Origin of the sequence: Streptococcus sp. oral taxon 431 (assembly GCF_001553685.1) — a bacterium.
Classification (GTDB): domain Bacteria; phylum Bacillota; class Bacilli; order Lactobacillales; family Streptococcaceae; genus Streptococcus.
In genome coordinates this window covers 762,058-819,728 of the sequence record NZ_CP014264.1, presented here as the reverse complement: position 1 = coordinate 819,728, position 57,671 = coordinate 762,058, and the positions used below count along the sequence as shown (strand labels likewise).

The window sequence follows — 57,671 nt, the reverse complement described above, 5'->3', positions numbered from 1 at the left end:
TTCCGGTACTGGTCGCCTCTAAATCCACGACCACGTACCGATCATTTCTAAAATTCATCATTAAAATTATATCAAAATTTACACAATTTGACATCCATGAACTTTATTGGAAGGGTCAAGTTTCTTGCAAGTTTTTCTAAAAAATGATTGAATAGAAGTTTAGAAAAGGAGGGACATCATGAACCCATTAGATTTGTTTAATCAAGTAAAAGAGCTAATCGAGAAAAAAGATTTGGCTGCCGCAAAAACCTTTGTCGAAGAAAACAAGGACCAACTCGGTGAGTATCTTAACCAAGCACAAACTTTGATTTCAGGCTCAGAAGGAATCGGTAATCTTGTTGATAAGGTCAAAGGACTCTTCTAATCCTTAAAAGGCACCTGAAAACCTCAGATGTCTTTTTGTATCCTCTTCATGAAGGCTGGGATATGTTGACTGATCGTGGTTGGCAAGACTACAAAGTTGTCCTCAGCTAGTTCTTGGGCAATGGCTGAATGTAAATAGGTCGCTACTGTCACTCTTTCATAGAGGCTTGCTTGTGGAAATTGGCCTGCAAAGCCAGCAATCATCCCAGCCAGAGTATCTCCCATGCCCCCAGTTGCCTGATAGGGGCCACCGACACTCAGCTGATAACAATCAACTTGTCCAGCTTGCCAGATTCGAGTAGCAGGACCTTTTTGAACCAAAATCGTTCCTGAAGGAAAGCTCTTCAAAGTCTCTCCAGTTTCCTTGCTTCCTTGGGAATCCAAATCTAAGCCTGATAAGACTTGCCATTCCCTTTGGTGAGGAGTTAAAACTAGATGGGCTTTGGGAAATTTCATTTCAGCCTTCGCTAAAATAGATAGGGCGCCACCATCCAGTATGAGAGTCTGGTCTTGATTTGAATGATGAAAGACTGTTTGGAGAAGCTCTTCTCCACGCTTATCATCCACTAGTCCAGGTCCAAGCAAGACAATATTAGCCTTCTGCAACTGTTGCTCAAGTAACTGCTTATCACCAAGGTCAAAAGCCATAGCCTCTGGCAGATGGCTATGTAGAGCTGAAATATTCTCTTTATCCGTTGCTACTGTCACTAAGCCTGCGCCACTTTTAACAGCCCCTAAGGCAGCCATAATAATCGCTCCCCCATAGGGATAAGTCCCTCCAATCAAGAGAAGACGACCATAGTCTCCCTTATGACTAGAACAAGGACGCTCAATGATAACTTTTTTCAGTAGAGCTTGATCAATCTTTTTCATACACTACTCCTTCGTGCTTGTTCTTACTTTCATTATACACCTCACTACCCAATTAATAAAGGAGAAGACTATGCTATCTTCTCCTTCTTTTATAATGTTTTGCTTTTTCAGAGCTATGAGTTATCAACCTTACTTTTCTTTACGTTTAACTGTTAGTAGAGCTACTGATAAAACAAGACTGAGACTTGCTAGGAAGGCAGCTGTATCAGATCGACTTTCACCTGTTTCTGGAAGTCTTGCTGAATCTACTTTCTCTGAAGCATTTTCAAAGTTTTCTCCATTAACTGCTGGTTCTTGATCTGATGCTACTTGTTCTTGATTTTGTTCTTTATAGACAATCGCATAAAGTCCTAGATCTTTGGTTGTAAATTCAACCATGTCACCTACTAACGTCACCTTTTGAACCTGCAAGCCTTGGTCTAAGCTCATGTGATAAACCTCTTGAACCTGACCCTTGACTGGCAATCTCACTAGGACAGCACCCTTGAGTTCAACTTCTTGGTTGTCCTTATCCAGCAATTTCACTTGATAAGCATCGTAGTGCTTACCAGCTAATTCTTGACGTAGAACCTTTTGAACTTGAAGCTTGAGGTCTTTAGATAACTCTGTAGTTAGCCCTGCTACCAGAACTCCAGTTTCCTTATCAGACAAGATTTGAACCTCTTCGGCTGGTTTAACAAGGCTTGATGCAGCCTCATTTCCAGCTGTAGCCACTGTTCCTGTATATTCTGGTAACTCATGCTTAGCCGCTTCTACTGCATTGACACCACCCTTGAATTCTGGGATTTCTACTACTGGAGCTGGTTCGTCGCCTACTGTGCCGATTGCATCTGTATATTCTGGTAACTCATGCTTAGCCGCTTCTACTGCATTGACACCACCCTCAAATTCTGGCACTTCTACTACCGGAGCTGGTTCGTCGCCTACTGTGCCGATTTCATCTGTGTACTCTGGTAACTCATGCTTAGCCGCTTCTACTGCATTGACACCGCCCTCAAATTCTGGCACTTCTACTACTGGAGCTGGATCCTCACCTGCTGTACCAACTGCCTCTGTGTATTCTGGTAACTCATGCTTAGCCGCTTCTACTGCATTGACACCACCTTCAAATTCTGGCACTTCTACTACCGGAGCTGGATCGTCTCCTTTACTTGTTGTCGGTGCTGGATCGTTTTCCACTTCTTGATAGAAGGTAGTCATTTCGTAGAACTCTGGTTCTCCACCTTCCCAAGAAACTTTTACATCGAGAATCCGTGGATTTTTTCCTGAAAGGGCAAAGGTTTGGAAACTTGATCTTACTTCACCCAAATTTTTCCAGACTGATTCACCAGCATCATTCAAGGTACGAACTTGGACATTTACTTTTGCACCTTCAGGCAAGTCAGCAATCAAGCGAACATGATTGACCTTGGTTTCTTCAGATAAATGATAAACAAGCTCTCCTTTATCTTCAGTAGCTGCATAGCTTGTCAAAACATTGCCGTCAGTCATATTTTTCTTCAGGTTATCCGCTTCTTCGCTACCATTTCCTGTCACTGTAGGATTATTTTCAGGATTGATAAATTCACCATCATTAATCACGATTTCGCTAAATCCTACAAAACGAGCATTATAGTCCGCTGTAAAGAGAACACGCATAATCTTAACAGTTACAGGTTGATCCAGAATACCTTCAATATAACGATTTCCTGGGTGGGCAGAATCATGTGTCCAGCCGTCGGTCAATGAATTATCTCGAATTTCATTTTCAACACCATCTCCGACTGTCACAACATCCGTCCAGTTCTTACCGTCTTCACTAACTTGAATCTTCCCATCACGCAAATAATTACGCTGAGCATCCTGAATATAGGCACGAATCTTCTTGACTTGACGAGTGGTGCCAAGTTTCATGACAATTTCTCCGTTTTTACGTTGATAATCAGAAAATTCTACAAAATTATTAAAGTCCCCATCAAACAGTTGACCTAAATTGTGAATGCGACGAACATCATTAGCACCATAATATTGGTGAATACCCATAGTGGTTGATAAGAGTTCAGTTGGATCCACTTCTTTTGTCTTAACGACTAATTTTCCAGTAGGAAGCGCTTGGTCCTTATCTGTCTTGTTCATGATGCGAACATAGCGCACCAAGGCGTGTTCTGGAAGTTGGTCAGCGGTCATCCATTCCACTTCATTTGCCGAATATTCCAGTGTCAAACCTGTTTCACCAGCATCCTCAAGTGCAATTGAACTAGCTTCATGGAGGCGGTCCAATTTCAAACCAAGATAGCCATTTGCTGGAAGATTATTCCCTTGAGGTAAGGTCATTTCATAACGACCACGGCTGTCCACTACTGGCGTTTCCTTCAAGCTGTCGACATTGGTGACGGTTAAATCAGTATTTGGTGTATCGACGTCAACTGTAAAGTCCGCAATTCTCCACCATTTGCTGAGAAGTTGTGTATTACGGACACGAACGTATTGGGCTGTGAAGTTCTGGCTAATATCTGAAATCCGATCCCCAGTTAAGGTCTGAAGGTTCTTCCAGTTTGTACCATCTGTAGAATATTCGATGACACCAGCCGCTAGTTTGTCACCTTCACCTTGAACAAGATGAACATGTTTCACTTTCTTAGCTCCACCCAAGTCCATCTGTACCCAAGCATTTTCTGGAGTCACATTCGTTTGATTGGCATGAGCCATCATGGATTCGGTGTTAGCTTTGCCATCTTGCATTTGAAGCACACTAGTTCCATATTTGTAAACTAGGTTTGGACTTAGGGTAATGCTCCCTTTTACCTTCTTGCTTCCAAGTTCGAGCGGTCTATTAACAGCAATTTCACGCATGGCAAGCCAAGCATTATCCTTCTTAGCTGTCGCACGCATACGAACTGCTTGAGCCGTAATATCGAGGTCTTTAAATTCAAGTGTCCGTTCGCGACCTGTATAGGCAGGACTTGTAAGAGCTACCCATTCCCCTTGCTCATTTTGATACTCGACAAGGGCATTTCCAAAGGTATAATTATCAGCGGTCTTTGTCCCTGTTGCAAAACCAAGAGTATGAACCTTAATGGCTTTATTAAAACGAAGTCCTACATAATCATCTCGTTCAATAACGGTTGTCGTCTTGACAATCGCATGAGTATCCAAGTCGCCATCTGTTACTTCTGCAAGACCTCCTTCAATCCCCGCACGGTTGGTAATAAAGGTGGTCACAAGTTTATCTGGATGAAGCATGGTTTGGATATGCGTTGCCAAGTATTCCTTTAAGTTATTGATAAATGGACGAATATGTTGCACTCCAAACTCTGCCCGTTCATAATGGTCTACATAGAAGAAGGAATAACTAATGGACTGATCGTAATACTTAACCCCAGCATAGTAATGTTCCCATACTTTAGCATCATTCTTTTCAGCCAGACCTTCTGTCGCTGTCAGCAAGGCTTCTAAAGCATCCATCTGGTCCACTGTATTATCTAACCAGTAGTGGATTTGGTCAATAAGCTTCCTGTCCCCTTTTTCTTTCAGAAGGAGGGCGTCAGCCTTCAAGTTTGCAAAGATACCCTTTAATTCTTTTCTCTCTGCGTCTACGTTTTGACCAGCCTTCAATTTGTTATAAAAGTCTGTCAATTTAGGTGCAAGCTCAACAGATTCTTCCAATTTTGTGACATGGGGAGGACGGTTTTGGTTGCGCATATGCTTACCAAGTTCACGAAAGGCTTTTGATACTTCGCTTTCTTCAAAGCTTCCATTGACCACATAGTTAAAGGCCGTATCATTGATTTTTTCAGCTTCTTCCGCACTTCTCCATTGCTTCCAACCATACTGAGCCACATCAAAGAGGGCTACCTTTGAAACTTCCGATTGTTGCATCGGATTTAGCATGATGCCCTGCGCCAAGGACAAATCAACATTGGGATGTAAGAATTTTTCACCACCACCCAGAATCAAGTGTTGCTTGGTATTATCATTACAAGGCCAGTTAATCCAGAAATGAATCGGACGATACTTCTTGCCACCTTCTGTCAAATTCTTCTTCAAATTTGTTAGGAAGGTTTGATCAACTGCACCCCATACTTTACCCCCTGTTAAGGTTAAATGGACCGTTTCTGGAAGGCGTTCGTTGAGCGTGCGAAGTTCATCTTCTGTCCCTTGTCCCATATACCAGGCTGGCACGAAAATCATATCTTTACGAAGTCCGCTGTATTTTGTTTCTTGTTCAGTTAGCCAATTTGTCAAATCGGTCATTAACCGAACATAACTATTGTAGCCACCAACAGGCCAGGCCGCATCATCAGCTAGAACCCCAAATTCACGCACTCCTGCATCCAGCAACTGAGTGAATTTCGCTTTAATGACATCTAAATCCTGTTTATATAATTCATCCGTGTCAAAACGCATCTTCTTATGCATAAAGGGGTGGATGGTCCAAACATAACGTGTCTTTGTTTCATTTCCCACACGAGCTAGATCTCGAATCTCTGACATTTTTTCTTCTGGATAGAGTTCACGCCATTTAGCATTGTGATAGGGATCGTCTTTTGGCGCAAAGAAGTACTGAGTTAGCTTTAAGTCACCACCATAGCGCATCAAGTCTTCACGATTTTCCTTGGTCCAAGGATTTCCATAATAGCCTTCGATAAAGCCACGATTTTTAACTTCTGCATAGTCTTCTACTGTCACATCTCTAAGAACTGGGACAGGACTCTCTTTCAGCATTTGTTTCAAAGTTGTTAGTCCAAAGAAGACAGCATCCGTATCCTTTCCTACAATCGAAATCTTATTGTCCTTCACGCGCAAGACATAGGCATCAATTTTATCGTATAATTCAGACGAAATATCTTGGACTTCTTTTTCTGCCAGAGGAGCTTTCCCACGCACTCCAAGGAAAATGTTGGTCGCCCCTTCTGTAGCTTTTGTACTGGTAGTATAGGATACATTACTAGCTTGGAGAATTTCCTTGGCACGGTTTCGAGTATAGATATCCAAACCATCACTCAAGACAAGATTTACCTTTCCTTCTAGAGCAGTGATGCCATCTCCATAAGTAACCTTTTGAGGTCTTGGGAATACCGTATATTCTTTTTTAGCTACTTGAGATTTTGCTGCATCAATTTCTGCTTTACTTGTAGGTTTATCTGCTGTAAATGAATCAGCTTTCTCCACCGTTCCATTTACTTCACCTGGTTTCGTAGGTTCTATTGCTACATGAGCCTCAGTAGGAGCGACTTCAGTAGAAGCATTTTCTACGGTTGTTACTCCCTTCTCTACTGTAGAATTTTTAGTTTCTAATGGTTTTGAAGAAGTTTCTTCAGGAGCTTGGGACTTAGTAGCTACCTCTTCCACTTTAGTCTCTGAAACAAAGTCTGCCTCTGCACTTTTAATAGCGCTTGCCAATTCTGGTGATAACTTATCCTCTGGTGGAAGCTGTGTAAGACTTGTTTCTGCTTCTAGTGCGGGCTCTGTCTCTGCCGCTTGTACCATACTGGCTCCAAAGATACTCGCACCAACCATTACTGAAGCTGCTCCTATTGCAAATTTTCGAATGCTATAATGACAACGTTTCTCAAAAAATTGATGATCCATCTTTCTTCTATTCCTTTCCTCCAACCACTCATCTAAGCGGTTTCATCCCTATTTTAAAAAACGGAGAGAACCTAGAGGTTCTCTCCATATGGTTGTAGCATTTTTCGATCCTATCCACTGGGATAGTCCAAGTATTTCTACAATCAATCAGCAATGTAGAGTTCCAAACTCTATTTTTCTTTACGTTTAACAGTTAGTAGAGCTACTGATAAAACAAGACTGAGACTTGCTAGGAAGGCAGCTGTATCAGATCGACTTTCACTTGTTTCTGGAAGTCTTGCTGAATCTACTTTCTCTGAAGCATTTTCAAAGTTTTCTCCCTTAACTGCTGGTTTATGAGCTTGTTCTACTGGTTTTACTGGTTCTTGATTTTGTTCTTTATAGACAATCGCATAAAGTCCTAGATCTTTGGTGACAAATTCAACCATGTCACCTACAAGCGTCACCTTTTGAACCTGTAAGCCTTGATCTAAGCTCATGTGATAAACCTCTTGAACCTGACCCTTAACTGGTAATCTCACTAGGACAGCACCTTTTGGAGCAACCATCTGGTTGTCTTTATCCAGCAATTTCACTTGATAAGCATCGTATTGCTTACCAGCTAATTCTTGTTTAAGGACCTTTTGAACTTGAAGCTTGAGGTCTTTAGATAACTCTCTAGTTAGCCCTGCTACTAGAACTCCAGTTTCCTTATCAGTTAAGATTTGAACCTCTTCGGCTGGTTTAACAAGACTTGGTGCTGGCTTGTTCCCCACTGTAGCTACTGCTCCTGTGTATTCTGGTAATTCATTCTTAGCTGCTTCTACCGCATTGACGCCACCTGTGTATTCTGGGACTTCGTTCTTAACTGCCTCTACTGCATTGACGCCACCTGCAAATTCTGGCACTTCTACTACCGGAGCTGGATCGTCGCCTACTGTACCGATTGCTTCTGTGTATTCTGGCAACTCATGCTTAGCTGCTTCTACAGCATTGACGCCGCCCTCAAATTCTGGGACTTCTACCACTGGAGCTGGTTCGTCACCTACTGTGCCAATCGGATCTGTGTATTCTGGCAACTCATGCTTAGCCGCATCTACTGCATTAACACCGCCTTCAAATTCTGGAATTTCTACGACTGGCGCTGGATCATCGCCTACTGTCCCAATCGGATCTGTGTATTCTGGCAACTCATGCTTGGCAGCTTCAGCAGCATTGACGCCGCCCTCAAATTCTGGGACTTCCACTACTGGAGCTGATTCGTCACCTACTGTGCCAATCGAATCTGTGTATTCTGGCAACTCATGCTTAGCCGCCTCTACTGCATTGACACCACCCTCAAATTCTGGGACTTCTACCACTGGGGCTGGATCGTCACCTACTGTGCCAATCGGATCTGTGTATTCTGGCAACTCATGCTTAGCAGCCTCTACTGCATTGACACCGCCCTCAAATTCTGGAACTTCTACGACTGGAGCTGGATCGTCACCTTTGCTAGTAGTAATGACAGGTTTGACCTTAACTTCAACAATTCGATCTTGCGCCTCAGTCGTATCTGTATGAACAGTTGTACGGTTAGATCCTAGAACCTCAACATAATCAACTCTTTCACCCTTCTTACCTTCTGAGATTACACGACGTTCATCTTGAGCTAAATCATTGTTTTCACGAATAATTTCCTTAAATGGAATTTCGGTCTTGATAACTTCTAGACTTGGTCGTTCGAGAACAGGACTTTGGTCGCCTTCTTCAGGAACTATACGGTGACTAGGTTTGAAATGAATACGATATTCCTTGACAAGACTACCATCCTTAGCAAGAAGACGGACAAGAGTAGGAAGGTTATCCTGACTAGACTCAACAACCGTTGTCACACCGTGACCGCTTGCTTGAGCAGTCACCTGTGGTTTAGTGCCATTTAAGCTCACTGTATAATCTGAAACCTCAGGATCAAAGTTTTCTAATGCTTTTCCAGCAACCGAAATGGATACTGAAGGAGTTTCCTCATCTCTTACTTTAGCAGGAGAGTAAGCACTAAACTCGACCATTGCTAGACCATTAGTTGTAGATTTACGAGTCATACGTGCTCGAATAGCTGATGTCTCAATTGGATCAAAGGTAAATTCGATTGGCTTACCAGCCACGATTTCTCCAGATGCCTTATAAGGAATTTCTTGCCAGTTTTCTGCCTTGTTAAATGGATGATCCGCATTTTCTTCATAACGAGAAATGGTGCTTGGTTCTGTATAGGAAGGACCAACATATCTTTCCAGTACCATTTTTGCTGGTGCGTCTGTTCCACTATCTTTAAAGAATTGAATAGCTACTTTTCCAACAGATTGAGGTGTAATCTGACCATTCTTCTTAAAGAGAATTCCCACAGATGTTTCTTGGTCTTTCGGAGTACGAGACCAGTTAGTCCAACGTCCATCTTCGTTAAAGTGCCCATCGTTGATATAGAAAATCTTATCCCGAGAAGCTGCTTGTGTGTCATTTGTAGTAGACGCAAAGGCTTTAGAATCAGTCTCATTATTATTTGCATTTTCTGAAATAACTTGATTACCTTTTGTAACAACTGTTACTTGCATCTTGGTTGTTAAGTCTGTTCCTAGAACATGACCAAGAACTTCAAAGCTACCTTCTTGTGCAGTCGCATGTTCTGGCACAGCATCCCATTGGACAGCAAGGTTAGCCTTAATCCAGCCAGTCTGTGATGGATAGTAGACTGTTACCTCTGCAGGCAATTGAAGTTGATCACCAACATTCAAGGTCTGGGCACTATTTTCCGCAGCTACTGGTTGTGTTGTTTCTTTTTCATCATCACGGAAGATACGATATTCTTTCAGAACAGTTCCATCCTCAGCTTTCAAGATAAGACGTGTCGCACCTTTTTCACTTGTTGCAGGAACAACTGTCACCACACCGTTGTTGCTGGCTGTTGCAGTGATTTCCTTGCTTGCTTGAGGAATATAATAATCTGTCTTAGACGGATTGAAATGCTCAAGCTTCTTGCCATCTACTTGGATAGAAATTTCTGAGCTGGTAGCACTTGGAACTTTACTTCCTAAAATAGTGATTTCTGTCAAACCAACACCAGCAGTTCCATCTGCTTTCTTCATACGCATACGAACAGCATAAGTTTCAACCTTATCAAATGTAAAGTGGTTTGTTTGACCTGCAGATAATTGTCCTGGAGCTTTGAGATGTTCAACTTCTTTCCAGTTGGCAGCATTGTTGAATGGATGGTTGGTATCACGCTGAGCATTATTGACATCATTTGGAAGATCTGGAACTTCCTGACCGACATAGTATTCAATAACATATTCTTTTGGAAGTCCGATTGCCCCGTCTGTATAGAAATCAACGGATAGATTGTCGACAAAGCGCTTGGTCAAATCACCAGAGTTACCAAACAAGATAGATGCCCAGTCATTATCAGTACCTGTTTGCCATGTAGTCCATCGATTCTTAACATCTGTACTGGCTCTTGAAACCGTCAAATCGTTCAAGGTACTTGCCGAATCATCACCACCCGTATTGGACACGATAGCCGCTGGCAATTGAGAACCAGTCCATTGTTTCGAGATATTATTTCCCGCAACAACCTGACTGGAAACACGAACATGAGCCTTGGTAGTCAGATGGCTACCCACTAATTGACCCTTGATTTCATAGATACCTTCAGTCTGACTAAAGTTTTCAGGAACCTTATCCCAAACGACATCTTTATAGACAGTTGTTCCATTTGAATGATAAGCACGGACACTAGCTGGTAATTGAACAGTTTCACCCTTAGGAAGAGTCAGGCTGATTTCTTCAGCAACCTGCAAACCTTCAACAGTCACATTGGCAAGAGCTTCAATATCTGTGCCTTCTACATGCCCTTTCAGGGTAAAGCTATGATAGTAGCTCAAATCTTTTGCATCTACCTTGTCCCAAGTTACAGCTACCTTACGAGGCAAGCCTTTATCAAAATCTGCTCCAATTTGACCAGGCAAATTCGGTTGCTGATTGATGTCTGTAGAGATAGAAACCGGATGAAGTTTGACAATTTTCTTGTCTACTGTATTTTCTTTTATCACAAGTTCAGTTGCTACAGACTGAGTCTTATCAGTTTGATTGTCAATACGAGGAGTGAGGGTTACACTACCTTTCTTGTAAAGAAGCAAGTTCTGACCATTTACCTCCAGATGAGCACCATCAGCTGACTTAGCTTCCAAATGGATATCTGACGCTGAAAATTCAGTCTGTGAACCATCTTCATAATGTCCAATGACATGATAAGGGAGGACTTGGTCTTCTGTTGCATTTTCTTTACCTTCTACACTTACTTCCAAGCGTGTCAAGGCAGGAGCTTCTTTCACGAATTGAATCAAATATGTTTGAACCAAATCGCCCTTCTGGTCACTCAAGAATACAGAAGCTTGATAATCATTAGCTTCTGAAGCTTGTTGAACTGTAACCTGATAGCCAGTAGTTTGTGCACCAACACTTGGGATTTTAGCAGTATAAGGAAGGGATACTCGGTAGTAGGTCTTTCCAGACTCAAAGTTTTCAAGAGTCTTATCTCCAACTGTGAGACCTGTAACAGTACTTTCTGTTTCCTGATCACTTGCGATAAAGGTTGCTGTCACCTCGTAGTCATTTCCAACTAATTTACCAGTTGCTTCAGTACGTCCACCTTCTTTTGTCAAGGCATCAGGATCTTTCAAGGTCCAAGAAACGACATCCACATCAACCAAGTTACCATCTGACAAAACAGCCGTTACAGTTTTATCCAAATCTTCTGCAGCTGTACCAACTGGCACAGTTGCTACCTTAGGCAACCACTTATCGAGTGCAACCACCTTAACAAGGGCTTCAGCCTTAGCTTCAAGTCCTTCCACGCTACCAAGAACTTTTTTCTCACCTGCACTAGTAAGGAGATCATCTGGTATATCCCAAGTTACAGATTTTTCTTCAACACTGCCGTCGCTATAAATAGCTGTCACGGTTTCTGGCAATTTAGGATTTTCACTGACATCTGTAGTCGCCTTAACAGGGGCAAAAGCTACAAGGTGACGATTTTCTTTTTTGCCTGAAACAGTTGTGACTGTTGCTTGATCAGAAGCTAAACCTGCAGAATCTGCAAAGAGGGTAAATTTCCCTTCTTTTTCAGTGGATTTAACAATGACAACACCTTTACCATTGAAGGCTTTTCTCTGCCATGTGCCATCTTTCTGAGCTTTGTAGCGTTCACGGCTAGCTTGTTCCCCATTGTCCACACCAACGATTTGACCTTGACCATGAAGATTGAAATGAACAAGATTGTTAGCTGTTGGAACAACATTGCCATCTTCATCAACGATTTCATAATGGATATAAGATAAATCTTTACCGTCTGCAGTGATGACATGTTCTTCCTTGGTGAGTCGAACTCTAGCTGGCTCCCCTGCTGTTGTCACACTATCACGCGCAATCTCTTTGCCATTTTCATCACGAGCAATAGCAGTTAAGGTACCTGGTTTATAGTCAACCAACCACTCAAGATACAATTCACTTGGTTTAGCTCCCTCGTGATAAGGGCGCCCATCTTCAGTTGTTTTCTTAACAAATTCTTTCTTACCAAGGGACTCGTTATTCAAGAACAATTCTACGCTAGCAGCATTTGAGAAGGTCCGAACTGGAACCTTGCCATTGATGAGCATATTACGTTCCTTGAGCGTTTCTTCAGTCCAATTCCAGTGAGGCATAATGCGAACAGTTGGTTTTTCTTTGGCACTATACCACTCACTACGGTAGAGGTAGAAATCATTCTTAGGCAATCCTGCCGTATCAATGATACCAAAGTAAGAGCTTTTCACTGGTGTATTATCTTGATTATGCCATGGTGTAGGTTCCCCGATATAGTCAAAACCAGTCCAGATGAACTGACCTGCATAGCCAGCACGATCACGGTCAAAGGTCCAAGATTCAGTAGCTGTTCTGCCCCAGGCTACACGGTCATTACCATAGTCTGATTGTTCATAGTGACGATTTGGACGATTATCGTGCCAGAGATTTTGAGCAGGATTAAAGTAAGAATCACGAGTTCGAGTTGCTGAAGAAGTTTCAGAACCGTAAATCAACCAGTCTGGATGCGCTTTACGAACTGCATCATAATTACGCTCACCATAGTTCATACCAACAGCATCCATGATTGCTGCTAATTCTAAGAACAAGCCTGTAGATCTACTACTGAATTTGTTTTCACCCATGGTCACATAGCGTTCTGTATCGATAGCTTTGATGACAGCTTTCAAACGCTTGGCTATTTCTAGTGAACGAGCACCACCATCAGCCTCATCAACCTCATTACCGAGTGACCACATGATGATTGAAGGATTATTTTTATCTCGTTCAACCATGGTTCTAAGATCAAAATCAGACCATTTTTCACCCTTCTTGGCTTCTGGGTGAGTTGCATCTTGGTCAAAAAAACGACCATAGTCATAAGTTTTCTTACCACGATACCAAGTATCAAAGGCTTCTTCTTGGACCAAAAGTCCTAGACTTGCCGCAGCATCTAACAACTGTGGACTTGCTGGATTGTGGGTTGTACGGATAGAGTTAACTCCCATATCTTTTAGGAGTTTTAATTTTCGGTAGGTTGCCTTATAGTTTTCTTCTGCCCCCAAGGCTCCATTATCATGGTGAATACTAACTCCATGGAATTTCATTCTCTCGCCATTAAGAGAGAAACCTTCCTTGGCTGTCCAGTTGAAATAACGATATCCAAAAGTATCTTCTGTCACATCAACTAGCTGACCTTCATTATAAACCTTGGTTTTCAGAACATAAAGTTGAGGATTATAACTTTTCGTTGTCCAGAGAGTTGGCTTGTTAACCAAAATCGTTTGCTTAAAGTCAGCTGTCTCATTTCCTGATAGACTCTTAGTTACAGAACGAACCAAATCTGAGACAGCCTTACCTTCTTTGGTAAAAATCTGTTGCTCTACATATACCTTAGCTAGAGTCTTGGCAGTATTTTTGATCTTGCTTTGAATTTGTGTTTCAACATTGCCATCTTTTTGTTCAGCCAATTTTGGAGTGGTAATATGATTTCCATTTTCAGCCACTTGCACCTTGTCACGATAGCTCAGAGTCACATCACGATAGATCCCACTCCCTGAGTACCAACGACTACTTGGTTGTTTATTGGTAACTTGGACCGCAATGGTATTTTCACTACCATCTTTATTTAAAAATTCAGTGATGTCATATGAAAAATGATTATAACCACTTGGATAGTGACCTACAAATTTGCCATTTACATAAACCTTAGAGTCCATGTAAACTCCATCAAAATTAATACGAACGTCCTTGTCCTTGGCAGCTTCGTCTACAGTAAAGGTCTTACGATACCAGGCAGTACCACCATTTAATTGACCACCTTCATTTCGAGCAGGAGACTTGTGATCAAAATCAAAATAGATACTCCAGTCATGAGGAAGGTTCAACTTAGACCAGTCATGAACATCAACATCTTTCTTAGAAAAATCACCCTGAGCGTTTAGTTTAAAATACCAGTCTTTGTTGAAATTTTGTTTTCTTTCCTGTAAAAGTTGGTCTTCTTTTTCCTTCTCTTTTGTGGCTTGAGGCAATTCACTTGCCGAAGCTTTTTCTTCCTTGCTTTTATCGTACGTTACAGGTTTATTCTGATTAGGTGTATCAGAATGTTCTTCTCGAACTGCTGGCTTGTCAGAACTTGCTTCTGAATCTGTAGACTCTTTCCCATCCACTTCAGTAGCAGGTTTTTCAGTTTTTTCAACTTTGTCTTTTTTAGGGCTAACTACTTCTACTTCCTTTTCTTCCTTAGGACTTGTAGCCTCAGTCATCTTTTCTTCAGTTGCTGGTTTTGCTGGTTCAACCGTATCATTTTCTTCTTTTTCAGTAGTGGAATCTTGTGCACCATTTTGCTCAGCTTTTGCAATGGCCGCAGCAAGATCATCTGGAAGCTTATCTAAAGGTTGAACTTGATGAATTGTTTCCTCACTGGGAGTTGCTGTTTCAGTTTCAGCAGCTTGAGCCACCTGAAGACCAAATATACTAGCTCCAATCATAACCGAAGCCGCACCAATGGCAAATTTACGAATACTATAATGACACCGTCTTTCAAAAAATCTCTTATCCATTATTGTTCCTTTCCAATGTTCTAGTAAGCGATTACATTTTGCTCCAAAAAATAAACCTCCCTCTAGACGCTTACTTATTTTATCCATATAAATATTGATGCTTTTAATATATCAAAATAGTAGAGTTTTTTCAATAATTTGTAGAAGTTTTACTGTAATTTTATTAAAATAAGTGCAAGAAAAAAACAAGTTCACTTTTTAGAACTTGTTTCTTCACTATCTAGAATAAATGCTTGTTCTATCTATCCAAGCTACGCAATGCAGCCTGATAAGTTTGCTCCATTAGCATAGTAATGGTCATAGGCCCAACTCCACCAGGTACAGGCGTGATATGACTAGCGATTGGCGCAACAGCCTCATAGTCAACATCTCCACAGAGCTTGCCATTTTCATCTCGGTTCATCCCCACATCAATAACAACAGCCCCAGGTTTGACAAAGTCAGCAGTCACAAATTTAGCACGACCGATTGCTACCACAAGAATATCAGCTTTAGAAGCTACCTTAGCAAGGTTATGAGTTCGTGAGTGGGTCAAGGTTACAGTTGCATTCTTAGCCAACAGTAACTGGGCCATGGGTTTCCCGACAATATTAGAACGACCAATGACAACTGCATTTTTACCTTCTAAGTCGATCCCATACTCATGAAACATTTCCATAATACCAGCAGGAGTTGAAGGAATCATAACTGGGTGACCAGACCAAAGACGTCCCATGTTGAGCGGATGAAAACCATCCACATCCTTTTCTGGATCAATGGCTAGTAGAACAGCCTCTTCATCGATGTGTTTTGGTAAAGGCAATTGAACCAAAATCCCATGCCAAGCTGGATCTTGATTGTATTTGGCAATCAAATCCAACAATTCCTCTTGGGTAATTATTTCAGGAACTCGCACAACTTCACTCTGGAATCCTGCTGCAATAGCTGAACGTTCCTTGTTACGAACGTAAACTTGGCTGGCTGGATTTTCTCCGACTAAAATAACGACCAAACCAGGCACCAAGCCTGTCTCTTCTTTCAATTTCGCAGTCTTTTCAGCCAATTGTCCCTGTAACTTGGCCGCCAAGGCCTTCCCATCAATAATCTGTGTCATGTGTTTTCTCTTTTCTAACAAATATCTTCTATTATATCAAAAATATACTTGTCCCTCTAACACTTCTTACCTAAGAGACCTTATAGTCTGAAACTATAAGAAAGAGGCTGAGACAAAAGTCCTAGCCTCTCAATTGTCTTTGGATTGTTGAGCAAGACGCAGTGGTTGAGTGGGCTCTACTACGCTGATTTCATCAGCTTTTACAGTCCTTCTCAACTGTGCGGAGGTGGGACGACGAAATCAAATTCTAACGAATTACCGATTTCTGTCCCACTCTCTCTAAATTACGATATTCTTACAAAACCTTACTCAAGAAATCCTTGGTTCTTTGTTCTTGGGTTTGTTCAAAGACTTGCTTTGGAGTTCCGTCTTCGACAACAACACCGTCAGCCATAAAGATGACACGGTCTGCTACCTCACGCGCAAAGCCCATCTCATGCGTCACGATGACCATGGTCATTCCTGACTTAGCAAGTTCTTGCATAACTGCTAGTACTTCCCCTACCATTTCTGGGTCTAGGGCAGAAGTCGGTTCATCAAAGAGTAGGACATCTGGTTCCATGGCAAGACCACGAGCGATAGCGATACGTTGTTGCTGTCCACCAGACAAACTTTGTGGATAAGCATATGCCTTATCTGGTAGACCAACCTTTTCCAAGAGCTCATGCGCTCTCTTCTCAGCAACTTCCTTACTTTCCCCTTTGGTCTTGATAGGAGAAAGCGTGATGTTTTCCTTCACTGTCATATTTGGGAAGAGATTGAACTGTTGGAATACCATTCCCATCTTTTCACGCATGGCAAAGAGGTCATTTTTCTTATCCGTAATATCCACTCCTTCAAAGATGACCTTGCCTTTTGTCGCCTCTTCGAGGAGATTCATAGAGCGAAGGAGGGTTGACTTACCGCTACCAGATGGTCCGATAATTACTACCACTTCACCTTTTTTAATTTCAAGATCAATCCCTTTTAAAACTTCATTCTTTCCAAAGCTTTTATGAAGGTTTTCAATTTTAATTAGCGTTTCAGTCATTATTTCTTATCTCCTTGTCCCATACGATTTTCAAAAGCTTTCAAGGCTAGTGTCAAGATAGAGGTCATAATCAAGTAGTAAAAGGCCGCAAATAAGAGTGGAGTTAAAGGTAGGTAGGTGGTTGTTGACACCGTAGTAGCTCCATTCCACAATTCCATGACACCGATTGCTGATAAGAGTGAACTATCCTTGATAATGGTAATAAACTCATTCCCCAAGGCTGGCAAGATATTCTTGATAGCCTGTGGCAAGATGACATAGCGCATAGCATTTTTAGGACGAATCCCTAGAGAGTAAGCCGCCTCTAATTGCCCTTTAGGTACTGCATTGATACCAGCACGAACTATTTCTGACACATAGGCACCACTATTCATAGAGATAATGATAATCCCTGGAATCAAACGTGAAAAATCAACTCCCAAAACACCAATCTGAATTGTCGGAGCATTGATGTGCATAAGAGCAAAAGCAATCATGATCTGTACCATCATAGGTGTTCCACGGAAAATCCAAATATAAACATTGGCAAGCCAAGCTAAGGGCTTCATTTTAGAACGTTGAGCAAAAGCCAAGACTATCCCTAAAATTGTCCCCAAAAAGACAACAAAAACCGAAATCAAGACCGTTACGAGAGCACCATAATTAAAATATGGCAGATATTTAGGTAAAAAAGAAAAATTCATAAATCCACTACTTTCTAATTCTAACTTAAAACTTGTATGAGTATAACATGTTTTGAATAAAAATGCAATCTTTTTCCTTTTATTTTCAATAAAATTTCAAAGAAAACAGAAATAGCGAGAAATCTTAGTTTTTTCTAGTCAAGTGGATACTCTTTATGGTAAAATAGTAACGATAAGAAATGGAGGAGAATCAAAATGGAATCACATTTGGTTAGAATCATCAACCGCCTAGAAGCAATGACAAAAGATGGTGGTAACTTAAAACGTAACTTTGAGCGCGAGGGAGTTGTTGTAGCTGAAGTTGCTTTTAACCATGATGAAGAAAATGGCCCAATCTTTACACTTCGTGATGTTGAAGCTCGTGAAACATATACTTTTGACAGCATCGACTTGATTGCGATGGAAATTTACGAACTTCTATACTAATAATAGATATACAGAGGTTGGGACAAAAGATCCCGGCCTCACTTTTTATTAGCAATCAAACTTTGACGCGGTAGCTGATTAGACTTTTCGTTCGTCTTTTAGACTCCCAAAACTCCTAATCATCTTCGCGGGGCTGGGACTACGAAATCGAGACTTTGTCTATCGATTTCTGTCCCACCGCCTTTCACAAACGAGAATCCTTTTTGTATGACAAATAGGATTTTTTTCTTACTATCAAGATTTTATCATGATTAGCGCTCTACTATTTATAGTGCTAGTATCCAATCTTTTTACTTGAATTGCCCAATAATCATGATATAATTAAATTATATACTTGTTTGACTATTTTTGACCTTTTAGATTTAGTCAAGACTAAGAAAGAAATGAGGTGGCGGTATGCTCTGTCAAAACTGTAAAATCAATGACTCAACGATTCATCTTTATACCAATCTCAATGGGCAACAAAAGCAAATCGATCTTTGCCAAAATTGCTACAAAATTATCAAAACAGATCCTAACAATAGCTTGTTCAAGGGCATTACAGATTTAAACAACCGTGATTTTGATCCCTTTGGAGACTTCTTTAACGATCTCAACAACTTTAGACCTTCTTCTAATAACAACAATATCCCCCCAACTCAGTCAGGGGGTGGATACGGTGGAAATGGTGGCTATGGTGCCCAAAATCGTGGTCCTGCTCAAACACCACCACCAATCCAGGAAAAAGGACTCTTGGATGAATATGGTATCAATATCACTGAGATTGCCCGTCGTGGAAATATTGACCCTGTAATTGGCCGTGACGAAGAGATTATCCGTGTCATTGAAATCCTCAACCGCAGAACAAAAAACAACCCTGTCCTCATCGGTGAGCCCGGTGTTGGTAAGACAGCTGTTGTCGAAGGTTTAGCTCAGAAAATTGTTGACGGTAATGTTCCCCATAAGCTTCAAGGTAAAGAAGTCATCCGCTTAGATGTCGTTAGCCTTGTTCAAGGAACAGGTATCCGAGGTCAGTTTGAAGAGCGCATGCAAAAACTCATGGAAGAAATTCGTGAGCGCGAGGATGTTATTCTCTTCATTGACGAAATTCATGAAATTGTCGGTGCTGGTTCAGCAGGAGAAGGGAATATGGATGCAGGCAATATCCTAAAACCAGCTCTTGCTCGTGGCGAACTACAACTAGTTGGTGCTACTACCCTCAATGAATACCGCATCATCGAAAAAGATGCTGCCCTTGAACGTCGTATGCAACCTGTTAAAGTTGACGAACCAACTGTTGAAGAAACCATTATTATTCTTAAGGGTATTCAAAAGAAATACGAAGATTATCACCACGTTCATTATACTGATGGGGCTATCGAAGCGGCCGCTACTCTTTCTAATCGCTACATCCAAGACCGTTTCTTGCCAGACAAGGCTATTGACCTTCTAGATGAAGCTGGTTCAAAGATGAACTTAACCTTGAATTTTGTAGATCCTAAGGTCATCGACCAACGCTTAATCGAAGCGGAAAATCTCAAGGCTCAAGCAACTCGAGACGAAGATTTTGAAAAAGCAGCCTACTTCCGTGACCAGATTGCCAAATATAAGGAAATGCAAAAGACCAAGGTAACGGATCAGGATACCCCAATCATCAGTGAAAAAACAATCGAACACATCATCGAGCAAAAGACTAATATCCCAGTTGGTGATTTGAAAGAAAAAGAACAGTCTCAACTTATCAACCTAGCAGATGACCTCAAGGCTCATGTTATTGGTCAAGATGATGCAGTTGATAAGATCGCTAAGGCTATCCGTCGTAACCGTGTCGGACTCGGTACTCCAAACCGTCCAATCGGTAGCTTCCTCTTTGTTGGTCCTACCGGTGTCGGTAAAACAGAACTTTCTAAACAACTGGCCATCGAACTCTTTGGTTCTGCTGATAGCATGATTCGCTTTGATATGAGTGAATACATGGAAAAACACAGCGTTGCTAAACTCGTTGGTGCCCCTCCGGGATACGTAGGCTATGATGAAGCTGGACAATTGACTGAAAAAGTTCGTCGTAACCCCTACTCACTGATCCTCCTAGACGAAGTTGAAAAAGCCCATCCAGATGTTATGCATATGTTCCTCCAAGTCTTGGACGATGGTCGTTTAACGGATGGTCAAGGTCGCACTGTTAGCTTCAAGGACGCTATCATTATTATGACCTCAAATGCAGGTACAGGTAAGGCAGAAGCTAGTGTTGGTTTTGGAGCTGCTAGAGAAGGCCGTACCAACTCTGTCCTTGGGGAATTAGGCAACTTCTTTAGTCCAGAATTTATGAACCGTTTTGATGGCATTATCGAATTCAAGGCTCTCAGCAAGGAAAATCTCCTTCAAATCGTTGACCTCATGTTAGATGATGTCAATAAACGACTCTCAAGTAATAACATCCATTTAGATGTGACAGATAAGGTTAAGGAAAAACTTGTAGACCTTGGTTATGATCCAAAAATGGGAGCTCGCCCACTCCGTCGTACAATCCAAGATTATATCGAAGATGCAATTACGGACTACTACCTTGAAAATCCAAGCGAGAAAAACCTCAAAGCCGTCATGACTAGCAATGGTAAAATCATGATTAAATCAAAAAATAAATTGGAAACAGTTGACTCAAATGACTAATTCCACATACTAAAAGAATGTTCTTACTTGACAGTAAGAGCATTCTTTACTATTATAGTAAGAAAGCGCACACATAAAGGAGAAATTTATGACAAATCCAACCTTTGGAGAAAAAAAAGAGGGTGTAACCTACAAAACTAGATATGGTGTTTATGCAGTCATCCCTGACTCAGCACATGAAAAGATTATCCTCGTTCAAGCTCCAAATGGTGCATGGTTCTTGCCTGGTGGCGAGATTGAAGCAGGCGAAGATCATTTTGAAGCTTTAAAACGAGAACTGATTGAAGAATTAGGTTTTACAGCTGAGATTGGTACTTATTATGGACAAGCAGATGAGTATTTCTATTCCAGCCACCGCGATACCTACTACTACAATCCAGCCTATCTCTACGAAGCTACTTCTTATCAAGAAATCCAAAAACCTTTGGAGGACTTCAATCACCTAGCTTGGTTCCCAATTGATGAAGCTATTACAAATTTAAAACGTGGCAGTCATAAATGGGCAATTGAAGCTTGGAAAAAACAACATCCAAGTTTAAATTAACTTTTCCAATTTTTCCAAAAAGTGCTATAATAGACATAGAAACACAGGAGGAAAGCCTATGAAGCTCATCAACACTACTAATTCTCACTCAAACCTTGTTAAAAGCCAACTGGAGAGTACCGACGCTACACTCGTAGAAGTCTACTCTGCAGGCAACACTGATGTTATCTTTACTCAGGCACCGCTTCATTATGAAATCCTCATTTCCAATAAACATCGTGCTATCCGCGAACAAGAAATGGAAAAAATCCAAGAATTTTTCTTGAATCGCAAGATTGACAAGCAAAATATCGATGAAGCTAATATCAAGACCCTCTACTCTGAAAAATTGATTGAAATCTCAATCCCTACAAAATAAAACTTGGCAATATTTGGACTACACTCTAAAAATTCTAACTTTTTAGAGTGTTCTTTGTTTGTCTAATCCGATATTCTAGAATCAGATTCAGTGTTACAGAAAGAGTTTTCTAACAATCCTTCAACTTACTAAATTGGGTACTATTTTTGTAAAAACTCGGTACTTAATCATCAAAATAATTAATTCTACTATTATAATTTACTAACATTCAAAAAGGAGCTCATCAATGGGGAAAATAGTATACAGAAAGGCAAGGCTAGACGAATACCAAAAAATTGGAAAAATAGTAGCCGACAGCTTCTTTGACTATCCATTTTTAACTCTAATCATAGATGATCTCAAGAAACCTGAAAACTATCCTGCTTTTTTAGAACTATTGGAAAGTCTCCTGACTCGCCTCTATACCAAAGAAGAGACCTGTTTAGTAGCTGAACAAGACGGAGAAATCCTGGCTGTCGCCTTATTACAACAAAATAATTTTTCTATCTTATCTTACTTGCTAAATGGTGTCATAAAACTGTTTCGTTACATCAGTCCACGAAATTTTTTGAAGTATCTTGATTTAGTAGACCGTTCCGAAGAGCATTTGAAAAAATCAAATAGCTTTGACTGGTATTTGATGCTCCTTGCAGTCAATTCATCCCTTAAAGGACAAGGAGTAGGCAGTGCTTTTCTTAGAGAGGCAGTTGAGCCTTATGTCAAATCCAAGGGTTGCAAGCGCTTAGGGCTCATTACCAGTACAGAAAAAAATGTTCCATTCTATAAAAAGAATGATTATGTATTGCTAGATTTTATGGAGTTAGAGTACGGGACTAAGTCTATTGGAAACTGGGCTTTTTTAAAGACTATCAATAAATAAAGTAAAAAAGGAGTTGAAATCTACTCCTTTTTACTTTATTTAACTGCTTCTTTCGGCTCTATAATATTTGTAGTGGGTAAATCCCCTATAGATATTATGGAGCCTATTTTGTGTAGAAAAAAAGTCCCATAAGATCTATAATGAAAAGCGACTAAACAACTCATTAGAAAGAATCATATGGAACAATTACATTTTATCACAAAACTGCTTGATATCAAAGACACAAATATCAAGATTCTAGATATCATCAATATGGATACACACAAGGAAATTGTCGCTAAACTGGACTATGACGCCCCGTCTTGCCCTGAGTGCGGATGTCAAATGAAGAAATATGATTTTCAAAAACCGTCGAAAATTCCTTACCTCGAAACGACTGGTATGCCTACTAGAATCCTCCTTAGAAAACGCCGTTTCAAGTGCTATCATTGCTCGAAAATGATAGTCGCTGAAACCTCTATCGTTAAGAAGAATCATCAAATTCCTCGTATTATCAACCAAAAGATTGCTCAAAAGTTGATTGAAAAGACTTCTATGACTGATATTGCACATCAGCTATCCATTTCAACTTCAACTGTCATTCGTAAACTCAATAACTTTCACTTTAAGCATGATTTTTCTCGTCTTCCAGAGATTATGTCTTGGGACGAGTATTCTTTTACCAAGGGAAAGATGAGTTTTATCGCACAAGATTTTGATCAGCTCAATATCATTACTGTTCTTGAGGGAAGAACACAAGCTATCATCCGCAATCACTTTCTTCGCTACGATAGAGCGATCCGATGTCGAGTGAAAATCATTACTATGGATATGTTTAGTCCGTACTATAACTTGGCTAAACAGCTTTTTCCATGTGCTAAAATCGTTCTAGATCGTTTTCACATTGTTCAACATCTTAGCCGAGCTATAAGTCGGGTTCGTGTCCAAATCATGAATCAATTTGAGCGAAAATCTCATGAATACAAGGCTATCAAGCGCTATTGGAAACTCATCCAACAAGATAGCCGTAAACTGAGTGATAAACGTTTTTATCGCCCTACTTTTCGCATGCACTTAACTAATAAAGAGATTCTAGACAAGCTTTTGAGCTATTCCGAAGAGTTGAAACACCACTATAATCTCTATCAGCTCTTGCTTTTTCACTTTCAGAATAAAGAGCTCGAGAAATTTTTCGGACTTATTGAAGACAATCTAAAAAAGGTTCATCCTCTTTTTCAGACTGTCTTTAAGACATTTCTCAAGGACAAAGAGAAAATTGTCAACGCCCTTCAATTGCCCTATTCCAACGCTAAATTGGAAGCGACTAATAATCTCATTAAACTCATCAAACGAAATGCTTTTGGTTTTAGGAACTTTAACAACTTTAAGAAACGAATTTTCATCGCTCTGAATATAAAAATGGAGAGGACAACGATTGTCCTCTCCAGATGTTAGCTTTTATTCAACCCACTACAGTTGACAAAGAGCCCTTCTTTCAAGGCATCAACCTTATCCAAGCGTTCCCATGGAAGGTCAATATCTGTACGTCCCATGTGTCCATAAGCCGCTGTTTGACGGTAGATTGGACGTTTGAGATCAAGCATTTGGATGATTCCTGCTGGACGAAGGTCAAAGATTTGACGCGCTGCTTTTTCAAGCTTGCTTTCAGCTACTGTTCCAGTACCGAAGGTATCGATACGAACAGATACAGGTTGAGCTACACCAATGGCATAAGCCAATTGCACTTCTGCTTTCTTAGCAAGACCTGCTGCAACGATGTTTTTGGCAATGTAGCGAGCTGCATAAGAAGCCGAACGGTCCACCTTCGTTGCATCCTTACCAGAGAAGGCACCACCACCGTGGCGTGAGTATCCGCCATAAGTATCCACGATGATCTTACGACCAGTCAAACCTGAGTCTCCTTGAGGTCCTCCGATAACGAAACGACCTGTTGGATTGATGAAGAATTTAGTCTCATCGTCAAGATAAGAAGCTGGAATGACTTCTTTGATAACCTTGTTAATCACATCTTCATGGATTTGTTCATTGCTCACTTCTGGATCGTGTTGAGTTGAAATAACGACTGTATCCACGCGCACTGGCTGGTCATTTTCATCATATTCAACTGTAACTTGAGATTTAGCATCTGGACGAAGGTAGCTAATTTCACCAGACTTACGAAGCTCTGCTAAACGACGAACCAACTTGTGACTGAGTGAGATTGGAAGCGGCATAAGTTCTTCAGTTTCATTAACCGCAAAACCAAACATGAGACCTTGGTCTCCAGCTCCAATCAAATCAAGTGGATCTTGATCAGCATTTCCACGAACTTCCAAGGCTTCATTAACACCTTGAGCAATATCAGGAGATTGTTCTACCAATGATGGGTGAACTCCTACGGTCTCAGCAGAAAATCCATACTCTGTATTAGTATAGCCAATCTCTGCAATAGTATCACGTACCACACGGTTAATATCTACATAGGCATTGGTCGAAATTTCACCAAAAACATGAACTGAACCAGTATAAACAGCTGTTTCAGCAGCAACGTGGGCTTCTGGATCTTGCTCTAAAATAGCATCCAAGATAGCATCTGAGATTTGGTCTGCAATCTTATCTGGATGCCCCTCAGATACAGATTCAGACGTGAATAATTTACGTTCTGACATAAAAATGTCCCCCCTTAAAAAATATTCGTTATAGAGTTACAAAGTACTGGTAGAGAATCGATAAACGACGTTCACTACCACCTTATCGGGACCATATAACCTAACTATTATAACACGAATCTTTGAAAAATACTCGTATGATTACTATTTTTCTCAGAAGGAAAACATTTTCTAATCCAAACCAAATAAAAAAAACTCTTAAAGTAGATCTGATTTTACTCCAAGAGTATTGTTAAAACTAATTATTTTCTAGATAAAACTCAAAACGTTCTCCGACGTATTGGCTCTTTACATACTCGAAAGCTGTACCATCATCAAAGTAAGAAACTTGAGTAAGCCCTAAAATTGCATGCCCCTTTTCCACTTCCAGATAATGAGCAATTTTTTCCTTGGCTAAGCGAGCATATATAGTCTGGTGAGATTTACCAATCCGATAACCATGTTTCTGCAAGGTTTGAAAGAAGTGCTTGGTTACTTCTTCTTTCTTAAAATTTTTGATAAATTTCTCAGGAATCGACGCCACTTCATAGACAACAGGGACTTTGTCAGCATAGCGAACACGTTCCATCCGGATAATATTTTCAGTGGCCTTAATCCCTAATTTTTCAACTTCTTGCTCATTAGGGATCGTTCGACGATAGGAAATCAGATGACTCGATGGTGTTTTACCCTGAGCTTTTACAATCTCCGTAAAACTAGTTGTCCCACGCATTTTTTCCTGAACACGAGTACTAGAAACAAAGGTGCCACTACCTACACGACGCTCTAAAACCCCTTCTTCAACCAAAAGAGAGATTGCTTGACGTAAGGTCATGCGGCTAACGGCAAATTCTTCTGCTAAATCTCGCTCACTTGGAAGTCTTTCCCCAATTTTCCAATTTCCCTCATCAATATCTTTCTTGATTTGGTCGTGGATTTTCATATAAGCTGGTAACATGCTTGCTCACTTCTTTTCTTTATTTTTTCCATTGTACCGTAACTCATAGGGAAAAGTCAAACCTCACTTGTTTGGTTGGTAATTCTAACCCTTTTATGATAGAATATTCAAGAAGATATTTCTTTTAAGAAAGGGAAAAGATGACCAACATTTCAACTGATTTGCAAGATGTCGAAAAGATCATCGTACTGGACTATGGTAGCCAGTATAACCAACTTATCTCACGTCGTATCCGTGAGATTGGTGTCTTTTCAGAACTAAAAAGTCACAAGATTTCTGCTGACGAAGTCCGCGCTATCAATCCTATCGGGATTGTACTTTCAGGTGGTCCAAACTCTGTTTACGAAGAAGGATCATTTGATATTGATCCAGAGATTTTTGAACTTGGAATTCCAATTTTAGGAATCTGCTACGGTATGCAGCTATTGACTCACAAGCTTGGTGGTAAGGTTGTTCCTGCAGGTGACGCTGGTAACCGTGAATACGGACAATCCACTCTTACTCACACTGAGTCTGCTCTTTTTGCTGGTACTCCAGATGAGCAACTTGTCTTGATGAGCCACGGGGATGCTGTTACTGAAATTCCAGCTGACTTTATCCGTACTGGTACATCAGCTGACTGTCCATACGCATCTATTGAAAATCCAGATAAGAAAATCTACGGTATCCAATTCCACCCAGAGGTTCGTCACTCAGTTCACGGTTATGATATCCTTCGTAACTTCGCCTTGAATATCTGTGGTGCCAAAGGCGATTGGACTATGGATAACTTCATCGAGATGCAAATCAAACAAATCCGTGAAAAAGTTGGAGACAAACGTGTTCTCCTCGGACTTTCTGGTGGTGTTGACTCTTCTGTTGTTGGGGTTCTTCTCCAAAAAGCAATTGGAGATCAATTGATCTGTATCTTTGTAGACCACGGTCTTCTTCGTAAAGGAGAAGCTGACCAAGTTATGGATATGCTTGGTGGTAAGTTTGGTTTGAACATTGTCAAAGCAGACGCTGCTAAACGTTTCTTGGATAAACTTGCTGGTGTATCTGATCCTGAACAAAAACGTAAGATTATCGGTAACGAGTTTGTATATGTCTTTGATGATGAAGCAAGCAAACTAAAAGATGTGAAATTCCTTGCGCAAGGTACTCTTTATACAGACGTTATCGAGTCAGGTACGGATACTGCTCAAACTATTAAATCTCACCACAACGTTGGTGGACTTCCAGAAGACATGCAGTTTGAACTCATCGAACCACTCAACACTCTTTACAAGGATGAAGTTCGTGCTCTTGGTACTGAACTTGGTATGCCAGACCACATCGTATGGCGCCAACCATTCCCAGGACCAGGTCTTGCTATCCGTGTCATGGGTGAAATCACTGAAGAAAAACTTGAAACAGTCCGCGAATCAGACGCTATCCTTCGTGAAGAAATCGCTAAAGCTGGTCTTGACCGCGACATTTGGCAATACTTCACTGTTAACACTGGCGTTCGTTCAGTAGGTGTTATGGGTGACGGTCGTACTTATGACTATACCATCGCTATCCGTGCTATCACTTCTATCGACGGAATGACAGCTGACTTCGCTAAGATTCCATGGGAAGTTCTTCAAAAAATCTCAGTTCGTATCGTAAACGAAGTTGACCACGTTAACCGTATCGTCTACGATATTACAAGTAAACCACCTGCAACTGTTGAGTGGGAATAAAGTTTCCTATAAAATAATAAATAATACTGCTGGAGCATGGACTACAGTGGTATTATTTTTTATAATTTCAATAATAGGAAAATTTCTCGACTCTCAACTCCTCTTTTTAAATCCTTGAAACCATGCTATAATATAGTAAGTATAGCTCCAATAACCTAATGATAAAGATTTCTTACATCATCCGTAAGTGTTATTCTACTCTGATTCATATTATAATGAAAGTAACAAAAGATGGAGGTGTTTCACATGGAAACAATTTTACGAGTAGAATCATTAAAAAAGCATTATGGAAAAGAGCCGAATATCACCAAAGCCTTGAACGGTATATCTTTTCAAGTTGTCAAAGGTGAGTTCTTAGGGATTATGGGGAGCAGTGGTTCTGGGAAAACAACCCTTCTTAACTGTCTCGCTACTATCATCAAACCAACTGACGGCTCCATTCAAATGCAAGAAAAAGATTTAGGTCAGTTAAAAGGTAGTCAGTTAGCTGATTATCGTGGCAAGGAAATTGGTTACCTCTTTCAAAATTTTGAGCTTTTGGACAATCTGACAGCCAAAGAAAATATTTTACTCCCCTTGTCTTTGCACAAGGTCGATGCCAACGAAAGCAAGGTTCGGTTAGAATTGCTTTCCCAATATCTAGATATTTCTGAACTTCTGGATAAGTTCCCATCTCAATTATCAGGTGGTCAACGGCAAAGGGTAGCTGCTGCGCGTGCCTTGATTTTAGACCCTAAGATTGTATTTGCAGATGAGCCCACAGGAGCTTTGGATTCAAAAAATGCGACCATTTTGATGCAAAAATTATCCGAAATGAATCAAGTGGAAGAAACCACCATTCTCATGGTGACCCACGATTCAGTCGCTGCCAGCTTTTGCAACCGCATCTTGTTTATCCAAGACGGAAAACTATTCCATGAAATTCGACGCGATTATCCAAGAGAAAGTCAAGAAGATTTTTACCACAGAATACTAAAGGTCATGTCTGCACTGGCTGGAGGTGATGGCAATGTTTTCTAAATTAGTCTCAAGAAATAGCAAGAGGGATCGAAAGAATAATGGCTTGTATTTCAGTTCCATGGTTCTTTCTATTATCTCCTTTTACATCATCCTTTCTTTGTCCCATCAAGATGTGATGATTTTTCTCAAACAAATAGAGAGTGACGCTATAAATAAACTCTTTAGCATGATTCCCATTCTTTATGTAGCAACTCTCTTTATTCTCTTTTTTCTAGTCTACTTCGCAAGCAGTATGCAGATGGAAAGGAGAAAACATGAATTTGGTGTCTATCTAACGCTAGGGATGCGAAGAAGCAAACTGTTCTTGCTGCTCCTACTCGAGGATTTGAGAAACAGTATCCTTGCTCTTGGAATAGGCCTTCCAATTTCAATCTTGATTTCAGAACTGATTAGCCTAATAACCGCTAAAATTGTTGGGCTAGGGATTATTGAACATCAATTTTCTCTATCTACTACAGCTCTATTCTATACAATCATCGGTTTCCTAGCTGTAAAATTTGCTGTCTTTATTCTTTTAAGTGCAAAAACAGCCAATAAGGAAATCGGAGATCTGCTATCCTATTCTCCTTCTGGCATGAAGAAACTACTCCCCAAGGGTGTGTACCTTCTTGCTTCTGTCCTCGGAATTTTGCTTCTAGGAACAGCCTATTACTTGGGGATGAGTGGACGAGCTTGGGAAAATGTCATAACAATGGGCATCACTGTTCTCTTGGGGACTCTAGGAACTATACTACTCTTCTTTGGTATGCGTTTGTTTATAGACTTTTTGGTCAAGCTTGGAAGCAATCGAAAACTCCACACCTATAATTTTAGACAGATTCAGGAATTAGTTATCCAGCGCTCAACTATACTGGCTATCTGCTCCCTCTTAATCTTCTCTGCCTTGTCCCTCTTTGGAGCAGGTGTTGCCATTGCAAGTGGCAATTCAGGCAATCAAACCCACGTTTTGGATTATACATTTAGTGATAGCAAGCAGGAAACAGATGAAAATCTTGATATGAATACAGTTAAAAAAGAGCTTGAAGCTGCTGGACTGGCATCACAGTTTTCAAAGATTCTACAAATCAAAGTGGGCAAACCGAAAGAACACGAGTCCGTGTCCTTTGAACAGTTCATCAAGGTATTGAAAGAGCAAAAAGAAAGTAAAAACAAGGAAGTCTTAGTCCATAATTTCCAGAAGTATATAAGTTGCCACCTTTTGCCACTCTCTGAATACAATGAGCTTAGAAAGGCTGCCAGCCTCCCTCCTCTAGAATTAACAAACAAGGAAGCCTACTTGTATATGGGAAAAGATTTTCTCCCGGATGAGAATCTAGTTAACTCTGTTCTGAAGACAAATCCTCAAATCAAAGTCATGGGAAATGATGTAAAATTGATTGGAGAGGTTCAGTCTTTACCGATTGTAACGGATCGTGAAATAACCATTTCTGTAGCCCTCATAGTCCCAGATGAGACCTTTATGAGCTATACAGATGGTCTGTATTCAAATTATGTTAGTGGTATCTTGGCTCCTGAGCTGGTCAAGGAAAAAGGCCTGATGAAAGCTATCTCAGATACCAATAAAAAGCTGAATCAAAGCCCTCTTGGCTATGAAAGTTATATACAAAATATGGGAAGACAATTATTTTACATTATCTCTGCCAGCTATATCACCATCTATCTGGCTATCATCTTCCTTGTTGTCGCAAATACAATTATCGGCGTTCAGTTTTTGATGGGACAAAGACAATCCTACAGACGATACCAGACCTTAATCCATCTTGGAGCAAACTACGAAACTCTTTGTAAATCTTCAGAAAAGCAAATCAATTGGTATTTTGGTCTGCCAATAGCTCTTGCACTTATCAGTAGTAGCTTCGGAGTGAGCTCCCTCCTCACAGGAATAGTACCAGCCAGTGCAAGAATGGCTATGGGGCAGAAATTTATCACAGCCATGCTGATAATACTACTGTTAGCTGGATTTGAAGTCATCTATATAAAAATTGTAAAGAAAAATAGCAACAAGTACTTGTTGTCATTAATGGAACCCAAAAGAGATGAATAAGGTAGAATAAAATAGGAAAAGGAGGAGCCGATATGAAGCATATTCTGGTAATTGAAGATGAAGCCTTGATTCGAGATGAAATTGTCATTTTGTTAGAGAAGGCGGGTTATCAAGTTGATAAGTTGACGGACTTCAAAGATACAAGCCAGCAAGTATTGCAATACGATACGGATTTAATCATACTGGATTTGAATTTACCAGGAGAAACAGGTTTTCAAATTTGTAAAAATCTCAAGTCCAAACGCTCTGTGCCCATATTGGTTCTCACCTCCCGTGAACAACTAAAAGATGAGATTTACGCCCTAAAATTAGGGGCTGACGAGTACTTAACAAAACCTTTCAAGAAAGAAAGATTCTTGGCTCGTATAGAAAACATCTTGAAACGCTATGAAGGTAGACAAAATTTGCTTGAAAAAGATAATTTCCTGCTGGATAGAAATACCTATACTCTTTATATCAACGGACATTCGATTTTACTCCCTCAAAATCAAGGGAAATTGTTAGAAACCTTATTAGTGGCAACTGATTCTGTCGTCACAAAAGAAGAACTAAGCATGAAACTGTGGAATACAACTGAGTTCATCGATGAAAATGCCCTACAAGTAAACATTGCAAGGCTGAAAAAGGTGATGAAACAGGCTGGCATTGCCCTTAAAGTCAAGTCCGTCAGAGGTATTGGCTACAAGCTAGAAGAGGTAAGTCCAGATGAAACATAATCTAAAATATCTAGCTAGTTATCTGCCTTGGTTACTTGTTCTCTTAACCTTTGATCTATTTACAGCTGTCCTGCTTTGGCTTTCAGATGTGAGAATGTTTCAAGCTCTCATCCTTCTCTATATTTTAGCCACCGTCCTGCTTTTTTTCATCCTATCATTCTTACTTATAAGAACAGAAAGAAAAAAAGCCGCTGCCTATAAATCCTTCATAGCCAATCCTAAGATCGATACTGAGCTTGAATTATTGAATTTATCAAGTGCCTCAGAGAAAGAAAGCATTGAAAAAATAGCAGATACACTTTATCAAAAGCAGGCTCAAATAGGAAAACTCAACTCATTACTAGCCGAGTACGAGGACTATGTTGAAAAATGGGCGCATGAGATTAAACTTCCTTTATCGCTTCTTTCCCTCCTTTTAGACAATCAAAGTGACCAACTACCTGAGGATACTGCTTTTAAATTGGACTATGTGAAAAATCAAATCCAAGGAAATGTATCACAGATCCTATTCTACTACAGAGTGAAAAGTGAGAAAAATGATTTTCTATTTGAAGACCTTGACCTAGAAGAGTGTATCCAAGATCTTTTAGAGAACTTTGATCCCTTGCTCAAAGAAAAGAATTTTACGATTAAGTTAGAGAACATACAAGGAATCTGCTACACCGATCAACGCAGTTTTGTATTTATCCTGTCTCAAATACTAGCCAACGCCCTTAAATATAGCTCTGACAAACCAGAACTCAAGATTTCTATGTCAAGTGACAAGGGGCGCAAAACACTGATTATTAGGGATAATGGGTGTGGAGTTAAAGCTTGCGACCTCCCTCATATCTTTGAAAAAGGATTTACAGGTGATTCAGGAGAGACAAGGAAAAAATCAACAGGCATGGGTCTCTATCTTGTCAAACAATTAGCAGATGCTTTAAAAATCGACATCGTAGTAAAATCCGAATGGATGCATGGATTTGAAATCTCTCTTTCTATTTCGTAATTTTTCGATTAAGAAAATTGCCTAGTCATAGAAAGCACATATTTTATACCAAAAAGGAAAGCTGTACTTACCCCCAAAAGTTGGACAAATAATTATTGAAAGGATTTAGTTCTGTATTGCCACAGGGCTAAGTCCTTTTAGTTTGACTTTAATTCGTTTGTTGTTTTAGTTCTGGAGAATAATAACGATTCATCCCTTTCTTTACGATATCTATGCCATAACGGTCAATTAATTTCATCATGTACTTTAGACCAGAAACATCCACACTAAATCTTTTCGAAAGCTGTTTGAAACTTTGTCCTTGCTTTCTTAGTTCATAAATCTGAACTTTATCTTCATAATTCAATTTCATAATAAAACACCCCAAAAGTTAGATTTTTTCTGTCTAACTTTTGGGGTGCAGTTCAAATTTCTGATGGGATTTTAATAATTCATGATAATTCTTACCAGAAAAACTTTCGATAAATTCTAGCAATCGTTAAAAAGATAGCATAAAGTATGCCTAAGATAGTTAAAACTATTTTTCCAGTAGTCACTTCTGAACCAATAATCAATATATGAAAGAGAGGAGCGAGACCGGTACACACATATATCAAATAAACAATAACATTTATTTCACCAATCCCAGTGTTGAACTATAAAAAAACAGTAAAACCGACTTGGTTCTACTGTCTTATTCTTAAAATGTCTGGCGTTTGGCTTTTCGCTCTGCGCGTCCGCGGGCACGACCTTCTGCTCGCTTGGCTTTACGACGTTTTTCATCGACAGCCCACTGGATTTTTTTCTTATATCCTGGTTTGACTTTTTTCTTTTTCTTTTTAACCAAGCCAATCATTTCGATGTCCAATTTTTCTTGTTTCTTCTCACGATTGGCACGACGATCACGGTCATAAGTATCTTGGAATTCTCCGTCTTTAACCATCTTAGGCACAAACTTGATCCCTAGTTTCTCTAACTCACGAATATCTGAGTCGTCACTAGGCTGGTAAAGGGTAATAGCTGTACCTGGTAGACCATTACGTCCAGTTCGTCCAACACGGTGGACAAAGAAGGACAAGTCTTGTGGAATAGCATCATTGATAACATGGCTGACACCTTCAATATCAATCCCACGCGCAGCCAAGTCAGTCGCAACAATATACTCAAAATCAAGGTTCTTGACCTGATTCATGATACGTTTACGTTCACGAGGTGCAATATCTCCATGAATCTTAGCAACCTTCAAGCCTTGAGCTGTTAGGTAGGTATGCAATTCATCTGCACGTGTCTTAGTATTGACAAAAATCATGGCTAGATATGGTTGCATGACTTGAGTCAATTCATAAATCTGGGCATTCTTATCACGACCTTTAGTCGAAATCAACCAGTTATCAATGGTATCTGAGATAACTGTTTTGGTCTTGATTTTTTCCATAACTGGATTAGACAAGTATTTTTTCAAGAATGGTTGCAGTTTTTGCGGAATAGTCGCTGAGAAGACCATAAACTGCAAGTCTTTCGGAAGACTTCCTGCAATCTTATCAACCGTCTCCAAGAATCCCATATCCAAGGTCATGTCGGCTTCATCGACTACAAAGGTCTTAGCCTTGTGGATGGCAAGATCACCAGATTTTACCAAATCATAGATACGACCTGGTGTTCCGATAACAATGTGGGGCTGGTTGCTTGCCAGTTTTTCAATTTGGCGGGCCTTATCTGTACCACCAACATAGTTAACAACACGAATTTCTACTTCAGAATGTCCTGCAATTTGACGAGCAGCTTGGTAAATCTGAGTCGCCAATTCACGACTTGGAGCTGTGATAACTGCCTGCACACTATCGCTCTCTTCATCCAACTGTTGGAAAATTGGAAGCAAGAAGGTATGAGTTTTCCCTGAACCTGTTTTGGATTCACCGACCAAGTCACGACCTGCTAGGACAATAGGAATTAACTTTTCCTGAACCTCGGTAGGAGTGGTAAATTTCAACTCCTCCAAAGCTTCATCTATATATTTTTTAAACTTAAATTTCGTAAATGACATAATATCCTCGATTCTATCTATCTACTCATTATACCACATTTTGATGCATTACAGTTAAACTTTCGATTTAGACAAACCCACGGAAATTTCAAAATATACACGAATAAAGACAAGAAAAATACTCTCTGTCCATCATAAACAAAGAGTATTAGATTTTTACTTAAGATTCCACTCTTCTCTCAGCCAATCACAAAAATGATGATAGCGTTGCTCAAGAGCTTCATGATGCCCATAAGCATCAAAAGTAGAATAAGTTGAGGGAACTGCTTCTGAAATCAGATCATGAATGTTTCTAGCAAAAATAGGAGCCTTAGACAAACGGTTGGAATGATTAGCACCTTCTGTCTGACCATTTTGTAGATAAATAAGGCTTTGGCTCTGTATCAAGTCATGTCCCCTACAAAAATCTATAAAGTCTGGATACCAGAAGGAACCACAGATAGAGAAAATACAGCTCAAAGGAAGATAGCTACTATAGAGACTATAAACAGCAGCAAGACCGCCAAGTGAATAGCCACCATAGGCAATTCGACTTTCATCAATCAAGTAGTCCTTTTGCAGAGTTGTTAGAATCCCTTGAAAGAGCTTTTGATGGTATCGGTCTAGTCTTCCACCAAAGTCTGAGCCCCCTTCTTTCAAAGCACTAGCTTGCCAAGGTGTAAAGTCATCCAGACGATTTTCTGGAATCAAGCCCACCAAAATCACAGATTGGGATAGGTCTGATAAATAATCCAGTTCCCCATCGTTTAAGAGCACAACTGGGTAGGCTTGTTTAGAGTCATAGGTTGAAGGAAGGCTGACCCTAACCTGAATCCCTTCCCAGTTAAACTCCTTATTTCTTGATAAAGTCATTGATTTTTTCAAGGGAATCAATCACTGCAGGACCGTAATCCATCAACTCATCGTAAGAGATAGTCATGATTTTTTGGTTCTTGATTGCTGGGACATTTTCCAAAACAGCATTTGCCTTCATCAAATCCACTGCTTTTTCATCCAACTTTTGATTGCGGTCGCTGGTTACATAGATAATCAACTCTGGTTCCATTGATACTAAGTTTTCCAAGGTCAAACCAGATGTTCCTGTTGCGACATTTGTGTAACCAAGTTGGTTGAGCAAACTTTCTTGAAGGGCTGACTTGTAGGCACCAAAGGTTTCGTCATTGTAGGCCACCATAATCAAAGCCTTTTTCTTTTCACCTTGTGTTTCTGGGTTAGCTTTTTTAACCGCATCGATTTTAGCTTGCAATTGCTCTGCGTATTGATTAGCCTTGTCTTGGACATTGAAAATGGTACCAAGATTCTTCACATCTTCTACGATATTTCCTAAATCCTGTTGGATATTTGAAAGTGAAGCTTTTTGCGTATAAACAGGGATTTTGTTTTCATTCCAAGCACTAATGGTTCCCATTGACTTTTCAGAAAACATCATGTTGCGGCCCATCAAGGCATCTGGTTCATAAGAAAGAACAGTTTCTTGTGAGACTGATTTTTTATCACCAATATGAGGGATGGCTTCAATCGCTTCCTTGTATTTACCAGTTACGGCATTATCAGGATTGAGCATGCCAGCAATTTTATCCTTCAAACCGAGTTCAAGTAGGATTTCAGTTGTTGAAAGATTGTTGGTAATGACCTTTTCAGGTGCCTTTTCAAATACTTGTTCGACTTCATTTCCTTTAGCGTCATAAGTTTTGATGGTTACAGGATAGCTGGTTTCTGTACTAGCCTTTTGACTTGTCTCTGTGCTTGATTGTGTGGTAGCTTTTTCTGTTGCACTATTTCCACAAGCTGCTAAAGTTAAGGTAGCTACTGTTAGGAGCAATATACTAAGTGATTTTTTCATGTTTTGTTTTCCTTTTCATTTTTTATAAATAGTGAATCATAGCTTGCTGATCTTCTGTCCAAGTTACCTTACTTTGGACGTCATAGATAGCCTGCAATGACTCGGGTGTGATGGTCTCTTTTGGAGTTCCTTGGTAAACAATCTCCCCTTCTTTCATTAGGTAGAGATAGTCTGAATAGCGACAAGCTAGCTGAATATCATGCAAGACAGCTAGCACATTGATCTGAAGATTTTTGACAATGGTTAACAAGTCTAGCTGGTACTTGATATCTAAATGATTGGTTGGTTCGTCTAAGAGCAGGAGAGTCGGTTCTTGTGCCAAGGCACGTGCCAACAAAACTCGCTGCTTCTCTCCTCCTGACAAAGAAGAGTAAAGTCGATTTCTCTTTTCGAGCATATCTACCTTGACCAGAGCATCCTCAACCAGAGCAAAATCACTGTCTTTTTCCTTTTGTAAGAAAGAGAGATGGGGTGTTCTGCCCAGCATGACAATTTCCTCAACCGTACAATCAAATTGTAACTGATTAAACTGCGTGACGACTGCCATCTGCTTTGCCGTTTCCTTGACGCTCAATTGTTCCAGTGGCTTTCCATCTAGAGAAATCAAGCCCTGATCAGGCTTTTCCTGTCGATAGAGGAGTTTCAGCAAGCTAGTCTTCCCACTGCCATTGGGTCCTAAAATGGTATGAAATTGGTTGCCCTCAAGTTTAAGTGAGATTCCTTTGAGAATTTTTTTCTCTCCGATTCCAAAGTGAATATCCTGGCACATTAAGTCCATATCAGACCCTCACCTCCCTTCGTCTACTTCCAACCATGTAGATAAAGAAAGGTGCACCTACTAAGGCTGTGAAGATACCAATCGGAAGTTCAGCATTCTGAATCAAGACACGAGCAAGAACATCTGCCCAAACGACAAAGAGGGCACCTAGTAAAGTAGCTATCGGAAATAGCCTTCTGTAATTTGTCCCAACCAAACTTCGGGCTAGATGAGGTGTGATAAGGCCAACAAAACCAATAATCCCACAGGTCGATACCAAGATTGCTGTCATTATAGCCACAATCGTCACATAGAGATACCAGTAAAAATGCAAGGGAATTCCCAAGGTCAAAGCCGCCTCATCTCCCATCATCATAGCATTAAAAACACGATATTGGGTAGAGAAAAATAAGAAAGCTATTCCCACTACTACTGTTGGCAAAGTTAAGTGAGCCCATGAGGTCCCCGCTAAGGAACCCATGGTCCAAAACTTGATGGTCATAACGCTATCAGCATTGGCACCAATAGAGATAATAAAGTTTGAAAAAGCCAAAAATAGTGCATTCACGACCGTTCCTGATAAAATCAGGCTGGAAGTTGTCATCCTGCCTTGAATGGAAGCAATCAGAAGGACTGCAACTGTTGCCACAAGCGCTCCAAGGAAAGAACCTAGACCAATCAAAACTTTAAATCCAAGAATAATACTCAAAGTTGCTCCAAAGGTTGCCCCAGCTGAAATTCCTAACACATAGGGCTCTGCGATTGGATTATTGACTGTGGACTGCATCACACTGCCACACATGGAAAGACCTGCACCCACAATCAATCCAAGAAAAACCCGTGGTAATCTCATATTCCAAACAATAGCAAGTGTAGACTTCGAAAGTTCTCCTATATCCAGAGGGGCCCCCATCTTACTCAAAATAATCCGATAAGTATCACTCAAGCTAATTTGAACTGAACCCATAGAAACAGCCAAAAATAGAGAAACTCCCAAAGTTCCGAGCAACAGCGATAGGAGAAAAATATATCGCAGGTTTTGATGGCTTCCAGAAGATTTGGAAAGCATGAAACCCTCCTTTAACAAAAATTAAAAATTTAGACAATTTTCATGAATAGTATACCACATTTCCAAGGCAGGAACAAGGCTAGAAAGATACAGCTAAAAAGACTGTTAAAACTAGACAGCTGATTGAGCTCAAGCTAAAATCCTAGTGAACAAAAAAATCTACCCGAAGAGAGAACTTTCTGGTTTATTTTACCTTTCAGTGCTAGGAACCGTAACCTAAGATCATACTTGAGTATATCGAGGTAGGTGACAAAAATAAAAAGACTACTCAATCGAGTAGCCTTATTTCAAGATATGCTCAATTGAACACAGCCTAAGCACTTGGCAAAAAGTAAAAAGCTCCCTGAAGTCAGAGAGCTTATTTGAGCTCGAGCTAAAATCCTAGTGAAAAAGATGAAACTCCTTGTGTTCATCGAACACTGTGTCGTTTCCCTATTTTCATACGGATTTTTATCGCCCTTAGCATCATGATTCTTGCTGGATAAAACGTTTATGGACTAGACGGCAAGCCGAAGATTGTACTTGCGTATACCCAGGTAAGGTGACAAAAATAAAAAGACTACTCAATCGAGTAGCCTTACTTTCAAGATATGCTCAATTGAACACGGCCTAAGCACTTGGCAAAAAAGATAAAATCTCCTAGAAACTGAAGTTTCTTCGTCAATTTTCCTATTTTTGCTTTGTGCTTTTGACGGCCTTTGTATCTTGAATTAACGACGAAGTCCAAGAGAGTTGATCAACTCACGGTAACGGTTAACGTCGTTTTTACGCAAGTATGCAAGCAAGTTACGACGGCGACCGATTTTCTTCATCAATCCACGGTAAGTAGCGTGGTCTTTTTTGTGTTGTTTGATGTGTTCGTTAAGGTGGTTGATTTCCCAAGTAAGGACAGCAACTTGAACCTCTACTGAACCTGTATCACCTTCGTGACGTGCATATTGTGCAATGATTTCATTTTTTTTCTCTTTTGAGATTGCCATGATGTTTCTCCTTTTTATTTGGCTTCATCCGAGTGACAGGTTGGCATGCCTGTAACCAAGAAGAAGTTATTTGTCTTTACGACATTTCCTATTCTACCAATAACTAACTTCTTTGTCAACTGATTTACTATTCTTACTGCAAATATGCTATAATATTCATAGAAAGGACATCTAAGTTGATAGTTTTATAACGAGGTGATTACCATGCGTAAATTCTTTAAATATCTCCCCTACTATCTGGTCGTATTTTTCTTTTATTGTCCACTTTATGGATTATTTATACTACTATTACAGAATCCAAAACTAACGGAGCTCTATCTTTTAAATATATTTATCCTTACGCCCATCGTAGTTTTTATAGTTTCGCTTCTTTATAGCTATCGATTTGGTTTTTCACTCTATTGGCTTCTAGTTAGTTGCTTACTCTATGGCTTTACTATCATTCCTTTCAGAGAATTTATCATTGTTTATTTCCTAGCCTATGAAATTCTTATTCTACTAGGTACAGTTATTGGTGCCACTATCAGGTATCTGGTTCAAAAACTGAAAAACAAAAAACTTTCACAAAATCCTTGAAAAATCTCGCAATCATGCTATAATAATGCATAGAGACAAGTCACTTAGAATCTTTCTTTTAGAGAGTGCGTGGTTGCTGTGAACGCATAGGAAGACTATACTGATACTACTCTACTGACTTTTATGCAAACATAAAACGGTGGCCACGTTAGAGCCAATCAGAGGTGTCCCTCTTTTTTGAGGAACATAAATGAAGGTGGAACCACGTTGCGACGTCCTTTTTAGGATGTCGCAATTTTTTTATGAGGAGACTAACTATGGAGTTACAAGAATTAGTGGAGCGCAGTTGGGCAATCCGACAAGCTTATCACGATCTGGAAGTTAAGCATCATGATTACAAGTGGACGGTAGAAGAAGACCTCTTGGCTTTATCAAATGATATTGGAAATTTCCAACGATTAGTGATGACCAAGCAAGGACGCTACTATGATGAAACACCATACACACTGGAACAAAAACTTTCAGAAAATATCTGGTGGCTAGTAGAACTTTCTCAACGTTTGGATATAGACATCCTGACGGAAATGGAAAACTTCCTCTCTGATAAAGAAAAGCAGTTGAACATTAAGACTAGGAAGTAGTCTGCTAATAAAAAGTCAATGCTTAGAAACTATGAAATATAAAAAAGGAGAAAACCATGATTAAAATTACTTTCCCAGATGGCGCTGTTCGTGAATTCGAATCTGGCGTTACAACTTTTGAAATTGCTCAATCTATCAGCAATTCCCTAGCTAAAAAAGCTCTTGCTGGTAAATTTAACGGCAAACTCATTGACACAACTCGTGCTATCACTGAAGACGGAAGCATCGAAATCGTGACACCTGATCACGAAGATGCTCTTCCAATCTTGCGTCACTCAGCGGCTCACTTATTTGCCCAAGCTGCTCGTCGCCTCTTCCCAGACATTCACTTGGGTGTTGGTCCAGCTATCGAAGATGGTTTCTACTACGATACAGACAACCAAGCGGGTCAAATCTCTAACGAAGACCTTCCTCGTATCGAAGAAGAAATGAAGAAAATCGTGAAAGAAAACTTCCCATCTATTCGTGAGGAAGTGACTAAAGATGAAGCGCGTGAAATTTTCAAGAACGATCCATACAAATTGGAATTGATCGAAGAACACTCAGAAGATGAGGGCGGTTTGACTATCTACCGTCAAGGTGAATATGTAGACCTTTGCCGTGGCCCACACGTCCCATCAACAGGCCGTATCCAAATTTTCCACCTTCTTAATGTAGCTGGTGCTTACTGGCGTGGTAATAGCGACAATGCTATGATGCAACGGATCTACGGTACAGCTTGGTTTGACAAGAAAGACTTGAAGAACTACCTTCAAATGCGTGAAGAAGCCAAAGAACGTGACCACCGTAAACTTGGGAAAGAGCTTGACCTCTTCATGATTTCTCAAGAAGTTGGTCAAGGACTTCCATTCTGGTTACCAAATGGTGCGACTATCCGTCGTGAATTGGAACGCTACATCGTCGATAAGGAAATCGCCGCTGGTTACCAACACGTCTACACTCCACCAATTGCCTCAGTAGAACTTTACAAGACTTCTGGTCACTGGGATCACTACCGTGAAGATATGTTCCCAACTATGGATATGGGAGATGGTGAAGAATTTGTCCTTCGTCCAATGAACTGTCCTCACCATATCGAAGTCTTTAAGCACCACGTTCACTCATACCGTGAATTGCCAATCCGTATTGCTGAAATCGGTATGATGCACCGTTATGAAAAATCTGGTGCTCTTACAGGGCTTCAACGTGTACGTGAAATGTCACTTAATGATGGTCATACTTTCGTAACACCTGAACAAATTAAAGATGAGTTCCAACGTACGCTTCAATTGATTATCGACGTTTACGAAGATTTCAACTTGACTGACTATCGTTTCCGTTTATCATATCGTGACCCTCAAGATACTCACAAGTACTTTGATAATGATGAAATGTGGGAAAATGCTCAACGTATGTTGAAATCAGCTATGGATGACATGGGACTTGACTACTTTGAAGCTGAAGGTGAAGCAGCCTTCTACGGACCAAAATTGGATATCCAGGTTAAGACTGCCCTTGGTAAAGAAGAAACTCTTTCTACTATCCAGCTTGACTTCTTGCTTCCAGAACGCTTCGACCTTAAATACATCGGAGCCGATGGTGAAGAACACCGTCCAGTGATGATCCACCGTGGTGTTATCTCAACTATGGAACGCTTCACAGCTATCTTGATTGAAAACTACAAGGGTGCCTTCCCAACATGGCTTGCACCACACCAAGTAACTCTTATCCCAGTTTCTAACGAAAAACACGTGGACTACGCTTGGGAAGTAGCTAAGAAACTCCGTGACCGTGGTGTTCGTGCCGATGTGGATGAACGCAATGAAAAAATGCAATTCAAGATCCGTGCTTCTCAAACTCAAAAAATTCCTTACCAATTGATCGTTGGTGACAAGGAAATGGAAGAGAAGGCTGTAAACGTTCGCCGTTATGGTCAAAAAGAAACTGAAACTATGCCGGTAGACGCATTTGTAGAATTGATTCTTGCAGATATTGCCAACAAATCACGAGTTGAAAAATAAACGATAAAATCTGGGATAACAATCCCATCTACATAAAAAAGCAACAACTGAAAACGTTGTTGCTTTTTTATGTATCCTGAGCTAGTAGTGATTGGTCAAACTTCCACAAATGGCAGCCTCATCAACGATCCTTTCTATCCACTAACTTTGGGATATAGGATATCCTCCTAAGATTTGCTTCCTCGAGTTAGAAAAGGTCAATATCCTCAATCCTTGTCTGCTTCATTTTCTTTTACGAGATCTTTTTGTGAATCTTTTTCAGAGAGTTTTTGATCGATATACTTATTAATGGTTTCATAAAATTCCTTGGTCATCTCACTATCTAATTTTGTCGAATTATGAACCTGATTGACTTTCAATTGAACAGATTGAATCCCGTAAGAGGCTTGTTTTTGGAGAATTGTTTCTAATTCTTCTTCTGAAATCGGATCTCCAACAACTGTCAAGACCAATTCATTGTCCCTAGACTTGTAGACTTGATTAATGACCGTATGATTGGCGAACTCTTTTCCTACAAACTGTTTAATCCCTTCTTTTCGTGCTTGATCTATCGTCAGAGTGACTGCTGAATAGCTGGCTGGAAGAACCAATAATACAATTAAGGATATCAACCCAATTCTCATTTTAATGTTTAGCTCTTTAAATGAACTTAAAGGAGATTTTCTCATCAAAATTCTTGTTCCAACAATGTTGATTAGCATGATAAAGACACAGTTGATCAAGAAAAGATAGAGAGCTCCGAATAAAAATCGTACATTTCCATTAGCTAAACCATAACCTGCAGTACAGATAGGTGGCATCAGAGCTGTTGCAATGGCTACTCCAGGCACGATATTATTTGCTTCTTTTTTCCTTGAACCAATTACACCTGCAATCCCACCAGCAATAGCAATGAGAACATCCCAAATGGTTGGAGATGTTCGTGCAATCAACTCGCTACTTGTATAAGATAAGGGAGAAATCCAGAAATACAGAGTCGAGACAAGCAAACTGACTAATACTTGAGTAAATAAAACCTCTAGAGATTGCTTGATTAAACGCGTATCAAAAATAGCTAAACCAAACCCCAGTCCAACAATCGGTGTCATAAGAGGGGAAATCAGCATGGCTCCAATAATGACAGCTGTTGAATTCATATTTAGACCTATAGAGGCAATAAAAATCGCACACATCAAAATCACTGTATCTCTTAATCGAACATGAAGGTCATCATATAATTTCTCACGGTATTCACGTGTTGAATAGTTTCCGGTCATTGGTTACTCCTTTTATTTCATATAATCTTGTTTCTGTATGGATGATGGTAGAGAGACATCTGTCCAATCTTACATATTTTTAATTCTCACCTGTCATTCTTTTGAAAATGATCCTTTAAATATCCATCAGTCCATCCTTAACATTATATCAAAAATTTTACAGCCTTTCTCTGAAGAAATCAATCAATTTAAAAGATAGAGAAAGGTAGAAATTTTTGTTTCCTTATCCGAAGAAGAAAAAACGTTATCTCCTCTGAAAGAAGATAACGTTTTAATGTTTAAACATGATGAGTGTGTTTGGCTTTCCAATTTTGCATCATGCAAATCGGTCAAGGTATTGCGATCCCCAAGGTAAACCCGCAAATTATGGCTACTAAGATAGAGTATCCAATATAATCTAGGATTCCTCCGTCAAAATAACTTTCTGACTTTACATTATATCCTTTATTTTTATATTTGAACAATCTTGCGATAGCTTCTTGAAGTTATCATAAAGATTAGTACATAAACTAAAGCAAAGATACCACAAATAGAAAGTGTTACACTTAACATCATGGCTGAATCAACAACACCAACGACCTTGAGAATCAGGCTCAACATGTGATAAGCAAAAGCCAGATGAAGGAAGGCAAAGGCCAGAGGTAGGAAGAAAACAGTCAAGACCTGCTTGTTAATGGTTTGCTTGATTTGTTTTTGATCCAAACCAACCTTTTGCAGAATGACAAAGCGTTCACGGTCTTCATAACCTTCTGAAATTTGTTTATAGTAGATAACGAGTACAGTACCTACCATAAAGATGATAGAGAGAAAAATACCGATAAAGAGGACTCCACCAAAGAGAGCGTTCATTTCGACAGTTGACTCACTCGCAATGTTTGCACCGTAAACCATACCATCCTCGTTCTTGAGATTGTGACTGAAATTATTCACATACGCATCGAAATCATCAGATAGCTTTAACTGTTCCTCTTTACTTGCTGTCACATCCATTCCACCATATAGCTGAGTGTATATAGCAGAATCCTGGTATTTATCTAAAAAGTCCTGCAAATTTGAGACAACAAGGTAGTTATAATCTGAGATCAAAAGTACATACTGGTTAGCAACATGGTCTCTGAGGAAATCTTGCTGGATTTCTTGCTTGATCGTATAGTTCTGATTGTTCAGACTGAATGCTTTTTGACCTTTAAGGCCATCGTTCTTAGCGAATAGTCCCACCTCATTATTCGTAAGGTTCAGCTTTTGTCCAGTCATTTTTTCATAATCCTTTTGATCAAAGACTAGGAAAACTGTCTTGGGCATAACACTATTTTGACCTTTTGCAAAGGTGGTTAATTTGGTACCATCTTGACTAGAAAGGCCGAAACTTGCATAGCTAAGAACATCCTTAGTGCTGATTGTTAGGTTCTTTTCCTTGGCATACTGAGTTAAAAGTTGGTCTAAATCCTCAACTTCTACATTTTGTCCTGAAATTGACATATCGTGAGGATACAGGAGTTTTTTAATATTTTCAGAACCATTGTAAATACTGGTTGCTGCCGACATGGTGACCAAAACCATGGTGGAAAGGATGGCGATAGTCGCTAAACCAACCGCATTTTTCTTCATACGGAAAATGAGGTTAGAAACAGAGATGAGATTGTTAGGTTTGTAGTAATATTTCTTGTTTTTCTTGAGCATTTTCAAGAAAACTGTAATCCCAGCATTGAACAAGAGATAGGTTCCTAAAATGACCAGTATTACAGCTAAAAAGAAGGTAGAAATAGCTAATAGAGCATTTGTTACGCTTTGAGCTAGATAATAGCCACTACCTAAAGAGAGTAGTCCCAAGATTGTCTGAAACACTAGGAAACGGCCCTTCTTCTCACCTTTTGCTTTCTCACGAGATAGTTGGAGAGCATCCATACGGATAATGCGGATAGCATTTAGGAAGACAATGACTAAAAAGATAAAACCAAATACCAGAAGGATGGAAAGGACTACGGACCATTGGAAGGTTGCGACTAACTCCACCTTCATCTTTGAAAGTTTGAGCAATAAAGCGAAAATCAGATTGTCAAAGAGGGCACCAATCCCAATCCCAGCAGTGACTGTTACTAGACCAAAAATCAGGAGTTCCTTGAAGGTCATACCAATCAAATGTCGCTTTTCTAGTCCCAACATGCCATATATACCCAGTTCTTTGGAACGATTTTTCATGACAAAACTGTTGGCATAAAGGACGATAATGGCAGATGCAAGTGTTACTACGATGAGACCTAGTTGTAGGGTAAATTGAATAGAAGATCCACCCCGCATTTCTACCATTTTAGGATTAAAAGTTAATGAATAAAATAGGTAGCTGATAGTAACTGCAAGGAGAACTGCTAGTGCAAAAGGATAATAGAGTTTACGGTTTTTGATTAAGTTGGAGATGGCCAACTTATTGGTTAATCGAAACATACTAGTTCACCTCACTTGCCATAACAGTCAAGGTGTCAGAGATTTCTTGGAACATCTGACGTTCAGTCTTTTCACCACGGTAGATTTGATTGTAAAGGATGCCATCCTTGATGAAGAGGACACGTTTCGCACGACTGGCCGCAGCTGTTGAGTGGGTTACCATGAGAATGGTTTGTCCTTGTTCATTGATCTGATCAAAAATATCAAGAAGGGCTGCAGATGATTTAGAGTCTAGAGCTCCTGTTGGCTCATCAGCAAGGAGAATTTCAGGTTCTGTAATGATGGCGCGTGCAACTGCTACCCGTTGTTTTTGCCCCCCAGAAATTTCATAAGGATACTTCTCCTGCAATTGGTTGATGCCAAGATTTTCAGCCGTTACGACCAATTTTTTCATCATTTCTGTAATAGGCTTTCTAGACAATACCAAAGGGAGTAAGATATTGTCTTTAACAGAAAGCGTATCTAACAAATTGAAGTCTTGGAAGACAAAGCCTAACTTTTCACGACGGAAGCTTGATGCTTCAGTATTTTTAATGGTAGCTGTGTCTGTTCCGTTTAGGAAGACCTGACCACGAGTTGGTTTGTCAAGCATGGCGAGAATATTGAGTAAAGTAGATTTCCCAGAACCAGATTCACCCATGATAGCAACGTAGTCACCTTTTTCTACAGTAAAATGAATATCTTTCAGGGCTTCTACTTGGTTGCCTTGGAAACGTGTTTTATAAATCTTTTGAACGTGTTTTACATCTAATAGTGTCATGATAATCTCCTTTTTAATATCTCATTAGTTGAAACTGAGCCTGCATAATAGCGCAACCGAGCTGAACTCGCTCGATCTCTTTTGGACTTGGTTTACCTGTATGTTTCTTTTGTAAGATTGTTTTCATGGTTTCTCTCCTTTTTCTTTATGCTCTAAGTTTACTCCAAAAAAAGATGGCTTGCCATAACATAACCTTACAAAAGAGGTCTGTAATCTTACATTTTTGTAAGATTACAATTTTTTATCTGATTGAAGCCTGCTTTCTTACCATAACAAGGTCTAAAGAAGAGCCTGAAAGGATTCTTCCAAGCTCTTAGTAATTCTTTTCACTCAATCAGTAGGTTTACTTCTGAAAACTTAATGCGCACAGTCGTCCCTTGACCAAGTTCAGATTCGATACGGATCTGATGTCCTAATTCTTGGCTGATTTTCTGGGTTAGATAGAGCCCAAGTCCAGATGACTGCTGGGTCATTCGACCATTATATCCTGAAAATCCACGTTCAAAGACTCGCAACCGATCACTGTTTTTGATGCCAATCCCAGTATCCTTGATGCAAAGTTCTTGACCATCCATATAGACTTCAATTCCACCTGCATTTGTGTACTTGAGGCTATTTGACAGGATTTGTTCAATAACTACCAACAGCCATTTTTTATCCGTCACAATGCTCCTGTCTAAGTCATGCAGATTAATACTTAGACCTTTCTGAATAAAGAAAAGGGCATATTTGCGAATGACTTCCTTGACCAAATCTTCTATATTTTCTTTCTTCAAAACCAAATCATCATGGAAGCTTTCTAAGCGTAGATATTGGAGAACGAGATTGGTATAGGAATCAATCTTAAAAATTTCCTGTTCCAACTGTTGCTTCAGTTGGCGATCCGCCACCTCACTTACAAGGAGTTTACTGGCTGCAATTGGTGTTTTTATCTGATGAACCCAGAGTGTATAGTAGTCCACCAAATCATTATAGCGGTTTTCAGCATCTGATTTCTTTTGATAGAGTTCAGATTCGCTTTTCTCTAATTTTTCAGTTAGAAGGACTTCCATTGGTGACTTAGCTTTTCTTTCGCCATAGAGCAATTCCTTACGATAACGTTGCAATTCTATCAAGAAATCAAATACCAAAAACAAAAATGTCAAAAATGTAGATAGAAAGAAGAAATAGTTAAAGTAAGGTCCTTGACTAACAAATAGGACATCAAAAAGAAAGATGAGACCCGTCAATAACAGAATAAAAGCAAAAAAACGGCTACGCGAACGGATATAAGCTAGAAAAAAACTTTTAAGTTCAAGCATGTTTCAATCCGTACCCTATTCCTTTCTTGGTTTCAATAAAACCAATCAAACCTTCTTCCTCCAATTTCTTACGCAAACGAGCGACATTAACAGACAAGGTATTGTCGTCAATAAAAAAGTCACTGTTCCAGAGTTCACGCATCAAGTCATCACGCGCTACGATATTTCCTGCATGTTCAAATAAAACCCGTAAAATCTGAAATTCATTCTTTGTTAAACTGATAGCTTTGCCATTGACATGCACATCCATAGATTTGGTATTGAGGATAACTCCAGCATACTCTAGGAGACTCTCATCCCGTCCAAACTCATAAGAGCGGCGCAATAATCCTTGTACCTTAGCTAAAAGTACCTGCTGGTCAAAAGGCTTGGTCACAAAATCATCTGCCCCCATGTTAATAGCCATCACGATGTCCATAGCCTGGTCTCTTGAAGACAGAAACATAATAGGAACTTTGGAAATCTTGCGAATCTCCTGGCACCAGTGATAACCATTAAAGAGAGGCAAGCCGATATCCATGAGAACCAGATGAGGTTGAGATTGAACAAATAGTGTCAGAACTTCCATGAAGTCTTCTACCATAACTACTTCAAAACCCCATTCGGAGAGCATTTTCCCAACTTGCTGACGAATAACTGGATCATCTTCTACTAGTAAAATCTTGTGCATCTGCTCCTCCTTTTTCTATATTATAGCAAAATTCTTCTCACTACTAGCGAAATTGATGCAAATCTGATAAGATAAAAGTTAAGAAAGGAGTTCCCATGGCCAATATTTTCGACTACCTAACTGACGTTCAATACGATTCTTTTTATGATATTCCCTTAAATGAACTGGATATACTTGCTTTGACAGAGCTGACCTACCTGTCTTTTGATAACTTGTTGGACCAATCCGTCAATCGTTTAAGCGATGTCGCAACACGCGTCCCTCGAGAAAGTACCATGTTGACCAATAAAGAACGGCTTCAGCTCCTCGATCAGTTATCCCAACACAAACGTTTTAAAAATAGCAAACTTTCTAATTTTGTCAACGAGGTCGACACAGAACTTCAAAAGCAGTTTGCTGCTATGACCTATCGTCTGAACCTAGATACTTATCTGATTGTCTTTCGTGGCACAGACGACAGTATTATTGGTTGGAAGGAAGATTTCCATATGACCTACATGAAGGAAATCCCTGCCCAAAAGGATGCTCTTGAATACTTGGAAGATTTCTTTACCCAACATCCAAAACAAAAAGTCATGCTTGCTGGACATTCTAAAGGTGGGAATCTAGCCATCTATGCTGCTAGTCAAATCCTACCTGAATTGCAGGAAAAGATATCTGCGATTTATACCTACGATGCCCCTGGTTTGCAGGCTCATCTGACTGAAACCACTGGTTATCAAGATGTTATTCCAAAAATTCGCCGCTATGTCCCACAGGGATCTGTCATTGGCATGATGCTAGAAGTCCCTGATACACCTATCGTCGTCAAGTCTACAGCTCTCGGCGGTATCGCCCAACACAGTACCTTTAGTTGGCTGACAGAGGGACACCACTTTGTCCAACTAGAGGCCATCAGTAGCGAAAGTCTCCAAATCAAAGACACTCTCAAAGAATGGGTGGATAGTGTGCCCGATGAAGAACTAGAACTCTACTTTGATCTCTTCTTTGGTACCATTCTAGAATCTGGAATCAGCTCCATTAATGAACTGTCTTCTAAAAATGCTATTGACCATGTTCGACAACTTGTTTCTCAAGCTCAGACTCTAGAGCCTGAGCAAGTTGAAATCTTAAAAAATCTGACACAACTCCTGCTGGATGCTCGTTTCCATGCCTGGAAAAATCATTTTTAATCAAGAACAAGGTCTCTTCTCTGAAGGGACTTTTTTATTGATTTCTTATTTTATTCTTCTGTGTTATACTAGTAGGAGTAAATGCTTTGAAAGAGGAAATCCTATGAAAATCCACAAAACTGTGAACCCTGTTGCCTATGAAAATACTTATTATCTTGAAGGAGACCAACACCTGATTGTTGTTGATCCGGGTAACCATTGGGAGGCTATTCGCAAGACTATCGAGACCATCAATAAACCAGTCTGCGCTATCCTCTTGACCCATACCCACTACGACCATATTATGAGTCTAGACTTGGTCAGAGATACTTTCGGAAATCCTCCCGTATATGTGGCAGAAAGCGAAGCTGCTTGGCTCTTTACTCCTGTCGACAATCTTTCTGGCCTTCCTCGACACGACGATATGGCGGATGTCATCTGCAAACCGGCTGAACACACCTTTGTCTTTCATGAAGAATACCAGATTGAGGAGTTCCGCTTCACTGTATTACCAACTCCAGGCCACTCTATCGGAGGAGTTTCATTTGTTTTTCCAGATGGGCACTTGGTCTTAACGGGTGATGCCCTTTTCCGAGAAACCATTGGTCGAACAGATTTGCCAACTGGTAGTATGGAACAACTCCTTCATAGTATCCAAACCCAGCTCTTTACTCTCCCAAACTACGATGTCTATCCAGGGCACGGACCTGCTACTACCATCGCTCACGAAAAAACCTTTAATCCATTTTTCTAAAACATAAAAACCAAGGACAATCATCCTTGGTTTTTGTATTACCAAATAATCACACGGTCCTCTGGTGAACGCCACATGCCGTCGCCTTCTTTGACATCATAGGTTGTAAAGAAGTCATCAAAGTTTGGCACTTGGATGTTAACACGGAGTTTAGCTGGGGCGTGCACATCAACGCTAGCCATCAGTTTCATCAACTCTGGACGGCCTTTCATTCGCCAAATACGCGCAAAGTTATGGAAGAATTCTTCAGCTGAGAAGTCTGGCTCTCTCTTAGCAGCTTCTAGCGCTGCAGCGATTCCTCCTAGGTCAGCAACATTTTCTGATACGGTCAATTTACCGTTAATCGTTGCGCCGTAAGATTCTTGGCCGTCAAACTGGTCGATAACCTTCTGAGTTTTCTCTTTGAAGGCTGCATAGTCGCTCTCAGTCCACCAATCCTTGAGGCTACCATTTTCATCAAAGGAAGCCCCATTTGTATCAAAGGCATGAGAAATTTCATGGGCGATAACCGCTCCGATACCACCATAGTTGGCAGAAGATGACTGATGCAAGTCATAAAATGGTGCCTGTAAAATAGCAGCCGGAAAGACAATCAAGTTCTTTTGTGGATTGTAATAGGCATTAACCATATGAGCAGGCATTCCCCACTCCTTGTAGTCAACCGGCTGGTTCCACTTGCTCCAACTGTGCTTGATTTCAACACGCGCAAAGGCTAGGGCATTCTCAAAGAGGCTGGCAGATTCATTCACTACCTTGTCCTTGTAGCGGGCTGGCAGCTCTTCTGGATAACCAATATAAGGCTTAATGACATTGAGTTTGACAATGGCCTTGTCACGGGTTTCAGGTGTGAGCCAGTCATTTTTAGCCAAACGTTCCTTATAAACGTCAATCATGGTCGCTACTTTTTTCTCCACGTCTGCCTTGGCTTCTGGAGAGAATTTTTCATGTGCATACCAAAGACCAAGCGCTTGTTTGAATGGTCCTTGAGCTAAATGGTAGGCAGCCTTGCGTTTGTCTTGAGCCTCTGGAACTCCTGAAAGGGCACGTCCATAAGCACCTGACAAGATGCGAATCTCATCTGTTAGGTAGCTAGTTGAAAGATTGACTACACTCAAGATCAAGCTTGCCTTGAGCAAAGGCCAAGCTTCTTCACTATAGAATTTCTCTGCGACTTGCCAGAAACGTTCTTCGTCTACGATGACCTTATCTGGAGTTTGACCAATCACTGCTTGGAAGAAGTCATCGAGAGGCAAGGCTGATGCAAACTTTTTGAAATCTTCATAAGAGTATGGATGGTAGAGTTTGGCATATTCTGAACTTTCTTCGTTAGAAAGCACCACAGCCGCAATGCGACGGTCCAATTCCAATCGTTTCTCAAGCAAATCTGCGATTTCTTCATCTGAGAAGTTATAGGCTTTGAGGAGATTAGCAGTACTTTCTTTCCAAAGGTTCAACAATTCCTCACGCTGTGGATGGTCTTCCGCATAGTAGGTCGTATCAGGCAAGATAGTTCCTGGCGCACTGGCCCAGAGAACATTGGTTCTAGCATCCATAAAGTCTGGTGATACGCCAAATGGAAGGAAGTTTGGTTTACCAGCTAATTCAAACTCTGCTAATTTGCTTGCGAAATCCGCAAAACTTTCCAAATCTTGGTATTCCTTAAGCATAGGAAGAACTGGTTTGATTCCATCTGCTTCTCGTTTGTCAAAATCTCTGACCATACGATGGTACTTAACAAAATTTGCCAAGATAGCATCTTCTGGCACTTCTTCACCTGCCAACCATTTGTCGGTTGTTGTTAGCATCAAGTCTTCGATTTCTTCGTCAAGGTCAATAAAACCACCTGTTCGTGATTTGTCAGCTGGAATGACGGCAGTCTTTTCCCACTCACCATTTATAGCATCATAAAAATCATCTTGATAACGTGTCATCTTGTTCTCACTTTCCTAATTTCACTTATTCCTAGCTTAGCAAAATTCCCTTGGGATTGCAATTAAAAATGCCATCTTCTCCTGATTGTTTTCATTATTAATATTTTAAATATTTACAAAAATTAACTTGACTTAATTTTTATTTTAATGTATATTAAAAGATAGGAGGAATATAACTGTATGATACGTATCGAAAACCTCAGTGTCTCCTACAAAGAAACGTTGGCACTAAAGGATATTTCACTAGTGCTCCAAGGACCAACGATTACCGGAATTATTGGCCCAAACGGCGCTGGGAAATCAACATTATTAAAAGGTATGCTGGGAATTATCCCACATCAAGGTCAGGCATTTCTCGATGACAAGGAAGTTAAAAAATCCTTACATCGAATCGCCTATGTCGAACAAAAAATTCATATCGACTACAACTTTCCCATCAAGGTCAAGGAATGCGTCTCGTTAGGACTATTTCCCTCTATTCCTCTCTTTCGAAGTTTAAATGCTAAACATTGGAAGAAAGTGCAAGAGGCCCTTGAAATCGTCGACCTAGCTGACTACGCTGAACGGCAAATCAGTCAACTGTCTGGAGGTCAATTCCAGCGGGTCTTGATTGCCAGATGTTTGGTGCAGGAAGCCGACTATATCCTCTTGGATGAACCCTTTGTTGGGATTGACTCAGTCAGTGAGGAAATCATCATGAATACGCTGAGAGATCTGAAAAAAGCTGGGAAGACGGTTCTCATCGTCCACCACGACCTCAGCAAGGTTCGCCACTACTTCGATCAAGTCTTGCTTGTCAATCGAGAAGTGATTGCTTTTGGTCCGACCAAAGAAACCTTTACCCAAGCCAATCTCAAAGAAGCTTACGGTAATCGACTCTTTTTCAATGGAGGTGACCTATGATTGCAGAATTTATAGATGGATTGCAGAACTTCCACTTTCTCCAAAATGCCTTGATAACAGCCATTGTTATCGGAATCGTAGCTGGAGCTGTGGGATGTTTCATCATCCTACGCGGGATGTCACTCATGGGAGATGCCATTTCACATGCTGTGTTACCAGGTGTAGCCCTCTCCTTCATCTTGGGCATTGACTTCTTTATCGGAGCCATTGTCTTTGGACTGCTAGCTGCTATCATCATTACCTACATCAAGGGAAACTCGATTGTCAAAAGCGATACCGCCATCGGCATTACCTTTTCTTCTTTCTTAGCCCTCGGTATCATCTTGATTAGCGTAGCTAAAAGCTCGACTGACCTCTTTCATATCCTTTTTGGGAATATTCTTGCTGTTCAGGATACAGATATGTTTATTACTATGGGTGTAGGGGCAGCCATTCTCTTGTTAATCTGGATTTTCTTCAAGCAACTCTTGATAACGTCCTTTGATGAACTCTTGGCTAAAGCCATGGGAATGCCTGTCAATTTCTATCACTACTTACTCATGGTACTCCTAACTCTCGTGTCTGTGACAGCCATGCAAAGTGTCGGAACTATCCTGATTGTAGCCATGCTGATTACCCCAGCTGCAACTGCTTATCTGTATGCTAATAGCCTGAAAAGTATGATTTTCCTTTCCTCAACCTTTGGAGCTACAGCTTCAGTTTTGGGACTCTTTATCGGCTATAGCTTTAACGTTGCGGCAGGTTCTAGTATCGTGCTTACAGCTGCTAGTTTCTTTCTCATTAGCTTCTTTATCGCTCCAAAACAACGATATTTGAAACTGAAAAATAAACATTTGTTAAAATAAGGGGCAAAGCCCCAATAAATTGGAGGATCTAATGAAAAAATTAGGTACATTACTCGTTCTCTTTCTTTCCGTCATTGCTCTTGTAGCATGTGCTAGTGGAAAAAAAGATGCAGCTTCTGGTCAAAAACTAAAAGTTGTTGCCACAAACTCAATCATCGCTGATATTACTAAAAATATCGCAGGAGACAAGATTGATCTTCACAGTATCGTTCCTGTTGGTCAAGACCCACACGAATACGAACCACTACCTGAAGACGTCAAGAAAACTTCTCAAGCTGATTTGATTTTCTATAACGGTATCAACCTTGAAACAGGTGGAAATGCCTGGTTTACAAAATTAGTTGAGAATGCTAAGAAAACTGAAAACAAAGACTACTTTGCAGTCAGCGAAGGCGTTGATGTTATCTACCTTGAAGGTCAAAACGAAAAAGGCAAAGAAGACCCACACGCTTGGCTCAACCTTGAAAACGGGATCATCTATGCTCAAAATATTGCTAAGCAACTCATCGCTAAAGACCCTAGCAACAAAGAATTCTACGAAAAGAATCTCAAAGAATACACTGAAAAACTAGACAAGCTTGACAAGGAAGCCAAAGAGAAATTTAACGCTATTGATGCTGACAAGAAACTCATCGTAACCAGCGAGGGATGCTTCAAATACTTCTCTAAAGCTTACGGTGTACCAAGTGCTTACATTTGGGAAATCAACACTGAAGAAGAAGGAACACCTGACCAAATCAAGACTTTGGTTGAAAAACTTCGCCAAATGAAAGTTCCATCACTATTTGTTGAATCCAGTGTCGATGATCGTCCAATGAAGACTGTTTCTAAAGACACAAACATCCCAATCTATGCTCAAATCTTTACGGACTCAATCGCTGAAGAAGGTAAAGAAGGCGATAGCTACTACAACATGATGAAATACAACCTTGACAAGATTGCTGAAGGTTTAGCTAAATAATCATTTTAAAAACGTCAGTCACCTTGAATTGGCGTTTTTTTGATTCAAAATCCGGTCAAATTATTGGAAGAGTCTGAACATTTAATGTAAAATGAAAGAAAAAAGATTGGAGTAGCTTATGACTACATTCCTTGGAAACCCTGTTACGTTTACAGGAAAACAACTACAAGTAGGAGACAAAGCAATTGATTTCTCTCTCACAACGACTGACCTCTCTAAAAAAACACTGGCTGACTTTGAAGGCAAGAAAAAAATCTTGAGTGTCATCCCTTCTATCGATACAGGCATCTGCTCACTTCAGACTCGTCGCTTTAACCAAGAATTGGCGAGCTTAGACAACACTGTTGTCCTAACGGTATCTATGGACCTCCCCTTCGCTCAAAAACGCTGGTGTGGTGCTGAAGGAATTGAAAATGCCATCATGCTCTCAGACTACTTCGACCACTCTTTTGGACGAGATTACGCCCTCTTAATCAATGAGTGGCACTTACTTGCTCGCGCGGTCTTTGTCTTTGATGCTGACAATATTATCCGTTATGTCGAGTATGTGGACAATATCAACAGCGAACCAAACTTTGAAGCAGCCATTGAAGCAGCAAAGTCGCTTGACTAAAATAAAGCCCACTTGTAACAAGGCAGAAAGCTAGAGAAATCTAGCTTTTTTTGGTATACTAGATAGAGATACTAAACAAGGAAATGCGAATGACACCAAATAAAGAAGATTACTTAAAATGTATTTATGAGATTGGCATGGAAGTTCCTAAGATTACCAACAAGGAAATCGCTGCTCGGATGCAGGTATCACCTCCAGCGGTAACTGAGATGATCAAGCGCATGCAATCCGAAAATCTTATATTAAAGAATAAAGAAAATGGCTATATACTAACGGATATTGGTTTAAAGCTGGTCTCTGAGCTTTATCGTAAGCATCGACTGATAGAGGTCTTTCTAGTTCACCATCTAGACTATACCAGCAATCAAATTCACGATGAGGCTGAGGTATTAGAGCATACAGTGTCAGACCTTTTTGTGGAGCGACTGGAAACTATGTTAGGCTTTCCAAAGACCTGTCCCCATGGAGGAACCATTCCTGCCAAGGGAGAGCTGTTAGTTGAGATCAATAACCTTCCACTCTCTGATATCAAAGAAGCAGGGACCTATTTACTAACTCGGGTTCACGATAGTTTTGAACTTCTCCAATATTTGGAAAAACACAGTATCCATATTGGAGATCAACTCCAAGTCAAGCAGTTTGATGGCTTCTCTAATACCTTCACTCTCATTCACAAGAATGAAGAACTCCAAGTCAGCCTAGAAATTGCAAAACAACTTTACGTTGAAAAAATGAACTAAAGTCTTTATCAGCAAAAAACCAAGCCCACGAGCTTGGTTTTTTTTATCTATTTTTGGTGTCAAGGATGATGGTTACTGGGCCATCATTGACTAGTTCCACCTGCATATCTGCTCCAAAGACTCCTGTCTCAACAGGAACTTCCTTGGCTAGTTCTTGGTTAAATTCTTGATAGAAAGCTTCCGCCATATCCGGTTTAGCAGCGCCTGTAAAGGCTGGACGATTTCCCTTTTTGGTATCTGCAAACAAAGTAAACTGAGAGATGGAGAGGATTTGGCCTTGGATATCCTTAACAGACAGATTCATCTTGCCTTCAGCATCTGAGAAAATTCGCATATTGACAAGTTTTCTGACTGCATACTCCAAATCCTCTTGCTGATCCTCAGGTCCAACACCCACTAAGAGCAAGAGCCCCTGCTTGATTTGACCATGAACCTGCCCTTCAATTGAGACCTGAGCTTCCTTGACGCGCTGAACGATAATTCTCATAGAAATCCTTTCTGACTATCTCAACCAATTTAGCCATTTGTTCGTTTAACTGAATAGACTTCTGGTACACTCTTGATCTTATCAACTATCGTAGTCAACGTTGAAAGATTTGAAATTCCAAAAGATACATGGATATTAGCAAATTTCATATCCTTGGTTGGCTGGGCGTTAACCGTTGAGATATTCTTAGTTGTATTGGATAGGACTTGCAAGATATCATTCAAAAGACCAGAACGGTTGAGTCCATAGATGTCGATATGAGCCATATATTCCTTGCTTGAGAATTGGTCTTCCCACTCAACATCGAGTAGACGTTGCTCGTAGTTTTCCTGTGAACGAAGGTTCATACAGTCTACACGGTGGATGGCAACTCCGCGTCCTTTGGTAA

45 protein-coding genes and 3 pseudogenes (2 of these 48 only partly in view) are annotated in these 57,671 nt (G+C 40.2%); 22 read left to right on the top strand and 26 right to left on the bottom strand.

From position 1 onward, the window contains the following. Window positions 1-61 carry the start of a bifunctional DnaQ family exonuclease/ATP-dependent helicase gene (locus AXE83_RS03855; RefSeq protein WP_190279321.1) on the bottom strand. 2,393 nt of this gene lie to the left of the window's left edge, so 61 of the gene's 2,454 nt are visible here — the first part of the coding sequence; the start codon lies at window positions 59-61; the stop codon falls past the left edge of the window. Window positions 62-178: 117 nt separating this feature from the next. Here AXE83_RS03855 and AXE83_RS03850 point away from each other — a divergent pair, with 117 nt between their 5' ends. After that, window positions 179-364, top strand: a complete 186-nt coding sequence (locus tag AXE83_RS03850; RefSeq protein WP_060955516.1) for a hypothetical protein — start codon at window positions 179-181, stop codon at window positions 362-364. Between the two features lie 23 nt (window positions 365-387). On the opposite strand, the gene AXE83_RS03845 is transcribed toward AXE83_RS03850, so the two are convergent. The 7 genes and pseudogenes from AXE83_RS03845 to AXE83_RS03820 form a co-directional block, all read right to left on the bottom strand. Then, entirely contained in the window at window positions 388-1,236 is an 849-nt protein-coding gene (locus AXE83_RS03845) for an NAD(P)H-hydrate dehydratase (RefSeq protein ID WP_060955515.1), read from the bottom strand. Window positions 1,237-1,365: 129 nt separating this feature from the next. After that, window positions 1,366-6,447, bottom strand: a pseudogene (locus AXE83_RS03840) (SIALI-17 repeat-containing surface protein); the annotation flags it as partial. 291 nt (window positions 6,448-6,738) lie between these two features. Next, a pseudogene (locus AXE83_RS11610) lies at window positions 6,739-6,807 on the bottom strand (YSIRK-type signal peptide-containing protein); the annotation flags it as partial. Between the two features lie 170 nt (window positions 6,808-6,977). Then, entirely contained in the window at window positions 6,978-14,939 is a 7,962-nt protein-coding gene (locus AXE83_RS03835; RefSeq protein ID WP_060955514.1) for an SIALI-17 repeat-containing surface protein, read from the bottom strand. Between the two features lie 238 nt (window positions 14,940-15,177). Next, on the bottom strand, window positions 15,178-16,032 hold the full coding sequence (locus tag AXE83_RS03830; RefSeq protein WP_060955513.1) for a bifunctional methylenetetrahydrofolate dehydrogenase/methenyltetrahydrofolate cyclohydrolase: 855 nt from the start codon (window positions 16,030-16,032) through the stop codon (window positions 15,178-15,180). 295 nt (window positions 16,033-16,327) lie between these two features. Further along, window positions 16,328-17,062: an amino acid ABC transporter ATP-binding protein gene (locus AXE83_RS03825; protein WP_060955512.1), complete on the bottom strand. Its 735-nt coding sequence runs from the start codon at window positions 17,060-17,062 to the stop codon at window positions 16,328-16,330. Further along, complete coding sequence (locus AXE83_RS03820) at window positions 17,062-17,745, bottom strand: amino acid ABC transporter permease (protein WP_060955511.1); 684 nt, start codon at window positions 17,743-17,745, stop codon at window positions 17,062-17,064. The genes AXE83_RS03825 and AXE83_RS03820 overlap by 1 nt, the downstream gene beginning before the upstream one ends. 195 nt (window positions 17,746-17,940) lie before the next feature. Between AXE83_RS03820 and AXE83_RS03815 the strand changes: the two genes are divergently transcribed. From AXE83_RS03815 to AXE83_RS03790, 6 genes are all read left to right on the top strand, one after another. Further along, complete coding sequence (locus AXE83_RS03815; protein ID WP_000443576.1) at window positions 17,941-18,171, top strand: DUF1797 family protein; 231 nt, start codon at window positions 17,941-17,943, stop codon at window positions 18,169-18,171. A gap of 396 nt (window positions 18,172-18,567) precedes the next feature. Next, window positions 18,568-20,820 carry an ATP-dependent Clp protease ATP-binding subunit gene (locus AXE83_RS03810; RefSeq protein ID WP_060955510.1) on the top strand — a complete coding sequence of 751 codons (2,253 nt, stop codon included), beginning with the start codon at window positions 18,568-18,570 and terminating at the stop codon, window positions 20,818-20,820. Between the two features lie 88 nt (window positions 20,821-20,908). Next, entirely contained in the window at window positions 20,909-21,364 is a 456-nt protein-coding gene (locus AXE83_RS03805) for an NUDIX hydrolase (RefSeq protein ID WP_060955509.1), read from the top strand. Window positions 21,365-21,422: 58 nt separating this feature from the next. Beyond that, the gene (locus tag AXE83_RS03800; protein ID WP_060955508.1) at window positions 21,423-21,722 is read left to right on the top strand and encodes a DUF1827 family protein; all 300 of its coding nucleotides are present in this window, start codon (window positions 21,423-21,425) and stop codon (window positions 21,720-21,722) included. A gap of 226 nt (window positions 21,723-21,948) precedes the next feature. After that, window positions 21,949-22,581: a GNAT family N-acetyltransferase gene (locus AXE83_RS03795; RefSeq protein ID WP_060955507.1), complete on the top strand. Its 633-nt coding sequence runs from the start codon at window positions 21,949-21,951 to the stop codon at window positions 22,579-22,581. Window positions 22,582-22,758: 177 nt separating this feature from the next. Beyond that, window positions 22,759-24,015, top strand: a complete 1,257-nt coding sequence (locus tag AXE83_RS03790; RefSeq protein ID WP_060955506.1) for an ISL3 family transposase — start codon at window positions 22,759-22,761, stop codon at window positions 24,013-24,015. Here AXE83_RS03790 and metK read toward each other — a convergent pair. Continuing rightward, entirely contained in the window at window positions 24,012-25,229 is a 1,218-nt protein-coding gene (gene metK, locus AXE83_RS03785) for a methionine adenosyltransferase (RefSeq protein WP_060955505.1), read from the bottom strand. The two genes, AXE83_RS03790 and metK, sit on opposite strands and share 4 nt — an antisense overlap. A 238-nt stretch (window positions 25,230-25,467) precedes the next feature. Further along, window positions 25,468-26,166, bottom strand: a complete 699-nt coding sequence (locus AXE83_RS03780; RefSeq protein WP_060955504.1) for a GntR family transcriptional regulator — start codon at window positions 26,164-26,166, stop codon at window positions 25,468-25,470. Window positions 26,167-26,306: 140 nt separating this feature from the next. Here AXE83_RS03780 and guaA point away from each other — a divergent pair, with 140 nt between their 5' ends. The 5 genes from guaA to AXE83_RS03755 all read left to right on the top strand — a co-directional run bounded on the left by guaA (window position 26,307) and on the right by AXE83_RS03755 (window position 32,640). Next, the gene (guaA, locus tag AXE83_RS03775; protein WP_060955503.1) at window positions 26,307-27,869 is read left to right on the top strand and encodes a glutamine-hydrolyzing GMP synthase; all 1,563 of its coding nucleotides are present in this window, start codon (window positions 26,307-26,309) and stop codon (window positions 27,867-27,869) included. A 246-nt stretch (window positions 27,870-28,115) separates the two neighbouring features. After that, window positions 28,116-28,889 (top strand): ABC transporter ATP-binding protein, encoded by a 774-nt coding sequence (locus tag AXE83_RS03770; RefSeq protein ID WP_004251193.1) that lies wholly within the window; start codon window positions 28,116-28,118, stop codon window positions 28,887-28,889. Beyond that, window positions 28,879-30,933, top strand: coding sequence for an FtsX-like permease family protein (locus tag AXE83_RS03765; RefSeq protein WP_060955502.1), 2,055 nt, complete (start codon window positions 28,879-28,881; stop codon window positions 30,931-30,933). The genes AXE83_RS03770 and AXE83_RS03765 overlap by 11 nt, the downstream gene beginning before the upstream one ends. A gap of 32 nt (window positions 30,934-30,965) precedes the next feature. Next, the gene (locus AXE83_RS03760; RefSeq protein WP_049530945.1) at window positions 30,966-31,649 is read left to right on the top strand and encodes a response regulator transcription factor; all 684 of its coding nucleotides are present in this window, start codon (window positions 30,966-30,968) and stop codon (window positions 31,647-31,649) included. After that, window positions 31,639-32,640 carry a sensor histidine kinase gene (locus tag AXE83_RS03755; RefSeq protein WP_060955501.1) on the top strand — a complete coding sequence of 334 codons (1,002 nt, stop codon included), beginning with the start codon at window positions 31,639-31,641 and terminating at the stop codon, window positions 32,638-32,640. Before AXE83_RS03760 ends, AXE83_RS03755 begins: the two co-directional genes overlap by 11 nt. 157 nt (window positions 32,641-32,797) lie before the next feature. Here AXE83_RS03755 and AXE83_RS03750 read toward each other — a convergent pair. From AXE83_RS03750 to rpsO, 8 genes and pseudogenes are all read right to left on the bottom strand, one after another. Then, a pseudogene (locus AXE83_RS03750) lies at window positions 32,798-32,992 on the bottom strand (IS3 family transposase); the annotation flags it as partial. A 91-nt stretch (window positions 32,993-33,083) separates the two neighbouring features. Beyond that, window positions 33,084-33,263 carry a hypothetical protein gene (locus tag AXE83_RS11405; protein WP_083500981.1) on the bottom strand — a complete coding sequence of 60 codons (180 nt, stop codon included), beginning with the start codon at window positions 33,261-33,263 and terminating at the stop codon, window positions 33,084-33,086. 56 nt (window positions 33,264-33,319) lie between these two features. Next, window positions 33,320-34,663, bottom strand: coding sequence for a DEAD/DEAH box helicase (locus tag AXE83_RS03745; RefSeq protein WP_060955499.1), 1,344 nt, complete (start codon window positions 34,661-34,663; stop codon window positions 33,320-33,322). Between the two features lie 156 nt (window positions 34,664-34,819). Then, a complete protein-coding gene (locus tag AXE83_RS03740) occupies window positions 34,820-35,515 on the bottom strand; it encodes an alpha/beta hydrolase-fold protein (RefSeq protein WP_060955498.1) in 696 nt (231 codons plus the stop codon). After that, complete coding sequence (locus AXE83_RS03735) at window positions 35,496-36,506, bottom strand: ABC transporter substrate-binding protein (RefSeq protein ID WP_060955497.1); 1,011 nt, start codon at window positions 36,504-36,506, stop codon at window positions 35,496-35,498. Before AXE83_RS03735 ends, AXE83_RS03740 begins: the two co-directional genes overlap by 20 nt. A 22-nt stretch (window positions 36,507-36,528) precedes the next feature. Continuing rightward, window positions 36,529-37,284: an ABC transporter ATP-binding protein gene (locus tag AXE83_RS03730; protein ID WP_060955496.1), complete on the bottom strand. Its 756-nt coding sequence runs from the start codon at window positions 37,282-37,284 to the stop codon at window positions 36,529-36,531. Window position 37,285: 1 nt separating this feature from the next. Beyond that, complete coding sequence (locus AXE83_RS03725; RefSeq protein ID WP_060955495.1) at window positions 37,286-38,332, bottom strand: FecCD family ABC transporter permease; 1,047 nt, start codon at window positions 38,330-38,332, stop codon at window positions 37,286-37,288. A 710-nt stretch (window positions 38,333-39,042) separates the two neighbouring features. Further along, window positions 39,043-39,312 carry a 30S ribosomal protein S15 gene (gene rpsO, locus AXE83_RS03720; protein WP_001018251.1) on the bottom strand — a complete coding sequence of 90 codons (270 nt, stop codon included), beginning with the start codon at window positions 39,310-39,312 and terminating at the stop codon, window positions 39,043-39,045. Window positions 39,313-39,516: 204 nt separating this feature from the next. On the opposite strand from rpsO, the gene AXE83_RS11400 reads away from it, so the two are divergent. From AXE83_RS11400 to thrS, 3 genes are all read left to right on the top strand, one after another. After that, window positions 39,517-39,888: a hypothetical protein gene (locus AXE83_RS11400; protein ID WP_060955494.1), complete on the top strand. Its 372-nt coding sequence runs from the start codon at window positions 39,517-39,519 to the stop codon at window positions 39,886-39,888. 257 nt (window positions 39,889-40,145) lie between these two features. After that, on the top strand, window positions 40,146-40,469 hold the full coding sequence (locus tag AXE83_RS03710; protein ID WP_060955493.1) for a hypothetical protein: 324 nt from the start codon (window positions 40,146-40,148) through the stop codon (window positions 40,467-40,469). A gap of 56 nt (window positions 40,470-40,525) precedes the next feature. Beyond that, the gene (thrS, locus tag AXE83_RS03705) at window positions 40,526-42,469 is read left to right on the top strand and encodes a threonine--tRNA ligase (RefSeq protein ID WP_060955492.1); all 1,944 of its coding nucleotides are present in this window, start codon (window positions 40,526-40,528) and stop codon (window positions 42,467-42,469) included. A 206-nt stretch (window positions 42,470-42,675) separates the two neighbouring features. Here thrS and AXE83_RS03700 read toward each other — a convergent pair whose 3' ends face one another. The 5 genes from AXE83_RS03700 to AXE83_RS03680 form a co-directional block, all read right to left on the bottom strand. Further along, window positions 42,676-43,725 (bottom strand): DUF389 domain-containing protein, encoded by a 1,050-nt coding sequence (locus tag AXE83_RS03700; protein ID WP_060955491.1) that lies wholly within the window; start codon window positions 43,723-43,725, stop codon window positions 42,676-42,678. Between the two features lie 450 nt (window positions 43,726-44,175). Next, complete coding sequence (locus AXE83_RS03695) at window positions 44,176-46,167, bottom strand: ABC transporter permease (protein ID WP_060955490.1); 1,992 nt, start codon at window positions 46,165-46,167, stop codon at window positions 44,176-44,178. Window position 46,168: 1 nt separating this feature from the next. After that, complete coding sequence (locus AXE83_RS03690; RefSeq protein WP_000173364.1) at window positions 46,169-46,927, bottom strand: ABC transporter ATP-binding protein; 759 nt, start codon at window positions 46,925-46,927, stop codon at window positions 46,169-46,171. 326 nt (window positions 46,928-47,253) lie between these two features. Further along, the gene (locus AXE83_RS03685; protein WP_060955489.1) at window positions 47,254-48,228 is read right to left on the bottom strand and encodes a sensor histidine kinase; all 975 of its coding nucleotides are present in this window, start codon (window positions 48,226-48,228) and stop codon (window positions 47,254-47,256) included. Further along, the gene (locus AXE83_RS03680) at window positions 48,221-48,898 is read right to left on the bottom strand and encodes a response regulator transcription factor (protein ID WP_049530959.1); all 678 of its coding nucleotides are present in this window, start codon (window positions 48,896-48,898) and stop codon (window positions 48,221-48,223) included. The genes AXE83_RS03685 and AXE83_RS03680 overlap by 8 nt, the downstream gene beginning before the upstream one ends. A gap of 95 nt (window positions 48,899-48,993) precedes the next feature. Here AXE83_RS03680 and AXE83_RS03675 point away from each other — a divergent pair, with 95 nt between their 5' ends. After that, window positions 48,994-50,070, top strand: coding sequence for a DUF2974 domain-containing protein (locus tag AXE83_RS03675; protein WP_060955488.1), 1,077 nt, complete (start codon window positions 48,994-48,996; stop codon window positions 50,068-50,070). Window positions 50,071-50,173: 103 nt separating this feature from the next. Continuing rightward, on the top strand, window positions 50,174-50,803 hold the full coding sequence (locus AXE83_RS03670) for an MBL fold metallo-hydrolase (protein ID WP_060955487.1): 630 nt from the start codon (window positions 50,174-50,176) through the stop codon (window positions 50,801-50,803). Between the two features lie 38 nt (window positions 50,804-50,841). On the opposite strand, the gene AXE83_RS03665 is transcribed toward AXE83_RS03670, so the two are convergent. Continuing rightward, window positions 50,842-52,734 carry a M13 family metallopeptidase gene (locus AXE83_RS03665; protein ID WP_060955486.1) on the bottom strand — a complete coding sequence of 631 codons (1,893 nt, stop codon included), beginning with the start codon at window positions 52,732-52,734 and terminating at the stop codon, window positions 50,842-50,844. A gap of 180 nt (window positions 52,735-52,914) precedes the next feature. On the opposite strand from AXE83_RS03665, the gene AXE83_RS03660 reads away from it, so the two are divergent. The 5 genes from AXE83_RS03660 to AXE83_RS03640 all read left to right on the top strand — a co-directional run bounded on the left by AXE83_RS03660 (window position 52,915) and on the right by AXE83_RS03640 (window position 56,796). After that, a complete protein-coding gene (locus AXE83_RS03660) occupies window positions 52,915-53,637 on the top strand; it encodes a metal ABC transporter ATP-binding protein (protein ID WP_060955485.1) in 723 nt (240 codons plus the stop codon). Next, a complete protein-coding gene (locus tag AXE83_RS03655) occupies window positions 53,634-54,482 on the top strand; it encodes a metal ABC transporter permease (RefSeq protein WP_060955484.1) in 849 nt (282 codons plus the stop codon). The genes AXE83_RS03660 and AXE83_RS03655 overlap by 4 nt, the downstream gene beginning before the upstream one ends. Before the next feature lie 31 nt (window positions 54,483-54,513). Then, entirely contained in the window at window positions 54,514-55,443 is a 930-nt protein-coding gene (locus tag AXE83_RS03650; protein WP_060955483.1) for a metal ABC transporter substrate-binding protein, read from the top strand. Window positions 55,444-55,561: 118 nt separating this feature from the next. Continuing rightward, on the top strand, window positions 55,562-56,056 hold the full coding sequence (tpx, locus tag AXE83_RS03645; RefSeq protein ID WP_060955482.1) for a thiol peroxidase: 495 nt from the start codon (window positions 55,562-55,564) through the stop codon (window positions 56,054-56,056). Window positions 56,057-56,145: 89 nt separating this feature from the next. Then, complete coding sequence (locus tag AXE83_RS03640) at window positions 56,146-56,796, top strand: metal-dependent transcriptional regulator (RefSeq protein ID WP_060955481.1); 651 nt, start codon at window positions 56,146-56,148, stop codon at window positions 56,794-56,796. Window positions 56,797-56,839: 43 nt separating this feature from the next. Here the strand turns inward: AXE83_RS03640 and dtd are convergent, their stop codons facing one another. Continuing rightward, entirely contained in the window at window positions 56,840-57,283 is a 444-nt protein-coding gene (gene dtd, locus AXE83_RS03635) for a D-aminoacyl-tRNA deacylase (RefSeq protein WP_060955480.1), read from the bottom strand. A gap of 29 nt (window positions 57,284-57,312) precedes the next feature. Beyond that, window positions 57,313-57,671, bottom strand: the 3' portion of a protein-coding gene (locus AXE83_RS03630) for a RelA/SpoT family protein (protein ID WP_060955479.1). The gene runs 1,858 nt beyond the window's last position; only the last 359 of its 2,217 coding nucleotides appear in the window; its start codon lies beyond the right edge, outside the window; it ends in the stop codon at window positions 57,313-57,315.

Bases quoted from the DNA above. Each gene is read 5' to 3' on its own strand.
- AXE83_RS03850 (WP_060955516.1), top strand. From the start codon at position 179: ATGAACCCATTAGATTTGTTTAATCAAGTAAAAGAGCTAATCGAGAAA.
- AXE83_RS03845 (WP_060955515.1), bottom strand. From the start codon at position 1,236: ATGAAAAAGATTGATCAAGCTCTACTGAAAAAAGTTATCATTGAGCGT.
- AXE83_RS03835 (WP_060955514.1), bottom strand. From the start codon at position 14,939: ATGGATAAGAGATTTTTTGAAAGACGGTGTCATTATAGTATTCGTAAA.
- AXE83_RS03830 (WP_060955513.1), bottom strand. From the start codon at position 16,032: ATGACACAGATTATTGATGGGAAGGCCTTGGCGGCCAAGTTACAGGGA.
- AXE83_RS03825 (WP_060955512.1), bottom strand. From the start codon at position 17,062: ATGACTGAAACGCTAATTAAAATTGAAAACCTTCATAAAAGCTTTGGA.
- AXE83_RS03820 (WP_060955511.1), bottom strand. From the start codon at position 17,745: ATGAATTTTTCTTTTTTACCTAAATATCTGCCATATTTTAATTATGGT.
- AXE83_RS03815 (WP_000443576.1), top strand. From the start codon at position 17,941: ATGGAATCACATTTGGTTAGAATCATCAACCGCCTAGAAGCAATGACA.
- AXE83_RS03810 (WP_060955510.1), top strand. From the start codon at position 18,568: ATGCTCTGTCAAAACTGTAAAATCAATGACTCAACGATTCATCTTTAT.
- AXE83_RS03805 (WP_060955509.1), top strand. From the start codon at position 20,909: ATGACAAATCCAACCTTTGGAGAAAAAAAAGAGGGTGTAACCTACAAA.
- AXE83_RS03800 (WP_060955508.1), top strand. From the start codon at position 21,423: ATGAAGCTCATCAACACTACTAATTCTCACTCAAACCTTGTTAAAAGC.
- AXE83_RS03795 (WP_060955507.1), top strand. From the start codon at position 21,949: ATGGGGAAAATAGTATACAGAAAGGCAAGGCTAGACGAATACCAAAAA.
- AXE83_RS03790 (WP_060955506.1), top strand. From the start codon at position 22,759: ATGGAACAATTACATTTTATCACAAAACTGCTTGATATCAAAGACACA.
- metK (WP_060955505.1), bottom strand. From the start codon at position 25,229: ATGTCAGAACGTAAATTATTCACGTCTGAATCTGTATCTGAGGGGCAT.
- AXE83_RS03780 (WP_060955504.1), bottom strand. From the start codon at position 26,166: ATGTTACCAGCTTATATGAAAATCCACGACCAAATCAAGAAAGATATT.
- guaA (WP_060955503.1), top strand. From the start codon at position 26,307: ATGACCAACATTTCAACTGATTTGCAAGATGTCGAAAAGATCATCGTA.
- AXE83_RS03770 (WP_004251193.1), top strand. From the start codon at position 28,116: ATGGAAACAATTTTACGAGTAGAATCATTAAAAAAGCATTATGGAAAA.
- AXE83_RS03765 (WP_060955502.1), top strand. From the start codon at position 28,879: ATGTTTTCTAAATTAGTCTCAAGAAATAGCAAGAGGGATCGAAAGAAT.
- AXE83_RS03760 (WP_049530945.1), top strand. From the start codon at position 30,966: ATGAAGCATATTCTGGTAATTGAAGATGAAGCCTTGATTCGAGATGAA.
- AXE83_RS03755 (WP_060955501.1), top strand. From the start codon at position 31,639: ATGAAACATAATCTAAAATATCTAGCTAGTTATCTGCCTTGGTTACTT.
- AXE83_RS03745 (WP_060955499.1), bottom strand. From the start codon at position 34,663: ATGTCATTTACGAAATTTAAGTTTAAAAAATATATAGATGAAGCTTTG.
- AXE83_RS03740 (WP_060955498.1), bottom strand. From the start codon at position 35,515: ATGACTTTATCAAGAAATAAGGAGTTTAACTGGGAAGGGATTCAGGTT.
- AXE83_RS03735 (WP_060955497.1), bottom strand. From the start codon at position 36,506: ATGAAAAAATCACTTAGTATATTGCTCCTAACAGTAGCTACCTTAACT.
- AXE83_RS03730 (WP_060955496.1), bottom strand. From the start codon at position 37,284: ATGGACTTAATGTGCCAGGATATTCACTTTGGAATCGGAGAGAAAAAA.
- AXE83_RS03725 (WP_060955495.1), bottom strand. From the start codon at position 38,332: ATGCTTTCCAAATCTTCTGGAAGCCATCAAAACCTGCGATATATTTTT.
- rpsO (WP_001018251.1), bottom strand. From the start codon at position 39,312: ATGGCAATCTCAAAAGAGAAAAAAAATGAAATCATTGCACAATATGCA.
- AXE83_RS11400 (WP_060955494.1), top strand. From the start codon at position 39,517: ATGCGTAAATTCTTTAAATATCTCCCCTACTATCTGGTCGTATTTTTC.
- AXE83_RS03710 (WP_060955493.1), top strand. From the start codon at position 40,146: ATGGAGTTACAAGAATTAGTGGAGCGCAGTTGGGCAATCCGACAAGCT.
- thrS (WP_060955492.1), top strand. From the start codon at position 40,526: ATGATTAAAATTACTTTCCCAGATGGCGCTGTTCGTGAATTCGAATCT.
- AXE83_RS03700 (WP_060955491.1), bottom strand. From the start codon at position 43,725: ATGACCGGAAACTATTCAACACGTGAATACCGTGAGAAATTATATGAT.
- AXE83_RS03695 (WP_060955490.1), bottom strand. From the start codon at position 46,167: ATGTTTCGATTAACCAATAAGTTGGCCATCTCCAACTTAATCAAAAAC.
- AXE83_RS03690 (WP_000173364.1), bottom strand. From the start codon at position 46,927: ATGACACTATTAGATGTAAAACACGTTCAAAAGATTTATAAAACACGT.
- AXE83_RS03685 (WP_060955489.1), bottom strand. From the start codon at position 48,228: ATGCTTGAACTTAAAAGTTTTTTTCTAGCTTATATCCGTTCGCGTAGC.
- AXE83_RS03680 (WP_049530959.1), bottom strand. From the start codon at position 48,898: ATGCACAAGATTTTACTAGTAGAAGATGATCCAGTTATTCGTCAGCAA.
- AXE83_RS03675 (WP_060955488.1), top strand. From the start codon at position 48,994: ATGGCCAATATTTTCGACTACCTAACTGACGTTCAATACGATTCTTTT.
- AXE83_RS03670 (WP_060955487.1), top strand. From the start codon at position 50,174: ATGAAAATCCACAAAACTGTGAACCCTGTTGCCTATGAAAATACTTAT.
- AXE83_RS03665 (WP_060955486.1), bottom strand. From the start codon at position 52,734: ATGACACGTTATCAAGATGATTTTTATGATGCTATAAATGGTGAGTGG.
- AXE83_RS03660 (WP_060955485.1), top strand. From the start codon at position 52,915: ATGATACGTATCGAAAACCTCAGTGTCTCCTACAAAGAAACGTTGGCA.
- AXE83_RS03655 (WP_060955484.1), top strand. From the start codon at position 53,634: ATGATTGCAGAATTTATAGATGGATTGCAGAACTTCCACTTTCTCCAA.
- AXE83_RS03650 (WP_060955483.1), top strand. From the start codon at position 54,514: ATGAAAAAATTAGGTACATTACTCGTTCTCTTTCTTTCCGTCATTGCT.
- tpx (WP_060955482.1), top strand. From the start codon at position 55,562: ATGACTACATTCCTTGGAAACCCTGTTACGTTTACAGGAAAACAACTA.
- AXE83_RS03640 (WP_060955481.1), top strand. From the start codon at position 56,146: ATGACACCAAATAAAGAAGATTACTTAAAATGTATTTATGAGATTGGC.
- dtd (WP_060955480.1), bottom strand. From the start codon at position 57,283: ATGAGAATTATCGTTCAGCGCGTCAAGGAAGCTCAGGTCTCAATTGAA.